This is a genomic window from Pseudomonas sp. 2FG, assembly GCF_005502935.1.
Lineage (GTDB): Bacteria > Pseudomonadota > Gammaproteobacteria > Pseudomonadales > Pseudomonadaceae > Aquipseudomonas.
On sequence record NZ_SCMP01000013.1, the window covers coordinates 115344 to 157768 of the forward strand.

Consider the following 42425-nt stretch of genomic DNA (forward strand, 5'->3'; position numbering starts at 1 on the left):
CGGCCTGGAAGATGCCTACGACAAGGGCCGGCTGATGGGCACCTTCGCCGAAGACTGTGCCCAGGCCTATGGCTTCAGCCGTGAGGCGCAGGATGCCTTTGCGCTGGCATCGCTGAGCCGGGCTCAGCAAGCGATGGCCAACGGCCGCTTTGCCGCTGAGATCGCCCCGGTCGAGGTCAAGGTCGGCAAGGCGTTGCGCGAGGTGAGCAGTGACGAGCAGCCGCCGAAAGCCCGGCCGGAGAAGATTCCGACCCTGAAACCGGCGTTCCGCGAAGGTGGCACGGTGACGGCGGCCAACTCCAGTTCGATTTCCGACGGCGCCGCGGCGTTGGTCTTGATGCGCCTGTCGCAAGCCGAACGGCGCGGCCTCGCGCCGCTGGCGGTGATCCGTGGGCATGCCTCGTTCGCCGATGCGCCCAACCTGTTTCCCACCGCGCCTATTGGTGCGCTGCGGCGGCTGCTGCAGAAAACCGGCTGGGCGCTGGGCGAGGTCGATCTGTTCGAGATCAACGAGGCCTTCGCGGTGGTCGCCATGGCCGCCATGCAGGGCCTCGACCTGCCGCACGATAAGGTCAATGTCCACGGTGGTGCCTGCGCCCTCGGCCATCCGATCGGGGCGTCCGGGGCGCGCATCTTGGTCACGCTGCTGTCGGCGCTGAAGCAGTACGACCTCAACCGCGGCGTCGCGGCCATCTGCATCGGTGGCGGCGAAGCCACCGCAATCGCCGTCGAACGACTGCGCTGAGACTGGAGAACTCCATGATTCCCTCGGAACAAGACCTGCAAATCCGCGACGTTGCCCGCCAGTTCGCCCAGGAACGTTTGAAGCCCTTTGCCGCCGACTGGGACCGCGAGCACCGCTATCCGGCCGAGGCTTTGCGTGAGATGGCCGAGTTGGGTTTTCTCGGCATGCTGGTGCCGGAGCAGTGGAACGGCGCGCAAACCGGGCACCTGGCCTATGCCATGGCGCTGGAGGAAATCGCCGCCGGCGATGGCGCCTGCTCGACCATCATGAGCGTGCACAACTCGGTGGGCTGCATGCCGATCTACAAGTTCGGCAGCGACGAGCAGAAACAGCGTTACCTGACGCGGCTGGCCAGTGGGGAAATGCTCGGCGCCTTCGCCCTGACCGAACCGCAGGCCGGTTCCGACGCCAGCGCCCTGAAGACCCGCGCGCGCCGCGACGGCGATCACTACGTGCTGAACGGCACCAAGCAATTCATCACCTCCGGCAGCCATGCCGGGGTGGTAATCACCTTCGCGGTGACCGATCCTGCGGCCGGCAAGAATGGCATCAGCGCCTTTATCGTGCCGACCGATACGCCGGGCTACGAAGTGGCGCGGGTCGAGGACAAGCTCGGGCAGCACGCCTCGGATACCTGCCAGATCGTCTTCAACGACCTGCGCATCCCGGCAGAGCTGCGGCTAGGCGAGGAGGGGCAAGGTTACCGGATCGCCCTGGCCAACCTGGAAGGCGGCCGGATCGGCATCGCCGCGCAATCCGTGGGGATGGCCCGCGCGGCGTTCGAGGTGGCGCGCGATTACGCCCACGAGCGGGAAACCTTCGGCAAACCCTTGCTGCAGCATCAGGCGGTGGCATTCCGGCTGGCGGACATGGCGACGGAAATCGCCGTGGCGCGGCAGATGGTGCACCACACCGCCGCCCTGCGCGATGCCGGGCTGCCCTGTTTGAGCGAGGCGTCGATGGCCAAGTTGTTCGCTTCCGAGATGGCCGAACGGGTCTGCTCGGCGGCGATCCAGACCTTGGGCGGCTATGGCTATCTCAACGATTTCCCGGTCGAGCGCATCTATCGCGACGTGCGGGTCTGTCAGATCTATGAGGGCACCAGCGACGTGCAGCGCATGGTGATAGCGCGCAATCTTTGAGCGCCCGCCTTCGCGGGAACCCAATTCGCGATTGGCTTTTCAAGCCCCGAGCTCAGGCAAATCCCGGAATCGAGGTCGCGAATAAATTCGCCCCTACAAGCGGGGCGCTTCGCGGCTGGCAATTTGCTGCGCGAGCTCGATCAGTTGCTCGCGCATCCAGCGGTTGGCCGGGTCCTGGTCGGTGCTTTCATGCCAATAGAGGTGGGTTTCCACCGGCGGCACTTCTACCGGCAGGCCGACATAGTGCAGGTCGTGGCTGCGGGCGAAACGTTCGGGCACGGTCATGGCCATGTCGGTCTGCTGCATCACCATCGACGCCATCAGGTAGTGCTGCGAGCGCAAGGCGATCTTGCGCTGAATCCCCATCTTGCCCAGGGTCAAGTCGACATAACCCAGGCCACTGCGGCGGCTGGAAATGTGTATGTGGGTCAGCGACATGTATTCGTCCAGGCTGAGCTTATCCTTGGCCAGCGGGTGGCCCTTGCGGATGGCGCAGACATAACGGTCCGCCAGCAGCTTGACGTGGCGTACCTGCGGGTCGGTGTTCAGCGGTGCATCGACGGCGAAGTCGAGGCGGCCAGCGGCCAACTCCTTGGTGGTTTCCCGCCGTTTGGACAGAAAACTCTCGATTTGCACGGCCGGAGCCAGGCGCCGTAGACGCTGGAACAGCGGCGGCAGAATTACCTCCTCGGTGAGGTCGGTCATGCTGATGCGGTAGGTCTTGTTCGCCTGTAATGGGGTGAAGATGCGGCTTTCTTGCACCGAAACGCGCAGCAGCGACAGCGCATTGCGCACCGGACCTATGATGTTCTGTGCCATTGGCGTCGGCACCATGCCTTGCGCGGTGCGCACGAACAAGGGGTCGTTGAAGGTCTCGCGCAGGCGGGCGAGGGCGTTGGAAACGGCCGGCTGGGTGATCCCGACTATCTGCCCGGCGCGGGTCAGGTTGGCCTCGGTGTAGATGGCGTCGAAGACGATAAAAAGGTTGAGATCGACCTTGTTTAGATTCATTCCGAGCGCTCTCCTGAGCTGATCCAGATCAGCCGATCATATATCGGTGATGAATGTTTATACACGCCGAGAATAGGTTAGGTAAATCTTCATCGCTGATCTAGGATCATTTTCAACCTCCCCCCGATACATCAAAATCAGCCGTTCAGAAGGTAGCTCCTAATGGATTTCGCCTATTCCCCCAAGGTTCAAGAACTGCGTGAACGCGTCACTGCGTTTATGGATGCCTATGTTTATCCGGCCGAGTCGGTTTTCGAGCGTCAAGTAGCCGAAGGTGACCGCTGGCAGCCCACCGCGATCATGGAAGAGCTGAAAGCCAAGGCTAAGGCCGAAGGCCTGTGGAACCTGTTTCTCCCGGAGTCCGAGCTGGGTGCCGGCCTGACTAACCTGGAATACGCTCCGCTGGCGGAAATCATGGGCAGATCCTTGCTCGGCCCGGAGCCGTTCAACTGTTCGGCGCCGGACACCGGCAATATGGAAGTCTTGGTGCGTTATGCCAACGAAGCCCAGAAGAAGCAGTGGCTGGAGCCGCTGCTGCGTGGCGAAATCCGCTCCGCCTTCGCCATGACCGAGCCGGACGTGGCCTCGTCCGATGCCACCAACATGGAAGCCCGCGCGGTGCGCGAGGGTGACGAGTGGGTGATCAACGGCCGCAAATGGTGGACTTCCGGCGCCTGTGATCCGCGCTGCAAGATCATGATCTTCATGGGCCTCTCCAACCCGGATGCGCCGCGGCATCAACAACACTCGATGATTCTGGTGCCGACCGATGCGCCCGGGGTGAAGATCGTCCGGCCGTTGCCGGTGTTCGGCTACGACGATGCGCCCCACGGCCACGCCGAAGTGCTGTTCGACAACGTGCGCGTGCCGTACGACAGCGTGCTGCTAGGCGAAGGCCGTGGCTTCGAGATCGCCCAGGGGCGCCTTGGCCCAGGCCGCATCCACCACTGCATGCGCTCCATCGGCATGGCCGAGCGCGCGCTGGAACTGATGTGCAAACGCTCCGTCAGCCGTACCGCCTTCGGCAAGCCGCTGGCGCGCCTGGGTGGCAACGTCGACAAGATCGCCGACTCGCGGATGGAAATCGACATGGCCCGCCTGTTGACCCTGAAAGCCGCGTACATGATGGATACCGTCGGCAACAAGGTCGCCAAGAGCGAGATCGCGCAGATCAAGGTCGTGGCACCGAACGTGGCCTTGCGGGTGATCGACCGCGCCATCCAGATCCACGGTGGCGCCGGCGTGTCCAATGACTTCCCACTGGCCTACATGTATGCGATGCAGCGCACCCTGCGCCTGGCCGACGGCCCGGACGAAGTGCACCGGGCCGCGATCGGTAAGTTCGAGATCGGCAAATACGTGCCCAAAGAACTGCTTAAAAGCAGCCACTAAGGCGCGCTAAAACGACAAGGCCCGCATCTGCGGGCCTTGTCGTTTCTGTGGTCTTTAGCGGCGGCAAGCCAGTTCAGCCGGGCTCGCTCAATACACCCAGACTTCTACCCGACGGTTTTTGATCCGGCCATTCTCCGCGCTATTCGCGGCCACCGGCAGCTCGTCGCCCAAGCCGCTGATGTCACGGAAGAGCACTCCTTGCTTGGCCAGTTCGCGGCGGACCGTCATCGCCCGCAGTTTCGACAGCAAGGCCGCGCGGGCCGCATCGGCTTTAGGGTCACCAAAGCCAATCAGCACCACTTGCCGATGCAGCTTGTCCTGGCTTTTCAGGTAATCCATTACCCGCTCGAGATCGCGCTGGGCCTTGTTGTCGAGGGTGGCGCTGCCTTCCTGGAAACGGAAGTTCACCGACAGCCGCTGCGCATCACGGGCCAGTTGCTGGTAGCTCTGCGGCATCTCCGGCGTCGGCGCAACCTTAATGGCCTGCACCGTCTGCGCGATAAACCCGCTTTGCGCGACTATGGCCTGGCCACGCGGGCTGTGGGCGAACTGTACCAGGGCCTGGGCCCAGGGATTCCGGACGTCGGGCTGGTTATAGAAGAACAACCGGCGCGACAGCGGATAGTCTTCGGTGGCGATCAGACTGGTGGAGGGCGGCATCGCTTGCGACTCACCATCGGCAATCGCCAGCGCTTTGGCTTGGCGAATGTAGGGCAGGCCGATAAAACCAATGCCCTGCGCATCCTGGCTGACCGCATCGGACAGCTGTTCGCTGGACTCATAGCGCTTGGCGCCCGTCGCCAGGCTTTTGCCGTGGGCGGCGAGCACCAGCTCCTTGAAGGTGTCGTAGGTGCCGGACTTGTCATCGCGGGCATACAGCTGGATCGGCCCGCCACGGCCGCCGAGCTCCTCCCAGGTCTTCACCTCGCCAGCGAAGATCTGCGCCAGTTGCTCGGTGCTCAGTGCCGCGAGTGGGTTGCTCGGGTGGAGGATGATCGCCAGGCCATCGATGGCGATCACTTGCTCGGCGCTGCGACTTCGCAGATCGCCGAGTGTGGCCAGCTCCTGCGCCTCGCTGTCTTTAATCGGCCGCGAGGAGGCGGCCAGTTCGGCGCTACCATCCTTCAAGGCGACGAAGCCCGTCCCCGAACCATGGGCGGCGACATCGATGCTGACGGTGCGGCCATCGCTGGTTTGTCCTATTACTCGCTGCTCGTTTTCCGTGCCCGTGGCCTCCTGGCGGATAGCGCGCAGGCCTTGTTGCTCCAGCAAGCCTTTGACCAGCGCCGGACCGAGCTTGGCACCTATGGTGTTGGAACCCTGGATGCGCAGCGCCGGCGTGCCCTCTGGCGGAATCGGCAGGGCGGCGAACACCGACCAGGGTAGGGCGTAGCAGACGAACCCGAGGATCAGCAGGCCGAGGGTACGGTTCCAGGTTTCGTGTTCAACGCTTGGCATTGCGCGCGACATGCGGCAGGCACCTTCTATGACTGGGAGGAAAGTGCCGAGAGATTAAGACGAAGAGGTGACAGGGATATGACAGGGCGGCGCTTTAGAGGCTCTGCAATGGGGTATTGAGCTAAATAACCGGCCAGCTACCCTCGCCCATGAACGGGAGAGGGCAGCTGGATCGAGAAGAGATCAGCTCAGCTCCAGCCAGATCGGCGCATGGTCGGAGGGTTTTTCCATGGCGCGCAGGTCGTAGTCCACGCCCGCGGCTTTGATCCGCGGCTGCAGAGCACTGGAGGTCAGGATCACATCGATGCGCAGGCCGCGTTTGGGCTCGTCTTCGAAGCCTCGGCTGCGGTAGTCGAACCAGCTGAAACGGTCGGCCACGTCCGGGTAGAGCTGCCGGAAACTGTCGACCAGGCCCCAGTTTTTCAGGCTGGACAGCCACTCACGCTCTTCCGGCAGGAAGCTGCATTTGCCGGTCTTCAGCCAGCGCTTGCGGTTCTCCTCGCCGATACCAATGTCGCAGTCTTGCGGGGAAATGTTGATGTCGCCCATCACCACCAGCGGTTGGCTGGGTTGGAACTGGTTTTCCAGCAGGGCCTGCAAATCGGCGTAGAAGCGTTGTTTGGCCGGGAACTTGGTCGGGTGCTCGCGGTTTTCACCCTGCGGGAAGTAGCCGTTCATCACGGTCACCGGCTGGCCATTGGCGTCGGCGAAGCTGCCCCAGATAAAGCGCCGTTGCGCGTCTTCGGCATCGCCGGGAAAGCCTTTATGCAGCGCCAGCGGGGCTTGGCGCGAGAGCAGGGCGACGCCGTAGTGGCCTTTCTGGCCGTGGTAATGCACCTGATAGCCGAGGGCCTCGACGTCGGCCAGCGGGAACTGCTCGTCTGAGACTTTGGTTTCCTGCAGGCCGATCACGTCAGGCTGATGCTTCTCGATCAGCGCCGCCAGTTGATGCGGGCGGGCGCGCAGGCCGTTGATATTGAAGGAGACGATCTTCATGGGCGGCGAGTCCTGGGCTGTCTATCTTGAGAGCTAGCGATGCTAGCCGATTGCTTGGCCGCGCGGCCAGTCATCTGGCAGCCCTGGCGGGGCGGTGCTAACGTGGGGGTGGGCCCCACATAACAAGGGGGCACCACATAACAAGAAGAGGTCACGTGCATGCCTGCATCGTCTGTTGCCGTTGCGCCCGCCGAAGTTCGACTGCTGGATAGCAGTTTCGTCCACGAAGCGCGCTCGCTGCTGTACCACGCCTACCGTCACGAACCTACCTTCGGCTATCTGTTCGAATCTGAACGCCCCGGCTTCGACCAGCGCGTGCGGGCCACCATGCGCGAACTGGTGCAGCAGCACTTCGCCGAAGAACTGCCGGCCATCGGTCTGTTGATCAACGATCGGCTGGTGGCCCTCGCGCTGATTGCGCCACCCCAACGACGGCTGGATATCACCGAGAGCTGGGGCTGGCGGTTACGCATGCTGCTGACCACAGGTTTACGCTGCACCAAGCGCTATCTGGAGTATCACCACGCGGTGCTCGCCTGCCTGCCGCCGGGGCCCTATCACGTGTTGCCACTGCTGGGCGTGCACCCGGAGTTTCAGGGCCGGCATCTCGGTGAACAGTTGCTCGAAGCGCTGCACAACTGGTGCGCCGAGGATACCGGCTCGCAAGGGGTGGTGCTGGATACCGGCAATCCGCGCTACCTGGAGTTCTACCAGCGCCAGGGTTACGAGGAGATCGGTGAGGTGGCGGTTGGGCCGATCATCGAGCACGTGTTTTTTCATCCCAACCCGCAACCCGCCGTGTTGGCCAGCGCCTGAATGCTCCTCGGGGGCGGTAGAACCACTCTGGAATGCGGCCTGGCTTGTCAGGTGCTGACTCATAAGTCAGGACTTTTTCGCCCGTCCGTGTTTAACTCTGTCGGCTAAAATTTCCGGCCTAACAACCCCAGCATAAGGAGCAAGTCCATGGCTCAAGTGACCCTCAAAGGCAACCCCATCCAGGTCAGCGGCGAGCTGCCGCGCGTCGGCCAGCAAGCGCCGGCGTTCAGCCTAGTTGGCCAGGATCTGGCTGACGTGACCCTGGCCAGCTTGGCCGGCAAGCGCAAGGTGCTGAACATTTTCCCCAGCGTCGACACCCCGACCTGCGCCACCTCGGTGCGTAAGTTCAACGCCGAAACCAGCAAGCTGGCCAACACCGTGGTGCTGTGCATCTCCGCCGACCTGCCGTTCGCCCAGGCGCGCTTCTGCGGCGCCGAAGGTCTGGCAAACGTGGTCAACCTATCGACCATGCGCGGTGCCGAATTCCTCAACAACTATGGCGTCGCTATCGCCAACGGCCCACTGGCCGGCGTTGCCGCCCGTGCCGTGGTGGTGCTGGACGAGAACGACAAGGTGCTGCACAGCGAGCTGGTTGCCGAGATCGGCAGCGAGCCGAATTACGAGGCTGCCGTAGCCGCGCTCAAGTAACAGGCTTTCAAGTAACAAGCTGCAACACTACGAACGGCCTGGCTTCCAGGCCGTTTTTATTTGTACGTCAGGCGCTTAGAAAAAGTCAGGGTTAAGTAAAAAGCCGGTAAAGAGGCTTTCCGCCGGGCCTCACAGTGCTTATCGTTCTCGCTCGAATCCAGTAATCGACGATGACCATGAGCTCGCCTACCGCTAAAGCCTCCACGTTCCGCACCTTTCGCCCCTGGTTGATCACCGCCGCCGCTTTTGCCGGCGTGGTGTTGCTGGTCATCTGGTTGTCCGCACCGACTGGCTCAGCCTCGCCGGCCGAGGGCAAGGTCAGAGGGCGGCCGGGGATGGGGCTGCCCGCTGGCGCAGCGGGAATGACGGTGAGTGTCAGCCAGGTCGTGCGCGCCGATCTTGACGTGCACTACCACGCGCTCGGCACCGTGACCGCCTTCAATACCGTGAATATCAAGCCGCGGGTCAGTGGCGAACTGGTCAAGGTGCTGTTCACCGAGGGCCAGGAGGTGAAGGCCGGCGACTTGCTCGCGGTGGTCGACCCGCGCGCCTATCGCGCCGCGTTGGCGCAAGCCGAAGGGACGTTGCAGCAAAACCGCGCGCAGTTGAAAAACGCCGAGATCGACCTCGAACGCTATCGCGGCCTGTATGCCGAAGACTCCATCGCCAAGCAGACCCTGGACACCCAGGCGGCCTTGCTCAGCCAATATCAGGGCACCCTGATGACCAATCAGGGCCAGGTGGATGATGCCAAGCTGAACCTGGCGTTCACCGAAATTCGCGCGCCGATCAGCGGCCGGCTGGGCTTGCGCCAGGTCGACGTCGGTAACCTGGTCAGCTCCAGCGACACCACGCCGCTGGTGGTGATCACCCAGGTACAGCCGATTGCCGTGGTCTTCAACCTGCCGCAACAGCAGCTCGGTACCGTGGTGCGTCAGCTCAACGCCAAGCAGGCGCTGCCGGTCGAGGCGCTGGACCGCAATAAAGATCTGACCCTGGCCAAGGGGGAACTCATTGCCGTAGACAACCAGATCGACACCACCACCGGCACGGTCAAGCTCAAAGCCCGATTTGCCAATAACAGCGGCGATAACACCGACCGTTCGCTTTTCCCCAATCAGTTCGTCAACGTGCGCCTGCTCGCCGAGACCCTGCATGACGTGCTGCTGATCCCGGCCAACGCCGTGCAGCGCGGTAATGACGGCACCTATGTGTATGTGCTCGGCGAAGGCGACAAGGTCAGCCAGCGCGCGATCACCCTGGGGATCGGCGAAGGCGAAAGGGTCGTGGTGGAAAAGGGCCTGGCAGTCGGTGAGCAGGTCGTGGTCGAGGGTACCGACCGTCTGCGCGATGGCATGGCGGTGCGTATCGCCGCGCCTGAGCCCTCGCAGAAAGAGCAAGGGCAGAAAGAGCAGGGCGCTGGCGCATCCCAAGGTGCTGCGGCCCAAGGCCAAGAGGCTAAGGCCGGGGCCGCACAATGAACCCGTCGCGCCCGTTCATCCTGCGGCCGGTCGCGACCACCTTGTTGATGGTCGCGATCCTGCTGTCGGGGATCATCGCCTATCGCTTCTTACCGATTTCGGCCTTGCCGGAAGTGGATTATCCGACCATCCAGGTGGTCACCCTGTATCCCGGCGCCAGCCCGGAAATCATGACGTCCTCGGTGACCGCACCGTTGGAAAACCAGCTCGGGCAGATCCCCGGCCTGAACGAGATGTCTTCCAGCAGTTCGGGCGGTGCGTCGGTGATCACCCTGCAGTTCACCCTGCAAAGTGACCTGGATGTGGTCGAACAGGGCGTCCAGGCGGCGATCAATACCGCGCAGAGCCTGCTGCCCAATGACCTGCCGTACCAGCCCTCGTACAGCAAGGTGAACCCGGCCGATGCGCCAATCCTGACGCTGGCAGTGACCTCGAGCAATCTGTCGTTGCCGCAGGTGCAGGATCTGGTGGACACCCGCCTGGCGCAAAAAATCTCGCAGATTTCCGGCGTCGGCCTGGTCAGCATCAGCGGTGGGCAGCGCCCTGCGGTACGCATTCGCGCCAATCCGATCGCCCTGGCCGCCGCCGGGCTGAGCCTGGATGATCTGCGCAGCACGGTGTCGAACAACAACCTCAACGGCCCGAAAGGCAGTTTCGACGGCCCGACCCGGGCTTCGACCCTGGATGCCAACGACCAACTCAAATCCGCCGCGGCTTACCGTGAGCTGGTGGTGGCGTACAAGAACGGCGCGCCGCTGCGCCTGCAGGACGTTGCCAGCATCGACGACGCTGCGGAAAACGTCCGCCTCGCCGCCTGGGCCAATACTACGCCGGCGGTGGTGCTGAACATCCAGCGCCAGCCGGGCGCCAACGTGATCGAGGTGGTCGACCGCATCAAGGCCCTGTTGCCGCAGCTGCAAGCTAGCCTGCCGGGCAGCCTGGAGGTCCAGGTGCTGACTGACCGCACCACGACCATCCGGGCATCGGTCGCCGATGTGCAGTTCGAGTTGGTGCTGGCCGTCTGCCTGGTGGTGATGGTGACCTTCCTGTTTCTGCGCAACTTCTCCGCCACATTGATTCCCAGCCTGGCGGTGCCGCTGTCGCTGATCGGCACCTTCGGCGTCATGTACCTGGCCGGTTTCTCGGTCAACAACCTGTCGCTGATGGCGCTGACCATCGCCACCGGCTTCGTGGTCGATGACGCCATCGTCATGGTGGAAAACATCACCCGTTACCTGGAACAAGGTGACGGCCCGCTGGAGGCCGCGCTGAAGGGCTCGAAGCAGATCGGCTTCACCATCATCTCGCTGACCTTTTCCCTGATCGCCGTGCTGATTCCGCTGCTGTTCATGGGCGACGTAGCGGGGCGGCTGTTTCGCGAGTTCGCCATCACCCTAGCGGTGGCGATCCTGATTTCCGGCATAGTCTCGCTGACGTTGACGCCGATGCTCTGCGCCAAACTGCTGCGGCACATCCCCGAGCACAAGCAGGGGCGTTTCGCCCGCGCCGCCGGCCACGTCATCGAGGGCATGATCGAACGCTACGGCCGCGCCTTGCGCGTGGTGCTGCGCCATCAACCGCTGACCTTGCTGGTCGCCATCGGCACCCTGCTGCTGACCGCGCTGCTCTATGCCTTGATGCCCAAGGGCTTCTTCCCGGTGCAGGACACCGGGGTGATCCAGGGCATCGCCGAGGCGCCGCAGTCGATCTCCTTCCAGGCCATGGCGGCGCGGCAGCAGGATTTGTCCAGGGTGCTGCTGGCCGATCCGGCGGTGGCAAGCCTGTCCTCCTTTATCGGTGTGGATGGCAGCAACGCCACGCTGAACACCGGCCGCCTGCTGATCAACCTCAAGCCCCACGGCCAGCGCGATGTCAGCGCCAGCGAGGTGATCCGCCGGCTGCAGCCCAAGCTCGCCGAGGTCGACGGGATTCGCCTGTACCTGCAACCGGTGCAGGACCTGACCATCGAGGACCGGGTCGCGCGCACCCAGTACCAGTTCACCTTGCAGGACTCCAACCCCGAGGTGCTGGCCAAGTGGGTGCCGCTGCTGGTCGAGCGCCTGCAGCAGTTGCCGGAACTCGCCGACGTGGCCAGTGACTGGCAGGACAAGGGCCTGCAGGCCTTCGTCAATATCGACCGCGACGCCGCCTCGCGCCTGGGCGTGTCCCTGGCCGATGTCGACAGCGCGCTGTACAACGCCTTCGGCCAGCGGCTGATCTCCACCATCTTCACCCAGGCCACCCAGTACCGGGTGGTACTGGAGGTGGCGCCGCAGTTCCAGCTCGGCCCGCAGGCGCTGGAAAACCTCTATGTCAGCGGCACCGACGGGGTGCAGGTGCGGCTCTCGGCATTGGCCCACATCGAGGAACGCCACACCTTGCTGGCGATCAACCATATCAGCCAGTTCCCGGCGGCGACCCTCTCCTTCAACCTCGCGCCGGGCATCGCCTTGAGTGAGGCGGTGCAGGCGATTCGCGCGGTGGAGCAGCAGATGAACCTGCCGGTCGGCCTGCAGACCAGTTTCCGCGGTGCGGCGCAGGCGTTCGAGGCGTCGCTGTCGAGCACGCTGCTGCTGATCCTGGCGGCGGTGGTGACCATGTACATAGTGCTGGGGATTCTCTACGAGAGCTTTATCCACCCGGTGACCATCCTCTCCACGCTGCCCTCGGCCGGGGTCGGCGCGCTGCTGGCCTTGATGCTGGCGGGGGAGGAGATCGGCATAGTGGCGATCATCGGCATCATCCTGCTGATCGGCATCGTCAAGAAGAACGCGATCATGATGATCGACTTCGCCCTCGATGCGGAGCGTCACCAGGGCATGAGCCCGGTGGATGCGATCTTTCAGGCCTGCCTGCTGCGGTTCCGGCCAATCCTGATGACCACCCTGGCCGCGCTGCTCGCCGCGCTGCCGCTGATGTTCGCCGCCGGTGCCGGCGCCGAACTCCGGCGGCCGCTGGGGATCGCCATGGTCGGCGGCCTGCTGCTCAGCCAGGTGCTGACGCTGTTCACCACGCCGGTGATCTACCTGGCCTTCGACCGTTTGGCGCGGCGTTGGAATGCCTGGCGTAAGCGCCATGGCATGGATCTGTCGGTGGACGCATGAGCCTCTCGACGGCGTTTATCCGCCGCCCGGTCGCGACCACGCTGCTGACCCTGGCGTTGCTGCTGGCCGGCTGGTTGTCGTTCGGCCTGTTGCCGGTGGCGCCGCTGCCGCAGGTGGATTTCCCGACCATCATGGTCAGCGCGGCGATGCCCGGGGCCAGCCCGGAGACCATGGCCTCCTCGGTGGCGACGCCGCTGGAGCGCGCACTGGGGCGGATCTCCGGCATCAGCGAGATGACCTCGACCAGTTCGCTGGGCTCGACCACCATCATCATTCAGTTCGAGCTGGAAAAGAACATCGAGGGTGCGGCGAGAGAAGTCCAGGCGGCGATCAACGCGGCCAGTAGCCTGTTGCCGAGCGGCATGCCGAGCAATCCGACTTACCGCAAGGCCAACCCCTCGGACATGCCGGTGATGGTGCTGACGCTGACGTCGGAGAGTTACAGCCGCGGTGAAATGTACGACCTGGCCTCGACCCTGTTATCGCCACGGCTGTCCCAGGTGAAGGGCATTGGCCAGGTCAGCATCGGCGGCAGCTCCTTGCCGGCGGTGCGCGTCGACCTTAACCCGGATGCCTTGAACCAGTTCGGCATCTCCCTCGACAGCGTGCGTACGGCCATCGCCAATACCAACTCGAACGGTCCCAAGGGCGCGATCGAGAGCGATGAGCGGCAGTGGCAGGTGGACGCCAACGACCAGTTGCGCAAAGCCAGCGACTACCTGCCGGTGATCGTTCACTACAACGCCGAAACCGGTGCCGCCGTGCGCCTGGGGGATATTGCCCAGGTCAGCAATGCGGTGGAGGACGTGCGCAACGCCGGTTTTTCCGGGAAGAGTCCGGCGGTGCTGCTGATCGTCACCCGTCAGCCGGGCGCCAACATCATCGAGGCCACCGATGCCATCCACGGGTTGCTGCCGCAGTTGCAGGAACTGCTCGGCCCGCAGGTCACACTCAAGGTCATGGACGACCGCAGCCCGAGCATCCGCGCCTCGCTGGATGAGGCGGAGATCACCTTGCTGATCTCCGTGATGCTGGTGATCCTGGTGGTCTACCTGTTTCTGCGCAGCCCGCGCGCCACGCTGATTCCGGCCCTGGCGGTGCCGGTGTCGCTGGTCGGCACTTTCGCGGTGATGTACCTCTGCGACTTCTCGCTGAACAACCTGTCGCTGATGGCGCTGATAGTCGCCACCGGTTTCGTGGTCGACGATGCCATAGTGGTGGTAGAGAACATCGCCCGGCGGATCGAGGAGGGCGAGTCGCCGCTGGAGGCCTCGATCCATGGCGCCCGCGAAGTCGGCTTCACGGTGCTGTCGATGACCCTGTCACTGGTGGCGGTGTTTATCCCGATCCTGCTGATGGGCGGGATCATGGGCCGCTTGTTCCGCGAGTTCTCGGTGACGCTGTCGGCGGCGATCCTGGTGTCGCTGGTGGTGTCTTTGACGCTGACGCCGATGCTCTGCGCGCGCCTGCTGAAGTCGCACAAGAAGTCTTCAGTGCAGGCTCGGCCGCGCCAGCAGAGCCGCTTGTTCCAGAGCGTCATGCGGCGTTATCAGAGCAGCCTGGAGTGGGCGCTCAGCCATTCACGGCTGATGCTGGTGATCATGGCCGGCTGCATCGCGCTGAATCTCTACCTGTTCGCGGTGGTGCCCAAGGGCTTCCTGCCGGAGCAGGATTCCGGCCGGCTACGGGGTTTCGCGGTGGCCGACCAGAGCATTTCGTTCCAGGCGCTGCAGCAGAAGATGGAGGCTTTTCGCCGCATCCTCGGCGAAGATCCGGCGGTAGCGAACGTCGTAGGTTTTGTCGGCGGCGGGCGCTGGCAATCGAGCAACACCGGTTCGTTCTTCGTCACCTTGAAACCCATAGGCGAACGTGACCCGGTCAATAGCGTGTTGGCGCGCCTACGGGTGAAGCTGGCGAAAATTCCCGGTGCGGCGCTCTATCTCAACGCCGGGCAGGATGTGCGCCTGGGTGGCCGCGATAGCAACGCCAGCAACCAGTTCACCCTGCGCAGCGATGACCTGAAACTGCTGCGTGAATGGGCGCCGAAAGTCGAGGCGGCGATGCGCGCCGTGCCACAGGTGCAGGACTTGAATAGCGACTCCCAGGACAAGGGCGTGCAAAGCCTGCTGGTGATCGACCGTGACCGCGCCGCCAGCCTCGGCGTGGACGTGGCGCTGGTGGATGAGGTGCTGAACAACTCCTTCGGCCAGCGGCAGATCGCCAACCTCTACAACCCGCTGAACCAGTACCATGTGGTGATGGAAGTCGGCGCCCAGTACCAGCAGAGCCCGGAAATCCTCCGTCAGGTGTACGTCATCGGCAGTGCCGGGCAGCGCGTGCCGCTGGCCGAGTTCAGCCACTTCGAGCCGAGCACCGCGCCGCTGTCGGTCAACCACCAGGGGCAGTTCGCCGCCATTACCTTTTCCTTCAACCTGGCGCCGAAGGCGCTGATCGGCCCGACGCGGGATGCGATCATGGCGGCGTTGGCGCCCTTGCAACTGCCACTGGATATCCAGGCCAGCTTCGAAGGCAACGCCGGCGCCGTGCAGCAGACGCAAGACAACATGCCCTGGCTGATCGTGCTGGCATTGGTCTCGGTGTACATCGTGCTCGGCATTCTCTATGAGAGCTATGTGCACCCACTGACCATCCTCTCGACGCTGCCGTCGGCGGGCGTCGGCGCGCTGCTGGCCTTGATCATCTGCCGCAGCGAGCTGACGTTGATCGCCCTGATCGGCATCATCCTGCTGATCGGCATCGTCAAGAAGAACGCCATCCTGATGATCGACTTCGCCCTGGAGGCCGAGCGTCGCCTGGGCCTGAGCCCCCGCGAGGCGATTCTCGAAGCCTGCGTCAAACGCTTCCGGCCGATCATGATGACCACCCTGGCGGCGCTGCTGGGCGCGCTGCCGCTGATTTTCGGGGTCGGTGGCGATGCCGGGCTGCGCCGGCCGCTGGGGATCACCATAGTCGGCGGCTTGCTCGCCAGCCAATTGCTCACGCTGTACACCACGCCCGTGGTCTACCTGTACCTCGACCGTCTGCGCCACTGGGTCAATCGCCGGCGTGGCGTGCGCACCGATGCCTCGTTGGAGAACCCGTTATGAGCCTGTATCCCCGCCGTCTTTCGCAGGCGTCGGCCCTGGTTATTGCCGTCGCGCTGGCAGGCTGTGCCGTCGGCCCGGACTATCAAACCCCGAGTATCGAGGTGCCGGCCAGCTTCAAGCAGGCCGAAGGCTGGCGTATCGCCGAGCCCAGCGATGCGCTGCAGCGTGGCGCCTGGTGGGCGCTGTATGGCGATCCGGTATTGAACGGTCTGCAACAGCGGCTGCAGCAAGCCAACCAGACGCTGGCCCAGGCCGAGGCGCAATACCGGCAGGCGCTAGCCTTGGCGCGCGGCGCGCGGGCGGCGTTTTTCCCGAGTCTGTCGGCGAGCTTCGACAAGACCCGCTCGGGCCAGGGCGCCGGCGGCAGCACCGTGCGCCTGGCCGATGGCTCGACCGTCAACAGCGCCAGCACCGGCGGCATTTCCACCAGCTACCAAAGCAGCCTCGGGGTGAGTTGGGAGCTCGACCTCTGGGGCAAGCTGCGTCGGCAACTGGAGTCCGACAGCGCCAGTGCGCAGGCGAGCAAGGCGACCCTGGCCGCGACCAAACTCAGCCAGCAGTCGCAACTGGCGCAGAACTACCTGCAATTGCGCGTGCTGGATGCGCAGAAGCGCCTGCTCGATGCCACAGTCGAGGCTTATGCCCGCTCGCTCAAACTCAGCGAGAACCAATACCGCGCCGGGATAGTCACCAAGGCCGACGTCGCCCAGGCCCGCACCCAACTGAAAAGCACCCAGGCCCAGGCCATCGACCTGAAGTACCAGCGCGCCCAGTTGGAACACGCGATTGCCGTGCTGGTGGGCGTACCGCCGGCGGAATTCAGCCTGGCGACGCTGGACAGCTTGCCCAGCCTGCCGGAGATCCCCGCAACCCTGCCGTCGCAACTGCTGCAACGGCGCCCGGACATTGCCGCCGCCGAGCGCGAGGTGATTGCGGCCAACGCCTTGATCGGCGTGAACAAGGCCGCCTATTACCCGGACCTGACCCTGACCGCGGCCGGTGGTTATCGCAACGACAGCCTCAGCCAGTTGCTCACGGTACCGAACCGCTATTGGTCGATCGGCCCGGAGTTCGCCATGACCCTGTTCGACGCAGGGCTGATCCGCTCGCGGGTGGAGCAGGCCGAGGCCAGCTACGATGCCACCGTCGCCAACTACCGGCAGACCGTGCTGAGCGGCTTTCGCGAGGTCGAAGACTACCTGGTGCAACTCGACGTGCTGGCGGAGGAGAGCGGGGTACAGCAGGAGGCCCTGGATTCGGCGCGTGAGTCGCTGCGGCTGATCAACAACCAGTACAAGGCCGGCACCATCGACTACCTGAATGTGGTCACGGTGCAGACCACCGCATTGTCCAACGAACGCAGCGTCCTGACCCTGTTCGGCAGCCGCCTGACCGCCAGTGTGCAGTTGATCGCGGCCTTGGGCGGCGGCTGGCAGATCGAGCAACTCACGCAACCCGACGCAGCAGTGACCGAAGCCACCGATTAAGTACGTTAAGCGGATACAAAGGCGCTTCACGGATTACCGGGGACACTCTTCGTGCCCTGCTAATGGGGCGGGGAGCCGCTCTTCTGCCGCAGACGCAGCTCTTTGTAGGAGCGGGCCATGCCCGCGAAAGCCCCTCAAGCATCGCGGGCATGGCCCGCTCCTACGGGTTTTGCGCTTTTCCAATGCCCCGCATAGCGCCGCAGGCACTCTGCTGGAAGCGATAAATACAAAGGAACGGTGCAGGCAAACCGGCTATACCCGTATCCATAGCCAGGAGAGGGATAGCCATGTCTGACAGGGTTTTCGCTTCAAGCGCAGGCGTACGATTGGCGAGATAACGAGATGAACAAACCCACTATTGTGCTTCTAGCACTATCGGCGTTCTCCACCTCAGCGGCCGTCGCCTATGAGCCGGCCGACGAACAGAGCCCTGCGCCAATCACCCGGATCTACATAAGCCCCGGCGCCAGCGGAAGTATCGGCACTTCGAGCCGCCATGAGCGCTACGACAACTACGGCGGCTATCCTGTGCCCAGCGGCGGGTACAGGAACGAGCGAAGCTTTCAGGGCAGCGGCTCCTCGCAAATCAGGGGAAATGTCACCCAGAGCATCGAGTACCCGGGCGTCGGGGAGTTCCAGCGCCAGCCCGGCAGCCGCACGATAGAGATCAATAGGCGGTAATAGCCTCCGGTTAGTTCGGTCCTGTTCAAGACATATTGTCACGCCGCTGTCGCACCCCCGTCACACGCTTGCCACCGCTATTCGCTGCAATCGCTGCAACTCATCTGGAGGTGCGGCGATGCGACTATGCGTAATCGGAGCAGGGTATGTTGGGTTGGTGACGGCGGCCTGCTTTGCCGAAATGGGCAATCGGGTGGTCTGTGTCGAGCGCGATCCGTTCCGTGTGGCGCGCCTCTCGCGTGGCGAAGTGCCAATCTATGAGCCAGGTCTGGAGGCCATGCTCAGGGCCCATCTCGCCAGTGGCCAATTGAGTTTCAGTCAGCAGCTTGAAGAGGGCATCAAGCAGGCGGAAATCATCTTTATCGCCGTCGGTACGCCGAGTGGAGAGGATGGCTCTGCCGATCTGTCGCATGTGCTGGCGGTAGCCGATCAGTTGGGGGCGACGCTCAAGCAGGCTTGCGTGGTGGTGAATAAATCCACGGTGCCGGTCGGTACGGCCGAGCGGGTGGCGCAACGCATCAATGCTCGCCTGGCTGCCCGTGGGCTGGCATTCGGGGTGACGGTGGCGAGTAACCCGGAGTTTCTTAAGGAAGGTTCGGCGGTCGAAGATTTTATGCGTCCCGACCGCGTGGTATTGGGCTGTGATGACGCCGAAACCAGCGAGCTGCTGCGCCGGCTCTATGCGCCATTCCTGCGCAACCATGAACGGGTACTGTGCATGGGCGTGCGGGCTGCCGAGTTCAGCAAGTACGCGGCCAATGCTTTTCTGGCCACGAAAATCTCCTTTATCAATGAGATGGCCGGGCTTTGCGCACGCCTGGAGGTCGATATCGAGGAGGTGCGCCGTGGCATTGGCAGCGACAAGCGCATTGGTACGCACTTTATCTATGCCGGTTGCGGCTATGGCGGCTCGTGTTTTCCCAAGGATGTCCGGGCGCTGATCCGTAGCGCCGAGCAGGAGGGCTTCGAGCCCGCGATTCTGCGGGCGGTGGAAGCCCGCAATGCCCTGCAAAAAACCATTCTGTTCGAGTCGCTGCAGGAGCATTTTGCGGGGTATCTACAAGGCCGGGTGGTGGCGCTCTGGGGGCTGGCCTTCAAACCGGGCACCGATGATTTGCGTGAGGCGCCCAGCCTGGTTCTGCTGGAGGCCTTGTTGGCCGCCGGAGCGCGGGTGCAAGCCTGCGATCCAGTGGCTATTGCCGGCGTTGCGGCCCGCTATCCACAGGCGTTGGCCAGTGGCCAGCTGTGCTTGAGTGAATCGCCCTATACCGCGGCAGAAGGGGCCGATGCGCTGGTGTTGGTGACGGAGTGGAAACAGTTCCGTCAGCCGGACTTCTTGCGGATTCGTGGCCTGATGCGCATGCCGGTGCTGTTCGATGGGCGCAATATCTACGATTCCCGGGAACTATCTGCGCTAGGTTTTCTCTATCGAGGCATTGGTCGGCCAGTGGCGGGCCATTGTAAGGCGAGTGCGGCGTGATTAGACTGCGCGGCACAAAAGTACGCCCCCTCCTTCAAGGATTCACATGATCAAGAAATGCTTGTTCCCGGCTGCCGGTTACGGTACTCGCTTCCTGCCAGCGACAAAGGCCATGCCCAAGGAAATGCTGCCGGTGGTGAACAAGCCGCTGATCCAGTACGGCGTCGAAGAAGCCCTCGAGGCGGGCCTGTCGGAAATTTCTATTGTGACCGGCCGTGGCAAACGCGCGCTGGAAGACCATTTCGACATCAGCTACGAACTCGAGCATCAGATCAAAGGGACGGATAAAGAGAAGTACCTGGTTGGTATTCGTCGTCTGCTCGACGAGTGCAGCTTCTCCTACACCCGTCAGGTGGAAATGAAAGGCCTCGGCCACGCGATTCTCTCCGGTCGTCCGCTGATCGGCGATGAGCCCTTTGCCGTGGTGCTGGCGGATGACCTGTGCGTCAACCTGGACGGCGATGGCGTACTGACCCAGATGGTCAAGCTGTACAACCAGTTCCGCTGCTCGATCGTGGCGATTCAAGAAGTACCGCTGGAGGAAGTCTCCAAGTACGGGGTGATCGCCGGCGAGATGATTCGTGACGACATCTACCGCGTGAACAGCATGGTCGAGAAGCCGAAACCCGAGGATGCTCCGTCCAACCTGGCAATTATCGGGCGCTACATCCTGACCCCGGATATCTTCAAATTGATCGAACAAACCGAGCCAGGCAAAGGCGGTGAAGTCCAGATCACCGACGCGCTGATGAAGCAGGCCCAGGATGGTTGCGTGCTGGCCTATAAATTCAAAGGCAAGCGTTTCGACTGCGGCGGCGCCGAGGGTTATATCGACGCGACCAATTTCTGCTTCGAGAACTTCTACAAAACCGGCAAGGCTTACTGATCGAGCCTCTTGCTGAGCTGAAAGAGCCACCTTCGGGTGGCTTTTTTGTTTCCGCGGATAGGCACATGTATTCATGTATCAAGGAATCGGCATCGCCTCGGAACCTGGCCCGAGTGGTTGGCCATAGCTGAACTCGACATAGTTGCCGGCCGGGTCGCGCAGGCCGCAGTAGTAGCCGACCGGGTAGGGTTCCTCGCGCGGCGCCCAGATCAAGCAGCCCGCAGCCTGGGCTTGCGCGGCGATCGCCTCGACCTGCTCGCGGCTGTCCACGGCAAAGCCAAAATGACTGTAATCGTCTTCGGCCAACTGCCGTGCCTGGCCGCCGGGCATGATCACGAAAATAAATTCATGTTCCTTGCCGGGCTCGGCCAGCCAGACAATCCGCGAGCCTTTACCGGCGCGCTCATGGATCACCCGCATCCCGCAGAACTCTCGGTAGAACTGCACACAGGCCTCCAGGTCTGGGACATGCAGGGCGAGATGGGTCAGCGTGCGGCGCATGCTCTTATCCTCGTGGCGGATTGTTCTCAGTTTAGGCCGAGGCGCTGCGTTGGTGGGCGATTGGGGTATGCTTGCGGCCTGATTAGGAGACTACCGATGACGTACGACTTCGACCTTTTCGTGATTGGCGCCGGCTCCGGTGGCGTACGCGCGGCACGCTTCGCGGCGGGCTTCGGCGCGCGCGTGGCGGTGGCCGAAAGCCGTTATCTGGGCGGTACCTGCGTGAATGTGGGCTGCGTGCCGAAGAAGTTACTGGTCTACGGTGCGCATTTCGCCGACGACTTCGAGCAAGCGGCGGGTTTTGGCTGGTCTCTGGGTGAGGCGGGTTTTGACTGGGCCACGCTGATCGGCAACAAGAATCGCGAGATCCAGCGTTTGAATGGCATCTACCGCAATTTGCTGGTGAACAGCGGTGTCACCTTGCTGGAAAGCCATGCGCGCCTGCTGGATGCGCAGCATGTGGAAGTCGACGGCCAGCGCTTCAGTGCCAAACATATCCTCATCGCCACCGGCGGCTGGCCGCAGATCCCCGAGATCCCCGGCCATGAGCATGCCATCAACTCCAACCAGGCGTTCTTCCTCAAAGCGCTGCCCAAGCGGGTGCTGGTGGTGGGGGGCGGCTATATCGCCGTCGAATTCGCCTCGATCTTCCACGGCCTGGGGGCGGAAACCTCGCTCTTATACCGTGGCGAATTGTTCCTCCGCGGCTTCGATGGTGCGGTGCGCAACCATCTGAAAGAAGAGCTGAGCAAGCGCGGCTTGGATCTGCAGTTCAACGCCGAGATCGTGCGGATCGACAAGCAAGCGGATGGCAGCCTGCAGGCCAGCTTGAAGGACGGCCGTGTGCTGCACAGCGACTGCGTGTTCTACGCCACCGGCCGCCGCCCCATGCTGGATAACCTGGGCCTGGAGAACACCGGCGTCGAACTGGATGAGCGTGGCTTTATCCATGTCGATGAGCAATTCCAGACCACCGAGCCCTCGATTCTCGCCCTCGGCGATGTGATCGGGCGCGTGCAGTTGACGCCGGTGGCGTTGGCCGAAGGCATGGCCGTGGCGCGTCGCCTGTTCAAGCCAGAAGAGTACCGCCCTGTGGATTACGCGCACATTCCGACGGCGGTGTTCAGCTTGCCGAATATCGGCACCGTAGGTTTGAGTGAAGAGCAGGCGCGCGCGGCCGGGCATGAAATCAAGCTGTTCGAGAGCCGTTTCCGGCCGCTGAAGCTGACCCTCACCGAGTGCCAGGAGCGCACCTTGATGAAGCTGGTGGTGGACGCCAAGACCGATCGCGTACTGGGCTGCCACATGGTCGGCCCGGAGGCGGGAGAGATCATTCAAGGCCTGGCCGTCGCGCTCAAGGCCGGGGCCACCAAGCAGGTGTTCGACGAGACCCTCGGGGTTCACCCAACGGCCGCCGAAGAGTTCGTGACCATGCGCAGCCCCGTTGCCTCCTGAGGACTCCATGGACCTTCTGTTCTACCTGAGCGACCTGTTCGGGGTCGCGGTGTTTGCCGTGACCGGTGCCTTGATGGCCGGACGCAAGTCCATGGATTTGTTCGGGGTATTGGTGATCGCCATCGTCACGGCGCTGGGTGGCGGCACCTTGCGCGATGTGATTCTGGACAACCACCCGGTCAGCTGGATTGGCGATGACAGCTATATCCTGGTGGCCTCGCTGGCAGCGGTCGGTACGGTGATCTGGGTACGCCTGACCCAACCCATTCACGAAAAAGGTCTGTTGATCGCGGATGCCTTTGGCCTCGCGGTGTTCACCGTGTATGGCACCGAGGTGGCGTTGCGGCATGACGTGCCGATGAGCACGGCGGTGATCATGGGCGTGATGACGGGCGTCGCCGGTGGGGTGATGCGCGATGTGATCTGCAACGAGATCCCCCTGATTTTCAAGAAAGAAGTCTACGCCACCGCCTGTATCGCCGGCTCGCTGGTGTTTATCGGGTTGCTCCAGTTGGCCGCGCCGCATTGGGTCGCGACGGGTATCGCCATGTTGGTGGTGCTGCTGACACGACTGGCGGCGATTCACTGGCACCTGGCCCTGCCGCGTTTCCATCTGCTGGATAGGGACTGAAGATGATCGAGCGGCTCGACCATCTGGTGCTGACGGTTGTCGATATCCCGCGCAGCGTGGCGTTCTACCAACGTGTGCTAGGGATGCGCCATGAAGTCTTTGGCCAGGGCCGCAGCGCGTTGGTTTTCGGCCAGCAAAAACTCAACCTGCACCAAGTTGGGCGTGAGTTCGAACCCAAGGCAGCCAAACCGACACCAGGCGCAATCGACCTCTGTTTGATTACCCGCTGGTCGATGCAGGCGCTGCTTACCCACGTGCTGGAGCAGGCGGTGGTTGTGGAGGAGGGCCCGGTGATGCGCACCGGTGCTTTGGGGGCTATCGAGTCGCTGTACTTTCGCGACCCCGATGGCAACCTGATCGAGGTCAGCCGTTATCCCGAGGCGTAACGGCTGGCCTTGGTGGCAGGTTAGTGGTTGGCGTGTTCGTCTGCCGCCGCCATGTCTGCTTCGATAGTCACTTCGACCACAACCTTGCCGGCCTTCTCGAACTGCAAGGTCAACGGGAAACGCTCACCGGCTACCAGCGGTTGCTTCAGGCCGAACAACATCAAGTGAGTGCCGCCCGGAGCGAATTTAACCGCGCCGCCGGCGGGGATGCCGACCGAGTCCAGGTGCTGCATCTTCATCACTTCACCCAACTGAACAATGGTGTGCAGCTCGGCCTTGGCCGCCCGCGGTGTGGCTGCGCCAAGCAAGCGATCTTCCGTCTGGGCATTGTTATGGATGACGAAATACGCGGCCCCCGTCGGTGCATTCGGCGGCAGCGCGCGGGACCACGGATGAGCAATATGCAGCTCGCCAGCGGTGTATTCGTGAGCAAAAGACGCGCTGCACACCAGCGCCAGCAATGTCGAAGTCAGCATCCGCACCAGCATCTTGGTTGTCTCCCTGCGGTCAGTAATCAAGGTCGCGGCAAACCATAACATGGGCTCAGTGGTTTACCGATGCGGCGGGGGGAGGCCCCGCTCAAGCGCCGGGACGCCCTGCGGCGGAAACGAAGGAGCAGCCAACAGCTATCTGTCCCCGAGCATTCGGATGCTGTCGACTCCGAGGCGTCACCCGCCCGATAGCGCGGCGACCAGGACCACCTCCGCCCCGGCCGGCAGGGGCGTGCTCAGCGAGCGCTCGATCTCGCCGTTGACGAACAGCTTGAAGTGCGGGCGTAGCACGCCCTGTTCATCGACGACGCGGAAACGCAGGCCGGGGTAGCGCGTGTCCAGGTCGACGAACAGCGCAGCCAGGGTCGGCGCGTCCGCCAGGCTCAGCTCGGCGACCCCGCCGGTATAGCTCTGCACATGGGTGGGTAGGTGCACCCGCATCAGCAAGCCTCCAGCGCATAGATTTCCGGCAGGTGGCGCACCAGGCAGGCCCAGGATTCGCCCTCGTCCGCGCTGCCCCAGACCTCGCCGCTGCTGGTGCCGAAGTAGACGCCGGCCGGGTCGCAGCCATCCACGCTGAGGGCCTGACGCTTGACGGTGAGCCAGGCCTGTTCGGCGGGCAGCCCCGAGTCCTGCCGCTCCCAGGATGCGCCGCCGTCGCGCGAGCGATAGAGCGCAGGGCGCCCCAGCGGCGACACCCGCGGCCAGACCTCGCTGCCGTCCATGGGGAACAGCCACAGGGTATCCGGGTCACGCGGGTGCAGGCCGACCGGGAAGCCGATGTCGTAGCGCAGCCCATCCGGCGTCGGCAGGTTGGCGCCTATGTCGCGCCAGGTCTCGTCTGGCCGGTCGAGGCGGAACACCCCGCAGTGGTTCTGCTGGTACAGCCGATCCGGGGCGGCGGGGTGCAGCCGCACGCAGTGCGGATCGTGGCCGAACTCGTGGTAGCCGCCGGGCGGTGGTTCGGGCAGAAAGTCGGCGCGCACGCCACGGTTGAGCGGCCGCCAGGATGCGCCGCGGTCGCTGGACTCGAAGGTGCCGCCGGCGGACAGGCTGACGTAGAGATGCCCGGCGTCGCGCGGGTCGATCAGGATGGAGTGCAGCTTGGCGCCGCCCGGCGGCCCCTCGTTCGGATCGCCGGCCCAGGCGCGGTAGCTCGGGTGCTGGTTGAAGCCATCCACCCCCGCCCAGTTACGCCCGCCGTCGGTGCTGCGGAACAGGCCCTGCGGCGTGCTGCCGGCGTACCAGACGTCGGGCTCCGAGGGGTGGCCGGGGGTGAGCCAGAACACATGGTCGAGCACCCGGCCGTTCGGCTCGGCGGGGAAGGCGGGCGGCGTCTGCGCCTCCTGCCAGTTGGCGCCGCCGTCGCTCGAGCGGAACACGGTCGGCCCGAGGTGCCCGGTGCGGGCCGCGGCCAGCACCAGGTTGCGGTCGCGCGGGTCGGTGAGCGCGTGATGAATGATGTGACCGAGGAAATGCGGCCCGGACAAGCGCCAGTGCCGGCGGTTCGCGTCACTCGACAGTCGCCACAGGCCTTTGCGGGTCGCAATCCAGAGCTGGATAGAGGGGGACATGGCATCTCCTCGGCGTGGACACACCTGCGCAGTGTAGGCCACCGGCGCTGAGGCCTTACGACTACCCGATAAGCGTCGAACCCCAGCACTGACTCAGGTGGTTCCCGTTGGCGATCGAGCCCTGGCGCACCTCGAGCAGGCACAGCGCGGGCGCTTAGTGGCCCGCGCTCGGTGTGAGCAGGCCAGGAGTCTCGAGGATGCGGTAAGTACAGCGGCGGTCGCCGGCGAGGAAGTGCTCGACGCGCTCGACGGTGACGCCGTCACCGAGCAGCTCACGGAACAACGTCAACTCGCCGCCGCAAAGCTGGGTGCAGAAGTGCGCGGCCTGGGCGATCGCGCAGTGGTTCTCCACCAGTTCGATAGTGCCATCCTGGGCCGGGCGGCACTCGGCCATGAAACCTTCCGCGCAGCGGATTCTCGCCAGGGCGGCCACGCGCTGGTCGAGCGGCAGGTCCTGGCGGGGCATCTGCGTGCGATAGGCGGCCACCTGTTTGCGTGTCCAGCCGTCGGTCAGGCGTTCCAGGCCCTCTTCGCCGAAGGTGCTTTGCACCACCTGCAGCATGTCGACCGCCAGCCCCGCGTGGTGATCCGGAAAGCGCGTATAGGCCTTGGGCGTCAGCCGCCAGATGCGGGCGGGGCGGCCAATCTTGCGCTGCTCGTCGGTGAAGTCGACCAACCCCTCGCCATAGAGGACGGAAAGGTGCTGGCGCACGGCCATGGCCGTCACCCCCAACTGCTCCGCTACCCGCGCCGTGGCCTGGGGCCCGTCCCGCTTGAGCAGGAAGAGGACACGCTCCCGACCGGAACCCGGAGCCTCGGAACTCTTGCTGGTAATGCGCATGGTGGTTCCCTTTCCATACTTTGGAAAGTTCATTATTGACAATCGAGAGACGACCGTCTAGCTGTTGAATTTAGCGGCGTGGCGTCCTGCTACGAGCGGCGGTCGCACCCTGGAGGGGCGCCATGAGTGAATTCGTCAAGGTCGCCCGCGTCGGCGACATCCAACCGGGCAGCGGCAAGACCCTGAACCTGAGAGGAACCCCCGTCGCACTGTTTAATGTGGACGGCCAGTACTTCGCCATCCACAACAGCTGCCCGCACGAGGACGGCCCGCTGGGCGAAGGCACGCTCTGCGGCTGCGTGGTGACCTGCCCCGTGCACGCCTACGAGTTCGACGTGACCAGCGGCGAATGCCTCACGGAATCGGCCTATCGAGTCGAGCGGTTCGAGGTTCGGGTGGACGGCGACGACATCCTGCTGCGGCAATCGGCGGATGCTTGATGCGCGGCGGACGAACTCGCGCCGCAACCGCCCAAAGGTAACTGCGCGACCGACCCAACCCATTAAATTTACAGGCTATCCATACTTTATAAAGAACCTGCTTGCTAAATATGCGGATGGAGTATAGTTAAAACGATCGAACCGTCCTGCCAGAAGCAGGAGGAGTAAGCGATGAGCACTGACAATGCCAAGATCCGCGAACTCAGCAGCCGCGCGTACAAGTACGGCTTCGTCTCCGACCTGGAGAGCGATGCCGCCCCGCGCGGGCTCAACGAAGACATCATCCGCCTGATCTCGGCGAAGAAGAACGAGCCGCAGTGGCTGCTCGACTGGCGTCTGAAGGCGTACCGCCACTGGCTGACGATGCGCGAGCCGACTTGGCAGAACGTCCACTACGAGCCCATCGACTACCAGGACATCATCTATTACTCGGCGCCTAAGCCGAAAACGCCGGGGCCCGGGAGCCTCGACGAGGTCGACCCCGAGCTGCGCGCGATGTTTGGCAAGCTCGGCATCTCGCTCGCCGAGCAGGAGCGCCTGACCGGCGTCGCGGTGGACGCGGTGGTCGACTCGGTCTCGGTGGCGACCACCTTCAAGCACAAGCTCGCCGAGGTCGGCGTGATCTTCTGCTCCTTCTCGGAGGCCGTGCAGAACCATCCGGAGCTGGTGCGCCAGTACCTCGGTTCGGTCGTCCCCTACAGTGACAACTTCTTCGCCACGCTGAACTCGGCGGTGTTTTCCGACGGCTCCTTCTGCTATGTGCCCAAGGGCGTGCGCTGCCCGATGGAGCTGTCGACCTACTTCCGCATCAACGCCGCGGATACCGGCCAGTTCGAGCGTACCCTGATAGTCGCCGAGGAGGGCGCCTACGTCAGCTATCTCGAGGGCTGTACCGCGCCGATGCGCGACAAGAACCAGCTCCATGCGGCGGTGGTCGAGCTGGTCGCGCTGGATAACGCGCAGATCAAGTACGCCACCGTGCAGAACTGGTACCCGGGCGACGCCGAAGGGCGCGGCGGCATCTTCAACTTCGTCACCAAGCGCGGCAAGTGCGCAGGCAGAAACTCGAAGATCTCCTGGACCCAGGTCGAGACCGGCTCCGCCATCACCTGGAAGTACCCGGGGGTGATTCTCCAGGGCGACTATTCGGTCGGGGAGTTCTACTCGGTCGCCCTGACGACCAACCACCAGCAGGCGGACACCGGCACCAAGATGATCCACATCGGCCGGCACACGCGCAGCACCATCCTCTCGAAGGGGATCTCCGCCGGCCATGGGCAGAACACCTATCGCGGCCTGGTCAAGATACTCAAGGCGGCGACCGGCGCCCGCAACCATACGCAGTGCGACTCCCTGCTGCTGGGCAGCCAGTGTGGCGCGCACACCTTCCCCTATGTCGAGGTGAAGAACCCGAGCGCCCAGGTCGAGCACGAAGCCTCCACCTCGAAGATCAGCGATGAGCAGCTGTTCTACTGCCGGCAGCGCGGCATCCGCGCGGAGGACGCGGTGCCGATGATAGTTAACGGCTTCTGCCGCGAGGTGTTCAAGGAGCTGCCGATGGAGTTCGCGGTGGAAGCCCAGAAACTCCTGGGCGTGAGCCTGGAGGGCTGCGTGGGCTGAGGCCCGAGGTGGAGCATGCTCGAGATCAACAATCTGCACGCCAGCGTCGAGGGCCGCGAAATTCTGCGGGGCATCACGTTGCGGGTAAACGCCGGCGAGGTGCACGCGATCATGGGGCCGAACGGCTCCGGCAAAAGCACGCTGGCCCAGGTGCTGGCGGGCCACGAGATTTATGAGGTCAGCGGCGAGGTGCTCTACGAGGGCCAGGATCTGCTCAGCATGCCGGCGGAAGCGCGCGCGGTCGCCGGCGTCTTCCTCGCGTTCCAGTACCCCGTGGAGATTCCCGGCATCGGCAACCTCTACTTCCTGCGCACGGCACTCAACGCCGTGCGCAAACAGCGTGGGCTCGAGGAGCTCGACGCGCTGGACTTCCTTGCGCTCGCCAAGGAACGCATGGCGCTGGTGGAGATGGACCAGAGCTTCATGAACCGCTCCGTCAACGTGGACTTCTCCGGCGGTGAGAAGAAGCGCAACGAGATCTTCCAGATGGCGATCCTGGAACCCAAGCTCGCCATTCTGGATGAGACCGACTCGGGCCTCGACATCGACGCGCTGCGGATAGTCGCGGCCGGCGTCAACGCCCTGCGGCGGGAGGATCGCGCACTGCTGGTCATCACCCACTACCAGCGGCTGCTCGACTACATAATCCCCGATCGCGTCCATGTCATGGCCAACGGCCGGATCGTGCAGTCCGGCGACAAGGCGCTGGCCGTCGAGCTCGAGAAGCACGGCTATGCCAGCTACGAGCAAGACTCGACAGCACCCGGAGCCGGGCCATGAACACCGAGCCGAGCACCGCGAGCGCGGCATTCCTCGCCCGGCTCGAGCCCAGGGCTGACGCCCGGCAGCCCGCCTGGCTGTGGGAGCTGCGCCGCGCGGCGTTCCAGTGGGTAGTCGAACACGGCTTTCCCACGGCCAAGGACGAGGCCTGGAAGTACACGCGAGTCGCGCCCATCCTGGCGATTCCTTTCCAGCCGGCCGAGCCGGGCACGAGCCGGCGGCTGTCGGCCGCGAGCGTCGAGCGGCTCGCCGGCGTCCTCTGCGATCTCTACGACTTAGGCGGCCCGCGGCTGGTCTTCGTCAACGGCTATTTCGCCGCGGAGCTTTCGGTGCTCAAGCAGTTGCCCCAAGGCACCCGGGTGAGCAACCTGGCCGCGCTGCTCCATGCCGACAGCGGGGCCGACAACGGGGCGCTCGAAACCCTGTTCGCGTGGTCGTTCCGTGCTCAGCCGCAGGCCTTCAGCACGCTGAATGCGGCCCTCGCCGAGGACGGGGCGCTGGTGCGGATTCCCGCCCATACGACGGTCGAGGCGCCGATCCACCTGGTGTTCCTCTCGGACGCGGGCGCCACGCCGCTGGTGTCGCATCCGCGTGCCTTGGTACGGATGGGGGCCGGCAGCCGCGCGACCCTAGTGGAAAGCCACGTGGGCAGCGGGGGCGAGCTCTACCTCAGCAATGCCGTCAGCGAGGTCGTACTCGAGGCTGGCGCGGTGCTCGAGCATTACAAGGTGCAGAACGAGAGCACGACGGCCTTCCATGTCGCGCTCCTCCGCGTGCGCCAAGCCCAGGGCAGCCGTTTTACCGCGCACTCCTCGGCGCTCGGCGCGGCGCTGGCGCGGCAGGAGGTGCGGGTGGTGCTCGAGGGCCCCGGCGCGGAGGTCGCATTGAACGGCCTGTACCTGCCGCGGGGCGAGCAGCACCTGGACAACCAGACCTGCATCGAGCACCTGGCGCCGCGCTGCACCAGTCGCGAACTCTACAAGGGCGTGGTCGACGGGCGCGGGCACGGGGTCTTCGACGGCCGGATCATCGTGCGCCCGGGCGCGATGAAGACGGATGCCTGCCAGACCATCAAGACGCTGCTGTTGTCGGAATCGGCCCAGGCCAACACCCAGCCGCGGCTGGAGATCTTCGCCGATGACGTCAAGTGCGCCCACGGCGCCGCCGTCGGCCAACTGGATGAGCAGGCGATCTTCTACCTGCGCTCGCGGGGGATTCCCCAGGCGGCGGCACGGTCTCTGCTGACCTACGCGTTCGTCAGCGAGATGCTGGAGCTCATCCGCCTGGCGCCGCTGCGGACCCAGGTTGAGCGACTGGTCGTAACGCAGTTGCGGGGCGTGGAGGTGGCGGCATGAGCGATCTCGAGAGCAGTCTTCAGACGCTACCGAAACAGCTCGAGCGCGCGGCAGGCTACGACGTCGAGCGCGTGCGCCTGGCATTCCCGATCCTCGCGGAAACGATCTACGACAAGCCGCTGATCTACCTCGACAGCGCCGCGACCAGCCAGAAGCCGCAGGCGGTCATAGCTGCGATGTCACGTTTCTTCTTGAAGGAGAACGCCAACGTGCACCGTGGCGTGCACTACCTCTCAGTGCGCGCCACCGAGGAGTACGAGAAGGCTCGGGCCAAGGTCCAGGGCTTCCTCAATGCCGAACACGTCGAGGAGATCGTCTTCGTCCGTGGCACCACCGAAGCGGTCAATCTGGTGGCGCAAACCTATGGCAAGGTCCATGTCCATGCCGGCGACGAGGTGCTGATCAGCGCCATGGAGCACCACTCGAACATCGTGCCCTGGCAGATGCTCTGCGAACAGACCGGCGCCCAGCTGCGAGTGGCCCCCATCGACGACGCCGGCGAACTCCGGCTCGATGAGCTGGAACGGCTGATCGGGCCCAAGACCCGATTGGTGGCCGTCGCCCACGTCTCGAATGTGCTCGGCACCGTCAACCCGATCCGGCGCATCGTCGAGCTCGCCCACGCCCGGGGCGCCCGCGTGCTGGTCGATGGCGCCCAGGCGGCCCCCCACTTGAAGGTCGATGTGCGCGCGCTGGGCTGCGACTTCTACGCCCTGTCGGGCCACAAGATGTACGGCCCCACCGGCATCGGCGTGCTCTACGGCCGCCGCGAGCTGCTCGAGGCGATGCCGCCCTACCAGGGCGGCGGCGACATGATCCTCTCGGTCAGCTTCGAGAAGACCGTCTACAACAAGCCGCCGTACCGCTTCGAGGCGGGTACGCCGAACATGGCCGGAGCGATTGGACTCGGCGCGGCGATCGACTTCCTCGGCGAGCTGGGGCCAGAGACCATCGCCGCCCACGAGCAGGCTGTGCTGGCCTACGCGCAGCAGGCGCTCGCGGCGGTGCCCGGCCTCAGACTGATCGGCACCGCGAAGGACAAGGTCGGCGTGCTCTCGTTCGTCCTCGACGGCATTCATCCGCACGATATCGGCACCATCCTCGACCGTGAGGGGGTCGCGATCCGCACCGGGCACCACTGCGCCCAGCCCCTGATGCAGCGCTTCGGCCTAGCCGCCACGGCCCGCGCCTCGCTCGGCTGCTACAGCACGGAGCAAGACATCGATGCGCTGGTGGCCGGTCTGGCCAAGGTCCAGGAGCTGTTCCGATGAGTAGCGATGAGCTGCGCGACCTCTACCAGGACGTGGTGATCGACCACGGCAAGCGGCCGCGCAATTTCCGCCAACTGGATGGCGCTACCTGCACGGCGGAGGGCTTCAATCCGCTGTGCGGCGATCAGCTGAGGATTTATATCAAGCTTGCGGACGGGGTGATCGAGGACATCGCCTTCCAGGGGGCCGGCTGCGCCATCTCCCAGGCCTCGGCGTCCTTGATGACCCTGGCGGTCAAGGGGCGCAAGGCGGAGGAGGCGCTGGCGCTATTTGCCCGCGTGCATGCGCTGCTGACCGAGGGGCCGAGCGCCCAGGTGACCCCTGCAGAGCTCGGCAAACTCGCAGTGCTCTCGGGGGTCTGGGAGTTCCCGGTGCGGGTCAAGTGCGCCACCCTGGCCTGGCACACGCTGCGCAGTGCCCTCCAAGGGGGCGACGGCGCACTGGTCTCGACGGAGTAAGCCATGGCAGCCGAGCGGCGCACTTCCAGCATTCCCAGCATTCGCCTCAGCGACTCGGCGCGGCGAATCTTGCGCGACGCCCTGGCCGAGGGGAGCGGGGACTGGGTGCGGCTCAGGATCGACGAGCGCTTCGCACATGAGCTGCTCTTCGGGCCTGGCGCCGAGGGCGATATCGCCGTCGAAGTGGACGGCCTCAGCCTGTTGCTCGATCCCGCGAGCGCGCGGCGAGCCGATGGCCTGTCCATCGACTTCCTGTATGAACTGAGCGGCGCCGGCTTCAAGTTCGACAACCCCAACCAGCCGGGCCGCGCCCGGCCGATCGAGCTCAGCCGGGACTGCGCGGCCAGCCTGATTCCGCGCGGGGAACGGCTGCAGCTGGCGCGGGGCGAGTGGGTGGTCGTGACCCAGGCGCTCGGCGGCAGCTTCACGGTCAGGACCGCCAAGGGCCAGCTGGCGCGGATCGCCGGTGGCGATGCCGACGCGCTGGGCTACAGCGTCCCCCAGGCGAGCGGCCCGCCGGCGGCGAGCGGCGCCTTCGACCTGGTAAGCCAGGTGCTCGACAGGCTGCGCACCGTCTACGACCCGGAGATTCCGGTCAACGTGGTCGACCTCGGGCTGATCTACCAGTGTGAGGCGCAGCCGCTCGAAGGCGGCGGCCAGCGGGTCGCGATCAAGATGTCCATGACCGCGCCCGGTTGCGGGATGGGTGACGTACTGAAGGAAGAGGCGCGGGCCAAGGTGCAGACGCTCCCCGGCGTCAGCGAGGTCGACATCGAACTGGTCTGGGAGCCGCCCTGGGAGCAAAGCCGCATGTCCGAAGCGGCCCGCCTGCAGCTGGGTCTGTTGTGAAGAGCCGGGTGTGAGCAAGCCATTGTGAGGAGCCAGTCATGAGCAATCGACTCGCCCAAGAAACCTCGCCCTATCTGCGCCAACACGCAGAGAACCCCGTCGATTGGTATCCCTGGGGCGAGGAGGCGTTCCGCCGCGCCCATGACGAGGACAAACCCATCCATCTGTCGCTGGGGTATGCCGCCTGCCACTGGTGCCACGTGATGGCCCACGAGTCGTTCGAGAACCCGGAAGTCGCGCGCCTGCTGAACGAGCGCTTCGTCAACATCAAGGTCGACCGCCAGGAGCGGCCCGACCTCGACGACATCTACCAAAAAGTCGTGCAGATGCTGGGGCAGGGCGGCGGCTGGCCGCTGACGGTGTTTATGACCGCGCAGCGCGAGCCGTTCTTCGCCGGCACCTACTTCCCGCCGCAGGAGGGCTACGGCAGGCCCGGCTTCGCCCAGCTCCTGCGCGGGCTGAGCGCGGCCTGGCAGAACAACCGCGCGGCGCTGCGACAGAACGTCGAGCAGTTCCTCCAGGGTTACCGCGTCATGGAGAAACTAGTGCTGGAGGGCGAGACGCCGCCGGAGCAAGACCAGCCGGCCGCCGCCGCCCGGCTGTTTGCCAAGCACACCGACCGCGTGCACGGGGGCCTGGGCCAGGCGCCCAAGTTCCCCAACCCGGCCTGCCACGACCTCGTCCTGCGCCTCCATCAGCGCCTGGGCGAGCCGGACCTGCTGCTCTCCTTGGAGCTGACCCTCGAGCGCATGGCGGCCGGCGGGCTCTACGATCAACTGGGCGGTGGCTTCGCCCGCTACTGCGTGGATGAGCGCTGGGCCGTGCCGCATTTCGAGAAGATGCTCTACGACAACGGCCAGCTGGTGAAACTCTATGCCGACGCCTATCGCGCGACCGGCCAGCCCGCCTGGCGGCGCGTGTTCGAGGAGACGATCGACTACATCCTGCGTGACATGACGCATCCCGAGGGCGGCTTCTACGCCAGCGAGGACGCCGACAGCGAGGGCGAGGAGGGCAAGTTCTACGTGTGGACCCCGGCGCAGGTGCAGGCCGTCCTCGGCGAGCCGGACGCGGCGCTGGCCTGCCGGGCCTACGGCGTGAGTGCGGCCGGCAACTTCGAGCATGGCACCACGGTGCTGTACCGCGCGGCCACACTGGACGCGGTGGAGGAAGCGCAACTGGCGGGGCTGCGCGACCAGCTGCTGGCGGCGCGGGCCCAGCGCGTTCGCCCGGGGCGCGACGAGAACATCCTCACCAGCTGGAACGCGCTGATGATCCAGGGCCTCTGCGCCGCCTACCAGGCCACGGGCACCGCGCGCCACCTGGACGCCGCGCGGCGCGCCGCCGATTTCCTGCAGGCGCGCCTCTCGACCCCCGCGGGCGGCCTGTACCGGGCCTGGCGCGAGGGCACCGCCAAGGTCCCGGGCTTCCTCGAGGACTACGCCTTCCTCGCCAACGCGCTGCTCGATCTCTACGAGTGCGGCTTCGAGCGGCGCCATCTGGAACGCGCCACGCAGTTGGTCGAGTTGATCCTCGAGAAGTTCTGGGAGGACGGCCTCTACTTCACCCCCAGCGACGGCGAGCCGCTGGTGCACCGCCCGCGCGCGCCGCACGACGGTGCCTGGCCCTCGGGCACCTCGACCAGCCTGTTCGCCTTCCTGCGGCTCTTCGAGCTGACCGGCCGCGAGCTCTACCGCGAGCGCGCCGAGCAGGTGTTCGCGATGTACCGCGCCGCGGCTGCGCAGAACCCCTTCGGCTTCGCCCATCTCCTGGCGGCGCAGGACTTCGCCCAGCGCGGCCCGCTGAGCATCGTCATCGCCGGCGAACGCTCAGCCGCCCGCGCCCTGGTGGCGAGCCTGCAGCGCCGCTACCTGCCGGCCCGCGTCCTGGCCTTTGCCGAGGATGTGCCGATTGGCGCGGGCCGGCAGCCGCTTGCGGGGCAAGCCACCGCCTATCTGTGCCGAAATCGCAGCTGCGAAGCCCCCGTGACCAGCGCCGCGGCGCTGGTCGAGCGCTGCCTCTGATCATGCTGTTGTTCCTCCGCAAGGGTGGCCAGGCTGGCGTCAGGCCAGCAGCCAAGTCTGGATCAAGGCCCCGCCCCACAGAGCACCCAGCACCAGTATTTGGCCGGGTATCACGCGCCTGGAAAACTTCGCCCCACCGCTGGTCCAGGCGACCAGGCATTTTGAGCAGGCGTTGGTGCTCAAGGCCGCGAGAACCGGGAGGATGGCGCTGGCTGCCGGCAGCTGCCCGGCTTTTACCAGCAAGGCGACGGCGGCGGAGGGCGCGTGCGCATCGGCGAAGCCGCCCAGGGCCGTGGCGATGAAGACACCGCTTTGCCCGAGCCAGGCCAATAGCGCCGATGACAGCAGCGAAATAGCCGCGATGCCGAGCGCCACCAGGAGTGCCAGCTTGAGGTTGAACGCGCCGCCCACATCGATCGGGCTATGGCTCTCAGCTTGCTTGCCGCGGCGCATGAAGACCAGCGCGTAGATCAGGGTGGTGACGAAGCCTAATGCGAGCGGCAGCCACATCAGCCGTAGGGTCGGCAGGCTGACGGCGCCGAGCACCAGGCTCATCTGCACCATGGTGGCGAGGGTGGACAGGATCGCGGCGGTGCTGGCCGGCAGCAGGAGTGCCGGCTCGTCGCGGGCGCGGCTGCCCATGGCAGCGATGGTCGCCGTACTGGAGGCGAAACCCGAGGCGATGCCGGTAACCGCCAGTCCGTAGCGGGTGCCGAGCAGGCGCACGGCAATATGACCGGCGGCCCCAACCGCCATCATCAAGACCGTGAGTGTCCAGATGGTGCGCAGATTGATGGCGGCAAACGGCCCGATAAAGCGGTCCGGCACCAGTGGCAAGATCACCAGGGCGGCGGTCGCCAGGATCAGGCCATCGCGGACTTCGCTTTCGGAAAGCTGCGTGCGGACAAACCGGTGCAGGCCCTGTCGGTAGGTCAGCAGCAGCGTCAAGACGACGCCGAAGGCTATGGCTACGCCGGGTTTTTGCGCGCACAGCCCGCCCAACACCAGCACCAGCAACAGAGCGACCTCGGTGGTCATGCCCGGCTCCTGGCTCGGGGTCTTGAGATAGGCGGCCGTCACCAACGCGGTCAAACCGAGGGCCATGGTGGCGAGCAGTAGCACGCCGCCCAGCAGCATGCAGACATAGCCGAGCAACGAGGTGGCGGTGAAGGTCCGCAGGCCGGCAAAGCCCCGCTCTTGGCCAGCGCCTTTCTTGCGCTCGCGTTCCAAGCCCACCAGCAGGCCTATGCCCAGTGCGGCGGCGGCGGAGTTGGCAAGGGTGTCGAGTTCATCCATAGGCCGTTATCCCCGCTTGGCTATCCGGCACTGGCTCACTGGGGGCCGCCGGGTTGATTCAGATCAAGGCGTTGTCGGAGCGGCTGGCCAAATAATGAAACTCACCCTCGGTGCTGTCAGCACGCAACAGCAGGCCGACAGCGCGTGATTCAACGCTTCCTCTTGATCCACAGTAGTCGGGATTCACGAGGAAGTCCCTGGCGCGCGACGGCTACAGATCCTGGTTCGGCCAATGGAGGTGTCCCATGTCCGAGTATCAACGCTTACTGCTGGTAGCCCCGTCCGAGATGCGCCGCACCCCGGCATTCGAGCGGGCGGCCGCCCTGGCCAGCGCCAAGGGCGCAGCCTTGCACATCGTTGCATTCGATTATGTCGAAGCCATCGCGACGACCGGTTTGTTCAACCAAAGGGTGATGGCTGAGGTCCGCGAAGGGTACTTACAGCGGCACCGTTTGTGGCTTGAGGACGAGGCCGAACTGCAACGGAGCAAAGGGCTGACGGTGACCACGGAGGTACTTTGGGTTCAGCAGCCCTACGAGGAAATCCTGGTGCATGTGAAGGAAATGCAGGCGGATATGTTGATCAAGGATGCTCATCAGGAGCCGGCGCTCAAACGCGCCTTCGTCACGCCGTTGGATTGGCAACTGCTACGCGACTGTCCCACGCCCCTGCATCTGGTGACGGATGCCAGGCATCCCTTACCGCGCCAGATAGTCGCGGCGGTCGATCCCTTCCGCCCGGAAGAGCAGATCCGGGACTTGAACGATCGGATCATCCTCACCGCACTGAAGTTGGCGGCGCAATGCAATGCCGAACTGCATCTGCTGTATGCCTATGATGTGTCCTCCATGCTCGCTGCGGAGATGGGCATGGGTATGGGCATGGGCACGCTGCCGTTGTCGAGGGGCCTTAGCGAAGAATTGCGCGCCGCCCAGGAGCAAGCTTTCACCGGGCTGGCCGATCGCCACGGTGTACCGAAGGAGTGCCGGCATTTCCTTCTGGGGTCGCCCATCCAGGTGATTTCCGAGTTCGCCGTCAGCAGTCTTGCCGATGTCATCGTGATGGGCACCGTGCATCGTCGAGGCTTGCACAAACTGCTGGGCAGCACCGCCGAGCACGTCCTCTATCGGGTGCCTTGCAGCATTCTGGCGATCAAGCCGGAAAACGCCGTGGAGAGCTAGTTGTTGAGGTTCGCTAGGTCATGCAATGAGGTAGCCGCCGAAGTGACTATCTGAAGTCCAACCTGCTGCCTGCCGTATCCGTCGCCGATCCGCTCGCCGCAGAGCGCCTACGGAGCACCCCGTTCCATAGGTCGAAATCAAAGAAAACCGCGCGAGTCTGGCGCATAGTGAAACGACGATACTCAGGAGATGACACCATGACCTGGGATATTCCTTTTCGCGACCGCCGGACGGCCGGTGAAGCACTGGCTTCGGCCTTGCTGGAGTTTCGCGAGCGGCCGGAGGTGATAGTGCTGGGCTTGCCGCGGGGCGGCGTGCCGGTCGCCTATGAAGTGGCCAGCGCCTTGGGCGCGAGGCTGGACCTGATGCTGGTGCGCAAGCTCGGCGCGCCCGGCCAAAAGGAATTGGCGATGGGGGCCATCGCCGGCGGCGGGGTCCGGGTGCTGAACGAGGATGTGCTGCGCTATCGGCAGATCAGCGCAGAGGCCGTGGACGCCGTCGTTCTAGAAGAAAGCCAGGAACTGCAGCGACGCGAACGGGCCTATCGGGGCGAGCGCCCCTGGCCGCAACTGGCGGGGCAACTGGTGATTCTGGTAGATGACGGGCTGGCGACCGGCGCCACCATGCGCGCGGCCATCGCGGCCACCCGCCAGCAGGCCGCCGCCGGCATCATAGTCGCCGCGCCGGTGGGGCCCCTGGAGACCGTGACGCTGCTGCGCCGCTTGGTCGATCAGGTGGTCTGCCTGTTTATCCCCGAGTTCTTCTATGCGATAGGTCAGTGGTATCGCGTGTTCGACCAGACCTCGGACCAGGAAGTGCAGGCCTTACTGCAGCACGCCTGGGCGCGGGAAGCCGGGAGCGGCGGGAGTTGAAGCCATGGGCACGCCAACGGGACTTCAGCAACGGCAGATGACCTTCAGCCTCGACCAGGCGCACTTGCATGGCGAATGGGTCGCGCCGGAGGGCGCCGAAGGCCTGGTGGTGTTCGTCCACGGCAGCGGCAGCAGCCGCTTCAGCCCGCGCAATCGCAGCGTCGCGCGGTATTTCAACGACCTCGGCCTGGCCACCTTGCTGTTCGATCTGCTCACCGAGGCCGAGCAGCGCGTCGATGAGGTCAGCCGCGCGTTCCGCTTCGATATTCCGCTGCTCAGCCAGCGCCTGAGCCAGGTGATCGATTGCCTGCGCCGCGACGCTGCCGCGGGCGAGCTGGCGATCGGCTTATTCGGCGCCAGCACCGGCGCCGCGGCGGCGCTGATCACCGCGGCCGAGCGGCCCCGCGAGATCGCCGCGGTGGTGTCGCGAGGCGGGCGTAGCGATCTGGCCGGAAGCGCGCTCGCACGGGTCGAGGCGCCGACCCTGCTGATCGTCGGCGCGGAGGACGACACTGTGCTGGCGTTGAACCGCCAGAGCAGCCAGCAGTTGCATTGTCCGCAGCGGCTGGCGGTGATCCCGGGAGCCACCCACCTGTTCGAGGAGTCGGGCAAGTTGCTGGAGGTGGCCGAGCTCGCCGGCGACTGGTTCCTCGAGCATTTGCAGCGACGGTCAGTGGCCTAGGCTCAAGGTGTGCGACGCACGACCTCGATGCGGAACTCGGCCTCGTAGGGCGGGACGTTGCATTCGACGATATCGCCCGGCGCGATCTGCAGGCGTACGCCGACCACGTCGGCGTGGATCGGCTGGGTGCCGACGCAGCGATCCACCAGCACCGCCGTGCCAATCTCGCGTGCGCCCAGGCGTGCCAGGTAGGCGCACACGCGCAGCAGCGAGTGGCCACCGTAGAGCACGTCGTCGACCACCAGCAGGCGGGTCGCAGGCAGATCCACGCCGGCCAAGGCCGGGTTCTCCTCCAGGGCCGTTTCGGCATGCAGCACCCGCAGGTCATCGGCATAGCGCTTGACCTTCAGTGGGTAGAGCGGCGCCGCTATACCGTGTTGCGCCGCCAGCCGCTGCTGGAGCATGCGCGCCAGCGGTTCGCCGCGCCTGAGCAGGCCGATCAAGGCCAGCGGCTGCGCGGGCGTCAGCCCGGCCGCGATGCTGCGGGCCATGGCGTCGAGCACGGCGTCCAGTTCCTCGCTGGTGTACAGGCAGACGCGCTGCCCGGCCGGTTTGCTGTCTGTCTCCATCGCGCTGCCTCCTGGCACATGCAAAGGTTAGAGTCGGGCGCCGTGGGCGGCTAGGGTGGGCCGCTGCACGGTTGCTCCGCCTGGTAGAAGCTCGAGCTTTGCCTGCCCGAGTACAGCAGGTTCGGCGTCTGCCCGATCAGCTCCTGGCGCGGGTAGCCGCTCAGGCGACAGAAGGCATCATTCAGCCAGACGATGCACCCCGTGCGGTCGGTAATCAGTATGGCGTTTGTCGCGGCCTCCAATGCCCTTACCAACAGCTGTTGGTCATGCTCGCTCATGGGGCACCTCGCTGGGTGGGGCGAAGCTACTCGTCTGCTCTGCTGAACCCTTGATCATGATCAGCAAATGCCTGCTGCAGGAGCCAGCATGCTGGCGCAAGCGCTCGCGCACAAGCAGTGCTGCGGCGCCATCTCACCTACGCTTGATCTAGCGCAAGAAGTCCCTCGGTCACTTGCCTAACGCTAGTCGAACTCCGCCCACAAGCTGGGTGAAATGACGCTCTGGGGGCACAGGTGAAAGCACTCCAGCGGCATGCCGCAGTCCACCGCTTCTACCACCTCGCCCGGACTCCGCTGACCGGGCGGGCCTGTTTCGTCGCGCTTGAGTTCGGCCCGCAAACTCTTCTGGGCGACTTCAACGGGCCAGTTTAAGGCTTGGAGGTGTCTACGAAACTAGTGGTGATTCAAGTTACACAATTTCACAACGCGCTCTGACATGAGTTGCCTAACTGAATCAATAACGCTTCTTTCCCGTTCTTCAAATAGGGCTTGAAGTGTTTGGTCGCACAGCGCGACAACCAAGACAATGTTGTTGGGGGCGGCGCCATGACGAAAAGCTGGGCGTCACGCGATGCATGCGACCTGACCTGATCCTCCGTCAGTTCCTGGATGGAACGGCCAGCGTAGAACACCAGACGCATATCTGGCGGGCCGAGGCTGTAGATCGTTTGAGCAGGATTAGCGGCAGTCGCAACCCTAATCCCAGGGAGGGCTTGGACACGATAAGCGAATACCTGTCGTTCGAACACTGCATAAAAACCAACAAAACAGATGAGCGTCAACGGCGGCAGCCAGGTCAGGATGCTGCGCCGCCCACCTTGCACTGAGGTGAGCACCCTTACCCAGTGATACGCCAGCAAAAGAGCGATAACCGGGTAAGTCGGCAAGAGGTATTTCGCGTGTTTATCGGTAAAAAGGGAAAAAATCAGGAGCGGCACAAGTGCGGCACACGCCAGTAAGTTGAACTCGGGAACCGTGCGGATTTTTTGCCATAACTGCCGTGGTCGGATAAACAGCACAAGCCAAAACGGGAAGAAATCCCCCGCCAGGTAAGCCAGATAGGCGTACCAAGGCTCTCCGCCGTCGCCGCTAACTTTATCGACGATGTCTTGTTGGAGTATCGATTGCCACACGCCCCATCCTTCCTGCAAGGTCACGGCAAAATACCAGGACCCACCGATCAACAAGGCAACCAGCCAACCCAAACCATCAGATAAAAAAGTCTTGGCGCGTTGATGGGACTGGAGCAGGGCAAAGATAAGAATGGGGATGGAGACGAAGAGCAGGCTCACCGGCCCTTTGGTCAGCAGACAACAACCAAGGATCGTATAGCTGAGCAGGACCCAGCGACGACTACCGTTGCCAAACAGATAGGGCCAGGCAGACAACAGGGACAATAGGCAAAGTCCAGTCAGCGACATCTCGATTTCGGCCCGTCTGGCGAACATGCTGAAACCGGCATTGGCCGCCAAGAATATGGCTGCAAAGATCCCGACCCAGCGTCCTCCAAGTTTTGAACCCAACACGTAGACGCCAGCGAGGCAGGAGAGCGCGAAAAGCGCCGAAGGCAGGCGCATGGCCCACTCTGAAACCTCGCCGAGCAGATGCACTGGCACAAGGGTCAGCCAATAAAAGAGCGGCGGCTTGGCCAGATATAGACTCCCGTTCATATACGGGAGCAGCCAATTGTTTGCTTCATACATCTCGCGAACCGTCACCGCTCGCCTGGCTTCGTTGACGCTAAGAAACGGGATATCGCCATTTCCCCAAAGGCACAGAAGAAGCAAGAGCACCGCTAAAACGACGCACCAAAACAAACTCTCTTTCCCGATTTCTATTTTCATCAAAATCGATCTCAAAGGGGGGTGTGACAATTCCACGAGACTGCGCTTAAACAGGTCTCGAGTGTTGATCCAGGGATTATTACGAGAGCTCGTAAGGTACTTGGTCTTAACCCGCGTGAAGCCGTCGAAGTTTTCGTCGGCTATGTCACTGCATTTGTGGCTACGAAATTCTAGAGCCAAGCATGTTATTACCGTAAGGCTGGCTTTTCCCCACTCTTATGGAATGCGTAGAGTAAGTTCGGCTCACTGGCTATGTACAGATTCCCATCGTTATCCAAAGTCACTCCTTCAGCATTAATAATGGATTCTTTCACATCGCTAAACCCGCTCAAAAACGTACGAGAACTGACCATTTCACCTTCCTCACTAAGCTCGATCAGCAATTTTGACTCTTGACTAAGTATGAGGATATGACCTGTTTTAGGGTCGAAGTGGATGTCTGAAATATCGGTCGCAAAAAAATTTGCGTTTACCCAACTGGTTGAGGCTGTAGAAAAACCTGCTGCCTGCCGCGGTGCCGGCTGATAATCTTCGACTCATTCAATCGCAGGGAGGCGCGGGCGCGATGCCTCGGTTCAAGACCGTTCACAAGG

38 protein-coding genes and 1 pseudogene (1 of these 39 only partly in view) are annotated in these 42425 nt (G+C 64.1%); 26 read left to right on the forward strand and 13 right to left on the reverse strand.

Features of this window, described 5'->3' with window-relative positions:
- Together FFS13_RS14495 and FFS13_RS14500 are read left to right on the forward strand one after the other, a co-directional pair.
- On the forward strand, positions 1–745 hold the 3' portion of the coding sequence (locus tag FFS13_RS14495) for an acetyl-CoA C-acyltransferase (RefSeq protein ID WP_137819790.1). Its footprint begins 449 nt before the window's first position; 745 of the gene's 1194 nt are visible here — the last part of the coding sequence; the start codon falls outside the window, past its left edge; the stop codon is at positions 743–745.
- 14 nt (positions 746–759) lie between these two features.
- A complete protein-coding gene (locus FFS13_RS14500) occupies positions 760–1887 on the forward strand; it encodes an acyl-CoA dehydrogenase family protein (RefSeq protein WP_137819791.1) in 1128 nt (375 codons plus the stop codon).
- 93 nt (positions 1888–1980) lie between these two features.
- Here FFS13_RS14500 and FFS13_RS14505 read toward each other — a convergent pair whose 3' ends face one another.
- Entirely contained in the window at positions 1981–2898 is a 918-nt protein-coding gene (locus FFS13_RS14505) for a LysR family transcriptional regulator (protein WP_137819792.1), read from the reverse strand.
- 162 nt (positions 2899–3060) lie between these two features.
- On the opposite strand from FFS13_RS14505, the gene FFS13_RS14510 reads away from it, so the two are divergent.
- Complete coding sequence (locus FFS13_RS14510) at positions 3061–4290, forward strand: acyl-CoA dehydrogenase (RefSeq protein ID WP_137819793.1); 1230 nt, start codon at positions 3061–3063, stop codon at positions 4288–4290.
- Positions 4291–4377: 87 nt separating this feature from the next.
- Here FFS13_RS14510 and FFS13_RS14515 read toward each other — a convergent pair whose 3' ends face one another.
- Positions 4378–5760 carry a substrate-binding domain-containing protein gene (locus FFS13_RS14515; protein ID WP_137819794.1) on the reverse strand — a complete coding sequence of 461 codons (1383 nt, stop codon included), beginning with the start codon at positions 5758–5760 and terminating at the stop codon, positions 4378–4380.
- A 171-nt stretch (positions 5761–5931) separates the two neighbouring features.
- Complete coding sequence (gene xthA / locus FFS13_RS14520; RefSeq protein WP_137819795.1) at positions 5932–6744, reverse strand: exodeoxyribonuclease III; 813 nt, start codon at positions 6742–6744, stop codon at positions 5932–5934.
- A gap of 159 nt (positions 6745–6903) precedes the next feature.
- Here xthA and FFS13_RS14525 point away from each other — a divergent pair, with 159 nt between their 5' ends.
- The 9 genes from FFS13_RS14525 (at position 6904) to galU (ending at position 20434) form a co-directional block, all read left to right on the forward strand.
- The gene (locus tag FFS13_RS14525; protein WP_137819796.1) at positions 6904–7560 is read left to right on the forward strand and encodes an N-acetyltransferase; all 657 of its coding nucleotides are present in this window, start codon (positions 6904–6906) and stop codon (positions 7558–7560) included.
- Positions 7561–7707: 147 nt separating this feature from the next.
- Positions 7708–8208: a thiol peroxidase gene (tpx, locus tag FFS13_RS14530; RefSeq protein WP_137819797.1), complete on the forward strand. Its 501-nt coding sequence runs from the start codon at positions 7708–7710 to the stop codon at positions 8206–8208.
- A gap of 176 nt (positions 8209–8384) precedes the next feature.
- Positions 8385–9689: an MdtA/MuxA family multidrug efflux RND transporter periplasmic adaptor subunit gene (locus FFS13_RS14535; RefSeq protein WP_137819798.1), complete on the forward strand. Its 1305-nt coding sequence runs from the start codon at positions 8385–8387 to the stop codon at positions 9687–9689.
- Positions 9686–12793, forward strand: coding sequence for an MdtB/MuxB family multidrug efflux RND transporter permease subunit (locus tag FFS13_RS14540; RefSeq protein WP_137819799.1), 3108 nt, complete (start codon positions 9686–9688; stop codon positions 12791–12793). The genes FFS13_RS14535 and FFS13_RS14540 overlap by 4 nt, the downstream gene beginning before the upstream one ends.
- Positions 12790–15900 (forward strand): multidrug efflux RND transporter permease subunit, encoded by a 3111-nt coding sequence (locus FFS13_RS14545; protein WP_137819800.1) that lies wholly within the window; start codon positions 12790–12792, stop codon positions 15898–15900. Before FFS13_RS14540 ends, FFS13_RS14545 begins: the two co-directional genes overlap by 4 nt.
- Entirely contained in the window at positions 15897–17387 is a 1491-nt protein-coding gene (locus FFS13_RS14550) for an efflux transporter outer membrane subunit (protein WP_137819801.1), read from the forward strand. Before FFS13_RS14545 ends, FFS13_RS14550 begins: the two co-directional genes overlap by 4 nt.
- A 342-nt stretch (positions 17388–17729) precedes the next feature.
- A complete protein-coding gene (locus FFS13_RS14555; RefSeq protein WP_137819802.1) occupies positions 17730–18068 on the forward strand; it encodes a hypothetical protein in 339 nt (112 codons plus the stop codon).
- 118 nt (positions 18069–18186) lie between these two features.
- Entirely contained in the window at positions 18187–19548 is a 1362-nt protein-coding gene (locus FFS13_RS14560) for a UDP-glucose/GDP-mannose dehydrogenase family protein (RefSeq protein ID WP_137819803.1), read from the forward strand.
- A 46-nt stretch (positions 19549–19594) separates the two neighbouring features.
- The gene (galU, locus tag FFS13_RS14565; protein ID WP_137819804.1) at positions 19595–20434 is read left to right on the forward strand and encodes a UTP--glucose-1-phosphate uridylyltransferase GalU; all 840 of its coding nucleotides are present in this window, start codon (positions 19595–19597) and stop codon (positions 20432–20434) included.
- A gap of 78 nt (positions 20435–20512) precedes the next feature.
- Here galU and FFS13_RS14570 read toward each other — a convergent pair whose 3' ends face one another.
- Positions 20513–20935, reverse strand: coding sequence for a VOC family protein (locus FFS13_RS14570; protein ID WP_137819805.1), 423 nt, complete (start codon positions 20933–20935; stop codon positions 20513–20515).
- A 96-nt stretch (positions 20936–21031) separates the two neighbouring features.
- On the opposite strand from FFS13_RS14570, the gene gorA reads away from it, so the two are divergent.
- Genes gorA through FFS13_RS14585 form a run of 3 tightly spaced genes read left to right on the forward strand, consistent with a single transcriptional unit; the run spans position 21032 to position 23407 of the window.
- Positions 21032–22390, forward strand: coding sequence for a glutathione-disulfide reductase (gorA, locus tag FFS13_RS14575; protein WP_137819806.1), 1359 nt, complete (start codon positions 21032–21034; stop codon positions 22388–22390).
- A gap of 7 nt (positions 22391–22397) precedes the next feature.
- Positions 22398–23021 (forward strand): trimeric intracellular cation channel family protein, encoded by a 624-nt coding sequence (locus FFS13_RS14580; protein ID WP_137819807.1) that lies wholly within the window; start codon positions 22398–22400, stop codon positions 23019–23021.
- 2 nt (positions 23022–23023) lie between these two features.
- Positions 23024–23407 (forward strand): VOC family protein, encoded by a 384-nt coding sequence (locus FFS13_RS14585; RefSeq protein ID WP_137819808.1) that lies wholly within the window; start codon positions 23024–23026, stop codon positions 23405–23407.
- Positions 23408–23427: 20 nt separating this feature from the next.
- Here the strand turns inward: FFS13_RS14585 and FFS13_RS14590 are convergent, their stop codons facing one another.
- The 4 genes from FFS13_RS14590 to FFS13_RS14605 form a co-directional block, all read right to left on the reverse strand.
- Positions 23428–23895: a copper chaperone PCu(A)C gene (locus FFS13_RS14590; RefSeq protein ID WP_137819809.1), complete on the reverse strand. Its 468-nt coding sequence runs from the start codon at positions 23893–23895 to the stop codon at positions 23428–23430.
- 180 nt (positions 23896–24075) lie between these two features.
- On the reverse strand, positions 24076–24339 hold the full coding sequence (locus FFS13_RS14595) for a MoaD/ThiS family protein (protein ID WP_137819810.1): 264 nt from the start codon (positions 24337–24339) through the stop codon (positions 24076–24078).
- Positions 24339–25472 carry a glycosyl hydrolase gene (locus FFS13_RS14600; RefSeq protein WP_137819811.1) on the reverse strand — a complete coding sequence of 378 codons (1134 nt, stop codon included), beginning with the start codon at positions 25470–25472 and terminating at the stop codon, positions 24339–24341. Before FFS13_RS14600 ends, FFS13_RS14595 begins: the two co-directional genes overlap by 1 nt.
- Positions 25473–25626: 154 nt before the next feature.
- Positions 25627–26313 (reverse strand): metalloregulator ArsR/SmtB family transcription factor, encoded by a 687-nt coding sequence (locus FFS13_RS14605; protein ID WP_137819812.1) that lies wholly within the window; start codon positions 26311–26313, stop codon positions 25627–25629.
- A gap of 122 nt (positions 26314–26435) precedes the next feature.
- Here FFS13_RS14605 and FFS13_RS14610 point away from each other — a divergent pair, with 122 nt between their 5' ends.
- The 8 genes from FFS13_RS14610 to FFS13_RS14645 all read left to right on the forward strand — a co-directional run bounded on the left by FFS13_RS14610 (position 26436) and on the right by FFS13_RS14645 (position 35110).
- Complete coding sequence (locus FFS13_RS14610) at positions 26436–26753, forward strand: Rieske 2Fe-2S domain-containing protein (protein WP_137819813.1); 318 nt, start codon at positions 26436–26438, stop codon at positions 26751–26753.
- Positions 26754–26924: 171 nt separating this feature from the next.
- Positions 26925–28373, forward strand: coding sequence for a Fe-S cluster assembly protein SufB (gene sufB / locus FFS13_RS14615; protein WP_137819814.1), 1449 nt, complete (start codon positions 26925–26927; stop codon positions 28371–28373).
- A gap of 15 nt (positions 28374–28388) precedes the next feature.
- A complete protein-coding gene (gene sufC, locus FFS13_RS14620; protein ID WP_137819815.1) occupies positions 28389–29153 on the forward strand; it encodes a Fe-S cluster assembly ATPase SufC in 765 nt (254 codons plus the stop codon).
- A complete protein-coding gene (gene sufD / locus FFS13_RS14625) occupies positions 29150–30508 on the forward strand; it encodes a Fe-S cluster assembly protein SufD (protein WP_137819816.1) in 1359 nt (452 codons plus the stop codon). Before sufC ends, sufD begins: the two co-directional genes overlap by 4 nt.
- Positions 30505–31779: a cysteine desulfurase gene (locus FFS13_RS14630; RefSeq protein ID WP_137819817.1), complete on the forward strand. Its 1275-nt coding sequence runs from the start codon at positions 30505–30507 to the stop codon at positions 31777–31779. Before sufD ends, FFS13_RS14630 begins: the two co-directional genes overlap by 4 nt.
- Complete coding sequence (gene sufU, locus FFS13_RS14635; protein WP_137819818.1) at positions 31776–32237, forward strand: Fe-S cluster assembly sulfur transfer protein SufU; 462 nt, start codon at positions 31776–31778, stop codon at positions 32235–32237. Before FFS13_RS14630 ends, sufU begins: the two co-directional genes overlap by 4 nt.
- Positions 32238–32240: 3 nt before the next feature.
- Entirely contained in the window at positions 32241–33086 is an 846-nt protein-coding gene (gene sufT / locus FFS13_RS14640) for a putative Fe-S cluster assembly protein SufT (protein ID WP_137819819.1), read from the forward strand.
- A 38-nt stretch (positions 33087–33124) separates the two neighbouring features.
- A complete protein-coding gene (locus tag FFS13_RS14645; RefSeq protein WP_137819820.1) occupies positions 33125–35110 on the forward strand; it encodes a thioredoxin domain-containing protein in 1986 nt (661 codons plus the stop codon).
- A gap of 39 nt (positions 35111–35149) precedes the next feature.
- Here the strand turns inward: FFS13_RS14645 and FFS13_RS14650 are convergent, their stop codons facing one another.
- Positions 35150–36406, reverse strand: a complete 1257-nt coding sequence (locus FFS13_RS14650) for an MgtC/SapB family protein (RefSeq protein ID WP_137819821.1) — start codon at positions 36404–36406, stop codon at positions 35150–35152.
- Positions 36407–36651: 245 nt separating this feature from the next.
- Here FFS13_RS14650 and FFS13_RS14655 point away from each other — a divergent pair, with 245 nt between their 5' ends.
- The 3 genes from FFS13_RS14655 (at position 36652) to FFS13_RS14665 (ending at position 39141) form a co-directional block, all read left to right on the forward strand.
- Positions 36652–37587, forward strand: a complete 936-nt coding sequence (locus FFS13_RS14655; protein ID WP_137819822.1) for a universal stress protein — start codon at positions 36652–36654, stop codon at positions 37585–37587.
- 197 nt (positions 37588–37784) lie between these two features.
- Positions 37785–38459, forward strand: coding sequence for a phosphoribosyltransferase (locus FFS13_RS14660; RefSeq protein ID WP_137819823.1), 675 nt, complete (start codon positions 37785–37787; stop codon positions 38457–38459).
- 37 nt (positions 38460–38496) lie between these two features.
- The gene (locus tag FFS13_RS14665) at positions 38497–39141 is read left to right on the forward strand and encodes a dienelactone hydrolase family protein (RefSeq protein ID WP_137819830.1); all 645 of its coding nucleotides are present in this window, start codon (positions 38497–38499) and stop codon (positions 39139–39141) included.
- A gap of 2 nt (positions 39142–39143) precedes the next feature.
- Here FFS13_RS14665 and FFS13_RS14670 read toward each other — a convergent pair whose 3' ends face one another.
- From FFS13_RS14670 to FFS13_RS20380, 4 genes and pseudogenes are all read right to left on the reverse strand, one after another.
- Complete coding sequence (locus FFS13_RS14670; protein WP_137819824.1) at positions 39144–39710, reverse strand: phosphoribosyltransferase family protein; 567 nt, start codon at positions 39708–39710, stop codon at positions 39144–39146.
- Positions 39711–39760: 50 nt separating this feature from the next.
- A complete protein-coding gene (locus FFS13_RS14675; RefSeq protein ID WP_137819825.1) occupies positions 39761–39988 on the reverse strand; it encodes a PAS domain-containing protein in 228 nt (75 codons plus the stop codon).
- Between the two features lie 419 nt (positions 39989–40407).
- Positions 40408–41832 (reverse strand): glycosyltransferase family 39 protein, encoded by a 1425-nt coding sequence (locus FFS13_RS14680; protein ID WP_137819826.1) that lies wholly within the window; start codon positions 41830–41832, stop codon positions 40408–40410.
- Between the two features lie 188 nt (positions 41833–42020).
- Positions 42021–42311: pseudogene (locus FFS13_RS20380) on the reverse strand (SdiA-regulated domain-containing protein); the annotation flags it as partial.
- Between the last annotated feature and the right edge of the window lie 114 nt (positions 42312–42425).

Excerpts from the sequence above, each read along its gene's own strand:
- FFS13_RS14500 (WP_137819791.1), top strand. The coding sequence starts at position 760 with ATGATTCCCTCGGAACAAGACCTGCAAATCCGCGACGTTGCCCGCCAG.
- FFS13_RS14505 (WP_137819792.1), bottom strand. The coding sequence starts at position 2,898 with ATGAATCTAAACAAGGTCGATCTCAACCTTTTTATCGTCTTCGACGCC.
- FFS13_RS14510 (WP_137819793.1), top strand. The coding sequence starts at position 3,061 with ATGGATTTCGCCTATTCCCCCAAGGTTCAAGAACTGCGTGAACGCGTC.
- FFS13_RS14515 (WP_137819794.1), bottom strand. The coding sequence starts at position 5,760 with ATGTCGCGCGCAATGCCAAGCGTTGAACACGAAACCTGGAACCGTACC.
- xthA (WP_137819795.1), bottom strand. The coding sequence starts at position 6,744 with ATGAAGATCGTCTCCTTCAATATCAACGGCCTGCGCGCCCGCCCGCAT.
- FFS13_RS14525 (WP_137819796.1), top strand. The coding sequence starts at position 6,904 with ATGCCTGCATCGTCTGTTGCCGTTGCGCCCGCCGAAGTTCGACTGCTG.
- tpx (WP_137819797.1), top strand. The coding sequence starts at position 7,708 with ATGGCTCAAGTGACCCTCAAAGGCAACCCCATCCAGGTCAGCGGCGAG.
- FFS13_RS14535 (WP_137819798.1), top strand. The coding sequence starts at position 8,385 with ATGAGCTCGCCTACCGCTAAAGCCTCCACGTTCCGCACCTTTCGCCCC.
- FFS13_RS14540 (WP_137819799.1), top strand. The coding sequence starts at position 9,686 with ATGAACCCGTCGCGCCCGTTCATCCTGCGGCCGGTCGCGACCACCTTG.
- FFS13_RS14545 (WP_137819800.1), top strand. The coding sequence starts at position 12,790 with ATGAGCCTCTCGACGGCGTTTATCCGCCGCCCGGTCGCGACCACGCTG.
- FFS13_RS14550 (WP_137819801.1), top strand. The coding sequence starts at position 15,897 with ATGAGCCTGTATCCCCGCCGTCTTTCGCAGGCGTCGGCCCTGGTTATT.
- FFS13_RS14555 (WP_137819802.1), top strand. The coding sequence starts at position 17,730 with ATGAACAAACCCACTATTGTGCTTCTAGCACTATCGGCGTTCTCCACC.
- FFS13_RS14560 (WP_137819803.1), top strand. The coding sequence starts at position 18,187 with ATGCGACTATGCGTAATCGGAGCAGGGTATGTTGGGTTGGTGACGGCG.
- galU (WP_137819804.1), top strand. The coding sequence starts at position 19,595 with ATGATCAAGAAATGCTTGTTCCCGGCTGCCGGTTACGGTACTCGCTTC.
- FFS13_RS14570 (WP_137819805.1), bottom strand. The coding sequence starts at position 20,935 with ATGCGCCGCACGCTGACCCATCTCGCCCTGCATGTCCCAGACCTGGAG.
- gorA (WP_137819806.1), top strand. The coding sequence starts at position 21,032 with ATGACGTACGACTTCGACCTTTTCGTGATTGGCGCCGGCTCCGGTGGC.
- FFS13_RS14580 (WP_137819807.1), top strand. The coding sequence starts at position 22,398 with ATGGACCTTCTGTTCTACCTGAGCGACCTGTTCGGGGTCGCGGTGTTT.
- FFS13_RS14585 (WP_137819808.1), top strand. The coding sequence starts at position 23,024 with ATGATCGAGCGGCTCGACCATCTGGTGCTGACGGTTGTCGATATCCCG.
- FFS13_RS14590 (WP_137819809.1), bottom strand. The coding sequence starts at position 23,895 with ATGCTGGTGCGGATGCTGACTTCGACATTGCTGGCGCTGGTGTGCAGC.
- FFS13_RS14595 (WP_137819810.1), bottom strand. The coding sequence starts at position 24,339 with ATGCGGGTGCACCTACCCACCCATGTGCAGAGCTATACCGGCGGGGTC.
- FFS13_RS14600 (WP_137819811.1), bottom strand. The coding sequence starts at position 25,472 with ATGTCCCCCTCTATCCAGCTCTGGATTGCGACCCGCAAAGGCCTGTGG.
- FFS13_RS14605 (WP_137819812.1), bottom strand. The coding sequence starts at position 26,313 with ATGCGCATTACCAGCAAGAGTTCCGAGGCTCCGGGTTCCGGTCGGGAG.
- FFS13_RS14610 (WP_137819813.1), top strand. The coding sequence starts at position 26,436 with ATGAGTGAATTCGTCAAGGTCGCCCGCGTCGGCGACATCCAACCGGGC.
- sufB (WP_137819814.1), top strand. The coding sequence starts at position 26,925 with ATGAGCACTGACAATGCCAAGATCCGCGAACTCAGCAGCCGCGCGTAC.
- sufC (WP_137819815.1), top strand. The coding sequence starts at position 28,389 with ATGCTCGAGATCAACAATCTGCACGCCAGCGTCGAGGGCCGCGAAATT.
- sufD (WP_137819816.1), top strand. The coding sequence starts at position 29,150 with ATGAACACCGAGCCGAGCACCGCGAGCGCGGCATTCCTCGCCCGGCTC.
- FFS13_RS14630 (WP_137819817.1), top strand. The coding sequence starts at position 30,505 with ATGAGCGATCTCGAGAGCAGTCTTCAGACGCTACCGAAACAGCTCGAG.
- sufU (WP_137819818.1), top strand. The coding sequence starts at position 31,776 with ATGAGTAGCGATGAGCTGCGCGACCTCTACCAGGACGTGGTGATCGAC.
- sufT (WP_137819819.1), top strand. The coding sequence starts at position 32,241 with ATGGCAGCCGAGCGGCGCACTTCCAGCATTCCCAGCATTCGCCTCAGC.
- FFS13_RS14645 (WP_137819820.1), top strand. The coding sequence starts at position 33,125 with ATGAGCAATCGACTCGCCCAAGAAACCTCGCCCTATCTGCGCCAACAC.
- FFS13_RS14650 (WP_137819821.1), bottom strand. The coding sequence starts at position 36,406 with ATGGATGAACTCGACACCCTTGCCAACTCCGCCGCCGCCGCACTGGGC.
- FFS13_RS14655 (WP_137819822.1), top strand. The coding sequence starts at position 36,652 with ATGTCCGAGTATCAACGCTTACTGCTGGTAGCCCCGTCCGAGATGCGC.
- FFS13_RS14660 (WP_137819823.1), top strand. The coding sequence starts at position 37,785 with ATGACCTGGGATATTCCTTTTCGCGACCGCCGGACGGCCGGTGAAGCA.
- FFS13_RS14665 (WP_137819830.1), top strand. The coding sequence starts at position 38,497 with ATGACCTTCAGCCTCGACCAGGCGCACTTGCATGGCGAATGGGTCGCG.
- FFS13_RS14670 (WP_137819824.1), bottom strand. The coding sequence starts at position 39,710 with ATGGAGACAGACAGCAAACCGGCCGGGCAGCGCGTCTGCCTGTACACC.
- FFS13_RS14675 (WP_137819825.1), bottom strand. The coding sequence starts at position 39,988 with ATGAGCGAGCATGACCAACAGCTGTTGGTAAGGGCATTGGAGGCCGCG.
- FFS13_RS14680 (WP_137819826.1), bottom strand. The coding sequence starts at position 41,832 with ATGAAAATAGAAATCGGGAAAGAGAGTTTGTTTTGGTGCGTCGTTTTA.